Source organism: Halomonas sp. KM007 (genome assembly GCF_050709225.1).
Classification (GTDB): Bacteria; Pseudomonadota; Gammaproteobacteria; order Pseudomonadales; family Halomonadaceae; genus Vreelandella; species Vreelandella hamiltonii.
Genome location: NZ_CP136131.1, coordinates 2,230,787 through 2,287,026, shown reverse-complemented (window position 1 = coordinate 2,287,026; position 56,240 = coordinate 2,230,787). Strand labels below are relative to the sequence as shown.

Annotated in this window: 55 protein-coding genes and 2 riboswitches (1 of these 57 cut by a window edge); of the genes, 20 read left to right on the top strand and 35 right to left on the bottom strand. The window is 62.3% G+C overall.

The annotated features are described in order from the left end of the window. Positions 1-753, top strand: partial view of an amidase gene (locus RVM27_RS10770; protein ID WP_058578178.1) — the 3' portion only. 663 nt of this gene lie to the left of the window's left edge; the window shows 753 of its 1,416 coding nt (coding positions 664-1,416); its start codon lies off the left edge, out of view; the stop codon is at positions 751-753. An 8-nt stretch (positions 754-761) separates the two neighbouring features. Here the strand turns inward: RVM27_RS10770 and RVM27_RS10765 are convergent, their stop codons facing one another. The 7 genes from RVM27_RS10765 to frdA all read right to left on the bottom strand — a co-directional run bounded on the left by RVM27_RS10765 (position 762) and on the right by frdA (position 7,541). Continuing rightward, complete coding sequence (locus RVM27_RS10765) at positions 762-2,156, bottom strand: AMP-binding protein (RefSeq protein WP_498956550.1); 1,395 nt, start codon at positions 2,154-2,156, stop codon at positions 762-764. Next, positions 2,153-3,124 carry an o-succinylbenzoate synthase gene (menC, locus tag RVM27_RS10760; protein WP_498956549.1) on the bottom strand — a complete coding sequence of 324 codons (972 nt, stop codon included), beginning with the start codon at positions 3,122-3,124 and terminating at the stop codon, positions 2,153-2,155. The genes RVM27_RS10765 and menC overlap by 4 nt, the downstream gene beginning before the upstream one ends. Beyond that, positions 3,124-3,984, bottom strand: coding sequence for a 1,4-dihydroxy-2-naphthoyl-CoA synthase (gene menB, locus RVM27_RS10755; RefSeq protein WP_081138766.1), 861 nt, complete (start codon positions 3,982-3,984; stop codon positions 3,124-3,126). The genes menC and menB overlap by 1 nt, the downstream gene beginning before the upstream one ends. Positions 3,985-4,048: 64 nt before the next feature. Further along, positions 4,049-4,444 (bottom strand): fumarate reductase subunit FrdD, encoded by a 396-nt coding sequence (gene frdD / locus RVM27_RS10750; RefSeq protein ID WP_172514990.1) that lies wholly within the window; start codon positions 4,442-4,444, stop codon positions 4,049-4,051. Beyond that, a complete protein-coding gene (locus RVM27_RS10745; RefSeq protein WP_172514991.1) occupies positions 4,441-4,842 on the bottom strand; it encodes a fumarate reductase subunit C in 402 nt (133 codons plus the stop codon). The genes frdD and RVM27_RS10745 overlap by 4 nt, the downstream gene beginning before the upstream one ends. Before the next feature lie 180 nt (positions 4,843-5,022). Further along, entirely contained in the window at positions 5,023-5,757 is a 735-nt protein-coding gene (locus RVM27_RS10740; RefSeq protein ID WP_284453452.1) for a succinate dehydrogenase/fumarate reductase iron-sulfur subunit, read from the bottom strand. After that, a complete protein-coding gene (frdA, locus tag RVM27_RS10735) occupies positions 5,754-7,541 on the bottom strand; it encodes a fumarate reductase (quinol) flavoprotein subunit (RefSeq protein WP_172515708.1) in 1,788 nt (595 codons plus the stop codon). The genes RVM27_RS10740 and frdA overlap by 4 nt, the downstream gene beginning before the upstream one ends. Before the next feature lie 306 nt (positions 7,542-7,847). Between frdA and RVM27_RS10730 the strand changes: the two genes are divergently transcribed. Further along, entirely contained in the window at positions 7,848-9,317 is a 1,470-nt protein-coding gene (locus RVM27_RS10730) for an anion permease (RefSeq protein ID WP_498956548.1), read from the top strand. 38 nt (positions 9,318-9,355) lie between these two features. Here RVM27_RS10730 and menH read toward each other — a convergent pair whose 3' ends face one another. From menH to RVM27_RS10710, 4 genes are read right to left on the bottom strand one after another with little or no spacing between them, the layout of a single operon-like run. Continuing rightward, positions 9,356-10,141: a 2-succinyl-6-hydroxy-2,4-cyclohexadiene-1-carboxylate synthase gene (menH, locus tag RVM27_RS10725; protein WP_058578113.1), complete on the bottom strand. Its 786-nt coding sequence runs from the start codon at positions 10,139-10,141 to the stop codon at positions 9,356-9,358. Further along, positions 10,131-11,834: a 2-succinyl-5-enolpyruvyl-6-hydroxy-3-cyclohexene-1-carboxylate synthase gene (menD, locus tag RVM27_RS10720; protein ID WP_498956547.1), complete on the bottom strand. Its 1,704-nt coding sequence runs from the start codon at positions 11,832-11,834 to the stop codon at positions 10,131-10,133. Before menD ends, menH begins: the two co-directional genes overlap by 11 nt. A 4-nt stretch (positions 11,835-11,838) precedes the next feature. Beyond that, positions 11,839-13,170 (bottom strand): isochorismate synthase, encoded by a 1,332-nt coding sequence (locus RVM27_RS10715; RefSeq protein WP_287148017.1) that lies wholly within the window; start codon positions 13,168-13,170, stop codon positions 11,839-11,841. A 6-nt stretch (positions 13,171-13,176) separates the two neighbouring features. Further along, positions 13,177-13,659 (bottom strand): DoxX family membrane protein, encoded by a 483-nt coding sequence (locus RVM27_RS10710; protein WP_054641826.1) that lies wholly within the window; start codon positions 13,657-13,659, stop codon positions 13,177-13,179. 186 nt (positions 13,660-13,845) lie between these two features. Between RVM27_RS10710 and menA the strand changes: the two genes are divergently transcribed. Further along, positions 13,846-14,772: a 1,4-dihydroxy-2-naphthoate octaprenyltransferase gene (gene menA / locus RVM27_RS10705; protein ID WP_054645397.1), complete on the top strand. Its 927-nt coding sequence runs from the start codon at positions 13,846-13,848 to the stop codon at positions 14,770-14,772. A 57-nt stretch (positions 14,773-14,829) separates the two neighbouring features. Here the strand turns inward: menA and hmuQ are convergent, their stop codons facing one another. Continuing rightward, a complete protein-coding gene (gene hmuQ, locus RVM27_RS10700) occupies positions 14,830-15,132 on the bottom strand; it encodes a heme-degrading protein HmuQ (protein ID WP_016915196.1) in 303 nt (100 codons plus the stop codon). Positions 15,133-15,243: 111 nt separating this feature from the next. Between hmuQ and RVM27_RS10695 the strand changes: the two genes are divergently transcribed. Beyond that, positions 15,244-15,543: a deoxyribodipyrimidine photo-lyase gene (locus RVM27_RS10695; RefSeq protein ID WP_054641729.1), complete on the top strand. Its 300-nt coding sequence runs from the start codon at positions 15,244-15,246 to the stop codon at positions 15,541-15,543. 17 nt (positions 15,544-15,560) lie between these two features. Here RVM27_RS10695 and gabT read toward each other — a convergent pair whose 3' ends face one another. The 3 genes from gabT to RVM27_RS10680 are packed head-to-tail and all read right to left on the bottom strand — an operon-like array spanning position 15,561 to position 19,741. After that, on the bottom strand, positions 15,561-16,832 hold the full coding sequence (gene gabT, locus RVM27_RS10690) for a 4-aminobutyrate--2-oxoglutarate transaminase (protein ID WP_287148018.1): 1,272 nt from the start codon (positions 16,830-16,832) through the stop codon (positions 15,561-15,563). An 11-nt stretch (positions 16,833-16,843) separates the two neighbouring features. Beyond that, positions 16,844-18,295, bottom strand: coding sequence for an NAD-dependent succinate-semialdehyde dehydrogenase (locus RVM27_RS10685; RefSeq protein WP_498956546.1), 1,452 nt, complete (start codon positions 18,293-18,295; stop codon positions 16,844-16,846). 30 nt (positions 18,296-18,325) lie between these two features. After that, complete coding sequence (locus RVM27_RS10680; protein WP_227407176.1) at positions 18,326-19,741, bottom strand: APC family permease; 1,416 nt, start codon at positions 19,739-19,741, stop codon at positions 18,326-18,328. A 233-nt stretch (positions 19,742-19,974) separates the two neighbouring features. On the opposite strand from RVM27_RS10680, the gene RVM27_RS10675 reads away from it, so the two are divergent. From RVM27_RS10675 to RVM27_RS10645, 7 genes are all read left to right on the top strand, one after another. Further along, positions 19,975-21,393: an aminotransferase-like domain-containing protein gene (locus RVM27_RS10675; protein WP_287148020.1), complete on the top strand. Its 1,419-nt coding sequence runs from the start codon at positions 19,975-19,977 to the stop codon at positions 21,391-21,393. 74 nt (positions 21,394-21,467) lie between these two features. Further along, positions 21,468-22,154, top strand: a complete 687-nt coding sequence (locus RVM27_RS10670; protein ID WP_287148021.1) for a transglycosylase SLT domain-containing protein — start codon at positions 21,468-21,470, stop codon at positions 22,152-22,154. Between the two features lie 11 nt (positions 22,155-22,165). Next, positions 22,166-22,906, top strand: coding sequence for a TSUP family transporter (locus tag RVM27_RS10665; protein WP_287148023.1), 741 nt, complete (start codon positions 22,166-22,168; stop codon positions 22,904-22,906). 70 nt (positions 22,907-22,976) lie between these two features. Further along, complete coding sequence (locus RVM27_RS10660) at positions 22,977-24,176, top strand: M24 family metallopeptidase (protein ID WP_287148024.1); 1,200 nt, start codon at positions 22,977-22,979, stop codon at positions 24,174-24,176. A gap of 121 nt (positions 24,177-24,297) precedes the next feature. After that, a complete protein-coding gene (locus RVM27_RS10655) occupies positions 24,298-24,669 on the top strand; it encodes a hypothetical protein (RefSeq protein WP_498956545.1) in 372 nt (123 codons plus the stop codon). 166 nt (positions 24,670-24,835) lie between these two features. Next, positions 24,836-25,954, top strand: a complete 1,119-nt coding sequence (locus RVM27_RS10650; RefSeq protein WP_287808802.1) for an alkene reductase — start codon at positions 24,836-24,838, stop codon at positions 25,952-25,954. Positions 25,955-26,333: 379 nt separating this feature from the next. Next, entirely contained in the window at positions 26,334-26,927 is a 594-nt protein-coding gene (locus tag RVM27_RS10645) for a cell division protein ZipA C-terminal FtsZ-binding domain-containing protein (protein ID WP_498274664.1), read from the top strand. 1 nt (position 26,928) lies between these two features. Here RVM27_RS10645 and RVM27_RS10640 read toward each other — a convergent pair whose 3' ends face one another. Both RVM27_RS10640 and RVM27_RS10635 read right to left on the bottom strand, forming a co-directional pair. Continuing rightward, complete coding sequence (locus RVM27_RS10640) at positions 26,929-28,515, bottom strand: ABC-F family ATPase (RefSeq protein ID WP_498956544.1); 1,587 nt, start codon at positions 28,513-28,515, stop codon at positions 26,929-26,931. A gap of 98 nt (positions 28,516-28,613) precedes the next feature. Continuing rightward, positions 28,614-29,492 carry a sirohydrochlorin chelatase gene (locus tag RVM27_RS10635; protein ID WP_498956543.1) on the bottom strand — a complete coding sequence of 293 codons (879 nt, stop codon included), beginning with the start codon at positions 29,490-29,492 and terminating at the stop codon, positions 28,614-28,616. A 133-nt stretch (positions 29,493-29,625) separates the two neighbouring features. On the opposite strand from RVM27_RS10635, the gene RVM27_RS10630 reads away from it, so the two are divergent. Then, positions 29,626-30,213, top strand: coding sequence for a gamma-glutamylcyclotransferase (locus tag RVM27_RS10630; protein WP_287806951.1), 588 nt, complete (start codon positions 29,626-29,628; stop codon positions 30,211-30,213). A gap of 5 nt (positions 30,214-30,218) precedes the next feature. On the opposite strand, the gene RVM27_RS10625 is transcribed toward RVM27_RS10630, so the two are convergent. Then, positions 30,219-30,512: a hypothetical protein gene (locus tag RVM27_RS10625; RefSeq protein WP_016915216.1), complete on the bottom strand. Its 294-nt coding sequence runs from the start codon at positions 30,510-30,512 to the stop codon at positions 30,219-30,221. Between the two features lie 128 nt (positions 30,513-30,640). Continuing rightward, positions 30,641-30,731, top strand: a riboswitch (glycine riboswitch). Further along, positions 30,732-30,839: riboswitch (glycine riboswitch) on the top strand. It begins immediately after the preceding riboswitch. A gap of 59 nt (positions 30,840-30,898) precedes the next feature. On the opposite strand from RVM27_RS10625, the gene RVM27_RS10620 reads away from it, so the two are divergent. Beyond that, complete coding sequence (locus RVM27_RS10620; RefSeq protein WP_498956542.1) at positions 30,899-32,140, top strand: D-amino acid dehydrogenase; 1,242 nt, start codon at positions 30,899-30,901, stop codon at positions 32,138-32,140. Positions 32,141-32,188: 48 nt separating this feature from the next. On the opposite strand, the gene RVM27_RS10615 is transcribed toward RVM27_RS10620, so the two are convergent. Further along, entirely contained in the window at positions 32,189-32,851 is a 663-nt protein-coding gene (locus RVM27_RS10615) for a GntR family transcriptional regulator (RefSeq protein ID WP_096921976.1), read from the bottom strand. A gap of 132 nt (positions 32,852-32,983) precedes the next feature. On the opposite strand from RVM27_RS10615, the gene RVM27_RS10610 reads away from it, so the two are divergent. From RVM27_RS10610 to RVM27_RS10590, 5 genes are all read left to right on the top strand, one after another. Further along, positions 32,984-34,318 carry a malonyl-CoA decarboxylase gene (locus RVM27_RS10610; RefSeq protein WP_498956541.1) on the top strand — a complete coding sequence of 445 codons (1,335 nt, stop codon included), beginning with the start codon at positions 32,984-32,986 and terminating at the stop codon, positions 34,316-34,318. A gap of 38 nt (positions 34,319-34,356) precedes the next feature. Next, positions 34,357-35,901 (top strand): malonate--CoA ligase, encoded by a 1,545-nt coding sequence (locus RVM27_RS10605; RefSeq protein WP_498956540.1) that lies wholly within the window; start codon positions 34,357-34,359, stop codon positions 35,899-35,901. A gap of 157 nt (positions 35,902-36,058) precedes the next feature. Continuing rightward, a complete protein-coding gene (madL, locus tag RVM27_RS10600; RefSeq protein WP_491362365.1) occupies positions 36,059-36,499 on the top strand; it encodes a malonate transporter subunit MadL in 441 nt (146 codons plus the stop codon). Between the two features lie 15 nt (positions 36,500-36,514). Further along, entirely contained in the window at positions 36,515-37,276 is a 762-nt protein-coding gene (gene madM, locus RVM27_RS10595; RefSeq protein ID WP_039175076.1) for a malonate transporter subunit MadM, read from the top strand. 81 nt (positions 37,277-37,357) lie between these two features. Next, a complete protein-coding gene (locus RVM27_RS10590; RefSeq protein WP_498956539.1) occupies positions 37,358-37,645 on the top strand; it encodes a TetR family transcriptional regulator C-terminal domain-containing protein in 288 nt (95 codons plus the stop codon). A 27-nt stretch (positions 37,646-37,672) separates the two neighbouring features. Here the strand turns inward: RVM27_RS10590 and RVM27_RS10585 are convergent, their stop codons facing one another. From RVM27_RS10585 to ltnD, 10 genes are all read right to left on the bottom strand, one after another. Next, positions 37,673-38,545, bottom strand: coding sequence for an NAD(P)-dependent oxidoreductase (locus RVM27_RS10585; RefSeq protein ID WP_144980883.1), 873 nt, complete (start codon positions 38,543-38,545; stop codon positions 37,673-37,675). 40 nt (positions 38,546-38,585) lie between these two features. Continuing rightward, entirely contained in the window at positions 38,586-40,043 is a 1,458-nt protein-coding gene (locus RVM27_RS10580) for an aldehyde dehydrogenase family protein (protein ID WP_498956538.1), read from the bottom strand. 103 nt (positions 40,044-40,146) lie between these two features. Continuing rightward, positions 40,147-41,424, bottom strand: coding sequence for a TRAP transporter large permease (locus RVM27_RS10575; RefSeq protein ID WP_498956537.1), 1,278 nt, complete (start codon positions 41,422-41,424; stop codon positions 40,147-40,149). After that, positions 41,421-42,014, bottom strand: coding sequence for a TRAP transporter small permease (locus RVM27_RS10570; protein ID WP_227407188.1), 594 nt, complete (start codon positions 42,012-42,014; stop codon positions 41,421-41,423). Before RVM27_RS10570 ends, RVM27_RS10575 begins: the two co-directional genes overlap by 4 nt. A gap of 125 nt (positions 42,015-42,139) precedes the next feature. Further along, positions 42,140-43,138, bottom strand: a complete 999-nt coding sequence (locus RVM27_RS10565) for a TRAP transporter substrate-binding protein (protein WP_189463974.1) — start codon at positions 43,136-43,138, stop codon at positions 42,140-42,142. A 103-nt stretch (positions 43,139-43,241) separates the two neighbouring features. Then, entirely contained in the window at positions 43,242-44,216 is a 975-nt protein-coding gene (denD, locus tag RVM27_RS10560; protein WP_498956536.1) for an SDR family oxidoreductase, read from the bottom strand. A 58-nt stretch (positions 44,217-44,274) separates the two neighbouring features. Further along, a complete protein-coding gene (gene otnI, locus RVM27_RS10555) occupies positions 44,275-45,072 on the bottom strand; it encodes a hydroxypyruvate isomerase family protein (RefSeq protein ID WP_498956535.1) in 798 nt (265 codons plus the stop codon). Between the two features lie 52 nt (positions 45,073-45,124). After that, positions 45,125-45,784, bottom strand: a complete 660-nt coding sequence (gene otnC, locus RVM27_RS10550) for a class II aldolase/adducin family protein (protein WP_498956534.1) — start codon at positions 45,782-45,784, stop codon at positions 45,125-45,127. Then, positions 45,781-47,076, bottom strand: coding sequence for a four-carbon acid sugar kinase family protein (gene otnK / locus RVM27_RS10545; protein WP_498956533.1), 1,296 nt, complete (start codon positions 47,074-47,076; stop codon positions 45,781-45,783). The genes otnC and otnK overlap by 4 nt, the downstream gene beginning before the upstream one ends. Beyond that, the gene (gene ltnD, locus RVM27_RS10540; protein WP_498957768.1) at positions 47,073-47,951 is read right to left on the bottom strand and encodes an NAD(P)-dependent oxidoreductase; all 879 of its coding nucleotides are present in this window, start codon (positions 47,949-47,951) and stop codon (positions 47,073-47,075) included. The genes otnK and ltnD overlap by 4 nt, the downstream gene beginning before the upstream one ends. Before the next feature lie 246 nt (positions 47,952-48,197). On the opposite strand from ltnD, the gene RVM27_RS10535 reads away from it, so the two are divergent. Next, positions 48,198-49,232, top strand: a complete 1,035-nt coding sequence (locus tag RVM27_RS10535; protein WP_498956532.1) for a LacI family DNA-binding transcriptional regulator — start codon at positions 48,198-48,200, stop codon at positions 49,230-49,232. A 9-nt stretch (positions 49,233-49,241) separates the two neighbouring features. Here RVM27_RS10535 and RVM27_RS10530 read toward each other — a convergent pair whose 3' ends face one another. From RVM27_RS10530 to RVM27_RS10505, 6 genes are all read right to left on the bottom strand, one after another. After that, positions 49,242-50,642 carry an amidase gene (locus tag RVM27_RS10530; RefSeq protein ID WP_498956531.1) on the bottom strand — a complete coding sequence of 467 codons (1,401 nt, stop codon included), beginning with the start codon at positions 50,640-50,642 and terminating at the stop codon, positions 49,242-49,244. A gap of 22 nt (positions 50,643-50,664) precedes the next feature. After that, on the bottom strand, positions 50,665-51,132 hold the full coding sequence (locus tag RVM27_RS10525; RefSeq protein WP_039175056.1) for a RidA family protein: 468 nt from the start codon (positions 51,130-51,132) through the stop codon (positions 50,665-50,667). A 39-nt stretch (positions 51,133-51,171) separates the two neighbouring features. Then, the gene (locus tag RVM27_RS10520) at positions 51,172-52,446 is read right to left on the bottom strand and encodes a TRAP transporter large permease (protein ID WP_039175054.1); all 1,275 of its coding nucleotides are present in this window, start codon (positions 52,444-52,446) and stop codon (positions 51,172-51,174) included. Between the two features lie 16 nt (positions 52,447-52,462). Next, complete coding sequence (locus RVM27_RS10515; protein WP_096921965.1) at positions 52,463-52,984, bottom strand: TRAP transporter small permease; 522 nt, start codon at positions 52,982-52,984, stop codon at positions 52,463-52,465. Positions 52,985-53,042: 58 nt separating this feature from the next. Then, complete coding sequence (locus RVM27_RS10510) at positions 53,043-54,044, bottom strand: TRAP transporter substrate-binding protein (protein ID WP_039175051.1); 1,002 nt, start codon at positions 54,042-54,044, stop codon at positions 53,043-53,045. Positions 54,045-54,117: 73 nt separating this feature from the next. Next, the gene (locus RVM27_RS10505; protein WP_039175049.1) at positions 54,118-55,113 is read right to left on the bottom strand and encodes an asparaginase; all 996 of its coding nucleotides are present in this window, start codon (positions 55,111-55,113) and stop codon (positions 54,118-54,120) included. A gap of 278 nt (positions 55,114-55,391) precedes the next feature. On the opposite strand from RVM27_RS10505, the gene RVM27_RS10500 reads away from it, so the two are divergent. Beyond that, positions 55,392-56,090: a FadR/GntR family transcriptional regulator gene (locus tag RVM27_RS10500; RefSeq protein ID WP_498956530.1), complete on the top strand. Its 699-nt coding sequence runs from the start codon at positions 55,392-55,394 to the stop codon at positions 56,088-56,090. Positions 56,091-56,240 lie beyond the last annotated feature (150 nt).

Genomic DNA, 56,240 nt, shown 5'->3' with positions numbered 1-56,240 from the left:
GCACGTGACAGCGCCCTCATGCTCAGCGTCATGGCCCAGCCCGATACTCGGGATGGTTACTCAGGCAATCCCAGAGCGCCAGATTGGCTCACGCCGCCACCGGCTAACCTAAAGGGCTGGCGCATCGCCTTTAGTGCTGACCTTGGCTATGTAGACGTAGCGCCGGATATTGCCCAACGAGTCGAGGAAGCCATCACATATTTAGAAGCATTGGGTGCCACCGTAGAACGCATAGACCCAGGCTTTAGCGATCCGCTTAAAACGTTTAATACGCTCTGGTTTGCAGGAGCCACGCAGGCACTCGAAAAACTCAATGAACAGCAGCAGGCAGCGCTCGACCCTGGCTTTCTGGAGATTGCACGACGCGGGCAAGACGTATCGCTTTCCGCCTACCTCGCTGCCAGGCGTGAGCGCAGCGAATTGACCGCCCACATGGCCGCCTTTCATGAGCAGTACGATCTGCTGGTTACGCCCACCATGCCCATCGCGCCTTTCGCGGCAGGCCACAACGTGCCGCCGGGCGGGCGCTACCGCGACTGGATGGATTGGACGCCGTTTAGCTACCCGTTCAACCTGACCCAGCAACCCGCCGCTTCCCTTCCCTGCGGGCTGGATCAGCAAGGGCTGCCGGTGGGCCTGCATTTGGTGGCCGGAAAATACCAGGACCTCAAGGTGCTGCACGCTGCACAGTTGCTTGAGCGTTATTTGCCTCCATTGACGCCACCTGAATATGCGCTCCCAGAACAGGCCTGACGCAAAGGCTAAACGTCAGCCAACTGCCTGCGTGCCAACTCGGCGAACTGTTTGCGCGAGGGTTTGAGCGCCACCTGCGGCGGCCAGGGTAGCCAGGCATCGGGGACCATGAAGCCCGGCAGTGCCTCGCGCACCCAGGCGGCCAGGGCCTTGTGGCAGAGCGGATCGGTTTGCGGCTCGATGAAGGCCACCGGGCGCTCGCCCCACTCCGGGTGCGGCACGGCCACCACCAGCGCCTGGGCCACGCCCGGGTAGTCGACCAGCCGCTGCTCGATGCTCTCTGGCTGTATGTTTTCACCGCCGGAAATGAATACGTTGTCGAGCCGCCCTTCGACGACGAGCGCCTGCTGGTCGTCGAAGTAGCCCCGGTCACGGGTGGCGAACCAGCCCTCGTCGTTAACGGCAGGGTCCAGCGCGCCATCGGCCAGATAGCCGCAGAATAGCGTGTCGCCCTTGACCTGAATTTCGCCGTCCACCACCCGCACCTGACGCCCCGGCAAGGGCTGCCCCACCACGCCAGGGGCGGAGGGCGAGCCGGTGCACACCTGGCTGGCCATTTCCGACAGCCCATAGCTGACCTTGGGCGTCAGCCCCAGGCGCTGCAAGCGTTCGACCAGCGGCGCGGGAATGGCCGCGCCCCCCAGTAGCAGCTCACGGAGCTGGGTGTGTCGAGGGTCGAAGCCTTCCCTCAAGAGCCGCCAAAGCTGCGTCGGCACCAATGAAAGATGGGTAATAGGCTGCTGCATCAGGCGCTCGGCCAGCGGGCGAGTCGCATCGTCCAGCACCAGCCGCCCCCCGGCCAGAAAGACCCGAAACGCAATGGCATAGCCTCCCACATGAAACAGCGGCAGCGAAAGCAGCCAGCCGCTATCCGGATCCACAGGAATCAGCGACGCCGAACCCCGCGCCGAGGCCAGATGATTGCCCACCCGGTGCAGCACCGCCTTGGGCGGGCCGCTGGAGCCGGAGGTGAGGATGGTGTTGCTGCGCTGGCTCGCGTACAAGACCGGTGGCTCGCCGGGGTCGGCCTCCGCACGGTAGTCGAGGGAAATCAGCGGCAGCTCGGAAGAGTAGGCAAAGTCGCTCTCCGGCTGGCACACCCGGGTGACCTGCATCCGCCGCGCCAGCGCCTGCTGCTGAGCCACGGGGAACGCCGGATTCAGCGGGCAGAACACCACCCCTGCCCGCAGGCAGGCCCAGGCCAGCAGCACGCCCTGCAACGACCCTCGGGTGGGTACCAAAAGGGGCATGCCCGGCATCAGGCCCTGCCTGGCCAACTGCTGGGCCAGGGATGCCACGCGCCGGTTCAACGTGCGATAGCTCAGGCGCACCGCGCCCGCCTCCACCGCGATATGCTCCGGCGTTTGCTGGGCCCAGTAGTGAATGGGGCACGTCTCGGTCACAGGGAAAGCTCCTTGCGGTCGTCGCCAGCGGCGGCGTGGTAGAGGCAGTGCAGCCGCGCGTGCCGCAACTCACCGGCTGGCGAGAGAAGTGATTCGCTGAACGCCTGGGCGGTATCTAGCCCCGCAGGCTCCTCGGGAGCCCACTGCCGGGCCAGGCAGCTCAACTGCCCCAACCCCCACTGAGATTCGAAACTGGATGAGATCACCACCCGCAAGCGGTGGACTCTGGCGCGCTGAACCAACGCCTGGCAAGCTGCGAACCCGCCCATCAGCGTCGGCTTGATGATCAGCGCGGCCAGCCGGGGGTGCGGCGCCCAGGCAGTGCCGCGCTGCAGGGTTTCATCCAGGGCGATGTCGATGCCCGTGGCGTCCGCCACGGCGATGCTGTCGGCCAGCGTAGCACAGGGCTCCTCCAGGTAATCGACTTGGGCAGGCGAGAGCTGCTGGCAAAAGCGCAGTGCCTGCTCACGCTGCCAGCCACCGTTGGCATCGAGGATCAGCCGCGTGTTGGGTAGCCATCTGGCGAGGCTTGTGATCAAGGCCAGCTCCGCATCGCTCGAGTAGCGGGCCACCTTCAGCTTGATGCGCTCTGGTGGAGCAGCCTGCCATTGGGCCACGCGCTCCGGCAGTGCACTCATCAGCGCTTGCGGGGAGCCCTGCAGCAATGGGTAGGGCGGCAGAGGAGCAGGCAGGAAAGCAGGCCAGCGGTGCCGGGCGCAGTCGAAACCAAACTGTACTGAAGGTAACGTTGGTTTGGCTTTCTCACCGCGCTCTATAGCCGCCAGGCAGGCCAGGCTCTCGGCGGTGGCGTCAGCGAGGGTTTCTGTGGAGAAGCCAGGCAAAGGGGCTATCTCGCCCCACTGGCCGTTGATCGTGACCAACAGGCCTTCTCTGCTCGCCAACCGCTGACCTTTGAACATCAGCGGCTGGCGAAACGGTAGCGAGTAGCGGTAAAGCGCCAGCGCCATCAGGGGTTGCGCGGGTAGCGCGAGAAGTCCGGGCGGCGCTTTTCATTGAAGGCGTTGCGCCCTTCCTGCCCCTCGTCGGTCATATAGAAGAGCATGGTGGCATTACCCGCCAGCTCCTGCAGCCCGGCCTGGCCGTCGCAGTCGGCGTTCAGCGCCGCTTTCAAGCAGCGCAGCGCCATGGGGCTATGCTGCAGCATTTCACGGCACCAGCGCACGCTCTCTCGCTCCAGCTCGGCCACCGGCACCACGTGGTTCACCAGCCCCATCTCCAATGCCTGGGCGGCGCTGTACTGTCGGCACAGGAACCATATTTCACGGGCTTTTTTCTGGCCGACGATTCTCGCCATGTAGGAAGCCCCGTAGCCCCCGTCAAACGACCCCACCTTGGGGCCCGTTTGCCCGAAAACGGCGTTATCGGCGGCGATGGTCAGGTCACACATCATGTGCAGCACATGGCCACCGCCAATGGCGTAGCCCGCCACCATGGCGATGATCGGCTTGGGGCAGGTGCGAATGTCACGCTGGAAATCCAGCACGTTGAGGTGATGGGTGCCCGCCTCGTCGCGGTAGCCGCCGTAGTCGCCGCGAATGCGCTGGTCGCCCCCGGAGCAGAAGGCCTGTTCGCCCGCCCCGGTCAGCAGAATCGCGCCAATGGCGCTGTCGTGGCGCGCGCGGCCCAGGGCATGGATCATCTCGCTCACCGTTTGCGGGCGAAACGCATTGCGCACCTCAGGGCGGTTGATAGTGATCCGAGCAATACCCTCTTCAGCGGTGTGATAGAGGATGTCCTGGTACTCCTGCGAGGCGTCCTGCCACTTGATGGGGGCATACAGCGCCTGTTCCGTGAGTCCTTCGATCATGCTGACCTCGTGCTTTATCAGGGGTGTGCGTTCTTTTTGATACGGTCGTGTTCGCGGGCGGGCCTCAGCGCAGCCAGCCCACGATCACCAGAGCCAGCGCCAACAGGCTCAGCAGGGCCGCCAGGCCGTACATCAGCCATTTGTTGCGAGTGTCCTGGCCCAGGCTCAGGTCGAATAGGCCATGGCGCAGCCGGTGGGCGGCATGAAACAGCGGCAAGCACACGGCGGCGCCGATGAACAGCACGCCGGGCAGGCTGAACAGCAGGCGGGAGGCCCGCTCGTGGCCAAGCGCCTCGGCGGGCAGCAGGCCCAGCGGCAGCAACAGCCCGATGAACAGAATCACCGCAGGCAAGACCACGGCAAAACAGACGCCCCCGGCACTGAACAGCCCCCACCACAGGGGTTCGTCATAGGCTTGCCGAGGCTGACCCAAGGGTGCTTTTTGATGTGAGGTTTTCATGCGCCGCCCCTCCCCAAGAGCCAGAACAACACGACCGCCACTGCCACGACCCCCGCCCACTGGCCAGCAACGATGGCACCAGCGGGCACGCTGCGCCCCGCCACGCGCAGCGGCATGACCCGAGGAAACAGCACGAAGAAGGTGGCCGCGTGATAGAGGCTGGCCACCAGCGCCAGCGCGTTCAGCAGCAGCACCAGCGGCGAGCCCATGAAGGCCACCCAGCCCTGCCAGCTCGCCGGGCCCTGCAACAGCGCGAACACCCCTGCCAACAGGCAGAGAATAAAAAACACCAGCGGCACCACCGTGGCTTCGCGCAGCATATAGCGCTTGAAGAAACCGTGCTTCAGCCACCAGTTGCGCTTCAAGGACGGCAGTCGTTGTGATGATGATTTTTCCATATCCAATCTCCTACACCTTTTCTAACTGAGCTATCTCAGTTAGTGACGGATATCCGATACCGTTGAGTGGGGCAGGTTGTAGCGAGGGTCTTTCGCCAAGGATGGCGAAAGTAGCGCCCATGGATGGGTTCACAGCGCCCTCGCGGAAACCTGCCGCACGGCAACGCGGCTTGGTTACCCCTACCCCTTGAACAGCGCGATCAGCGTATGTTTGGCGGCCTCGACCTTGCCCTGGTTGACCGCAGCGGCCGGGTCGACGTGCTTGGGGCATACCTGCGAGCAGAAGCCCACGAAGGTACAGCTCCAGACACCATCATGGCGGTTGAGCTGCGCCATGCGCTGGCGTTTGCCCTGGTCCCGGCTATCCAGGTTGTAGCGGTGCGCCAGGGTCAGCGCCGCAGGCCCCAGAAACTCCGGGTTCAAGCCAAACTGCGGGCACGCCGAATAGCACAGGCCACAGTTGATGCAGTTGGCAAACTGCCGATAGCGCGCCAGCTGTTCGGGCGTTTGTGTGTGGGGCTGCGCCTGGCCGGGATCGAAGGTCTGCACCGGGTCCTGTTCGATCAGGTAGGGCTTCACCGCCGCCAGGTGCTCCAGGAACAGCGCCATGTCCACGACCAGGTCCCGCTGAACAGGGAAGTGCGCCAGTGGTTCGATACGAATCTCGCCAGAGTAGTCGCGCAGGAAGGTTTTACAGCCCAGCTTGGGAATGCCGTTGACCATGACGCCGCAGGAGCCACAAATCGCCATTCGGCAAGACCAGCGGTAGCTCAGCGTGCTGTCCTGCTGCTCCTTGATATGGTTCAGCGCGTCGAGGAGCGAGGTGCTGTCCTCCACCGCAACGTCGTAGGTTTGCCAGTAGGGTTCCGCTGCGCTGTCGGGCAGGTAACGCTTGATGCTGATGTGCTTGTTCATGCCTTGCCTCCCTTGGCCGCATCCCCGTAAACCCGCGCGGCCGGAGCCGAAAAGCGGGTATCCACCGCCTGCCAGCGTAGCTCGGCGGGCGCGTCACCCTGGTAAAACACCTGGCTATGCTTGAGATAGCCCACATCGTCACGGGCCTGCAGGCCCTCGTCCAGGCGCTGGTGGGCACCCCGGGATTCGCGACGCTCCAACGCGGCCAAACACGACGCCTCGGCGATCTCCAGCCCGTAGCCAAACTCCAGGCACTCCAGCAGCTCGGTATTGAAGATCTTGCTGGTGTCACTGACCCGCACCTGGGCATAGCGCTGGCGCAGCTGGCGGAGGGTGTCCAACGCCTGCTGCATGCCTGCTTCGGTGCGGTAAATGCCGCAGCCGCTCTCCATGGCCTGCACCATGGCGTGCTTGAGCGTCACCCAGGATTCACCGCTGCCCTGGCCATCGCATAGCGTGGCCAGCCGCGCCTGCTGCCGCTGGGCCTGCGCCTGCAAGACCGGCAGCGCCACCCAGTCGGTGTGGGCGGCCCGCTGGCTGGCCTGCTCCCCGGCCAATCGGCCAAAGACCAGCAGCTCGGTCAGCGAGTTGGAGCCCAGCCGGTTGGCCCCATGCAGGCCCACCGATGCACACTCCCCGGCGGCGTACAGGCCTGCAATGGTCGTTTCGCACTGGGGATCGGTTTCGATGCCGCCCATGGTGTAGTGCACCGCAGGCCGAATCGGGATCGGCTCCTTGACGGGGTCGACGTTGATATAGGATTTGGCCAGCTCGCAGATGAACGGCAGGCGCTCATGCAGATAGTCGGCGCCCAAGTGACGAAGGTCGAGATAGACCACGTCGCTGTCGCCAAACTTGCCGGTGCGCCCGGCTTGCTGCTCCTGCCAGAACGCCTGGGAAAGCTTGTCTCGAGGGCCCAGCTCCATGTACTTGTTTTCCGGCTTGCCCAAGGGGGTTTCCGGCCCCAGGCCGTAATCCTGCAGGTAGCGGTAACCCTCATTGTTGAGCAGGATACCGCCTTCCCCCCGGCACGCTTCGGTGATCAGGATGCCCGAGCCGGGCAGGCCGGTGGGGTGGTACTGCACGAACTCCATATCGCGCAGCGCCACGCCATGGCGGTAGGCCATGGCCATGCCGTCACCGGTGACGATGCCCGCATTGGTGTTGAAGCGAAACAGCCGCCCCGCCCCGCCGGTGGCCAACACCACCGCCTTGGCACGCAACAGCAGCAGCTCTCCCGTGGCGACCTGCAGGGCAATGACGCCCACCACGGCCCCTTCGTGCACCGCCAGGTCCAGCACGAAGTACTCGTCGAAGCGTTCGATCTCGGGGTATTTCAGCGAGGTCTGAAACAGCGTGTGCAGCATATGGAAGCCGGTCTTGTCGGCAGCAAACCAGGTGCGCGCCGTTTTCATGCCACCAAAGCGGCGCACCTGTATGCGGCCATCGGGCTGGCGGCTCCAGGGGCACCCCCAGCGCTCCATCTGCACCAGTTCCTGATAGGCGTGGCGCACGAAGTAGTCCACCACGCCCTGCTCCACCAGCCAGTCGCCCCCGGAAACCGTGTCGTCGAAGTGCGCCTGAAACGAGTCCTCGTCACTGGTCACCGCCGCCGCGCCCCCTTCGGCCGCCACCGTGTGGGAACGCATGGGATACACCTTGGAGACCAGCGCAATGCGCTGCGCGTGACCGCCCTGCTTGGCCTGCTCGGCGGCCGCTATGGCGGCCCGCAGGCCCGCGCCCCCACCGCCGACGATGACGATATCCACATCCTGCTGCTGCATGGCACCCCCCTGTGCGGCTGCACTACTCATGACGCAATTCTCATTACGGACTTCTCATGACGCAATTCTCATGACGCGACGCCGGCCAGCGCACGGCCTGCCGCCCTGCTGATGAAGCGACGTTATCACAGCCCGACAGGCCCTCGGCCTTGATCTAAAGCATGATTGATATAGATCAAATAAACCGCGACTTGCCTTGCCTATGCTTTCCCTGACACCCGTGAAACACCACGCTGGATCTCATCTCTGCTGTGCTCACTCAGGCAAGGCGCTACGGCTTGCCGATAACCTTATCGAGAGGTCGCCATGAACCTCAGCACTTCGCTCCGCTCTCGCTGGCCGCTGCTCGCGCCACTGGCCACCACGCTGGTGATCGCCCTGCTGCCCACCCCGGCCGGGCTACCGCCCCATGCCTGGTACTTCTTCGCCATCTTTTTGGGCTGTGTGGTCGGCCTGATTCTGGAACCCCTGCCCGGCGCGGTCATCGGGCTGGTCGGCGTTACCCTGGTGGCGCTGCTTTCCCGCTGGGTGCTGTTCTCCCCGGAGCAGCTGGCCAACGACGGCTTCAACGCCGCCAACCAGGCCTTCGCCTGGGCGGTGTCGGGCTTTACCAACTCCACCGTGTGGTTGATTTTCGGCGCCTTTATGTTTGCCTTGGGGTATGAAAAAACCGGACTCGGCAGGCGAATATCGCTTTGGCTGGTCAAGGCAATGGGGAAGCGTACGCTGACTCTTGGCTACGCGGTGATGATCGCCGATGGCATTCTGGCCCCCTTTACGCCGTCCAATACGGCGCGCAGCGCAGGCACGATCTACCCCGTGATTCGCAACCTGCCGCCGCTTTACGATTCGCACCCCAACGACCCCAGCATGAAGCGTATGGGTAGCTTCCTGATGTGGACCGCCATTGCGGCCACCTGCGTGACCAGCTCGATGTTTCTCACCGCCCTGGCACCGAACCTGCTGGCCATAGCGCTCACCGAAAGCGCCACGGGCATCCATATCAGTTGGGGGCAGTGGTTCGTGGCGGTGGTGCCGGTGGGGGTCCTTCTGCTGCTGTTGGTGCCGCTGCTGTGCTACTGGCTATGCGCCCCGGAGGTAAAGGCCGGGCATGAGATCTCCGACTGGGCGAAAGGGGAGCTGCAGAACCTGGGCCCACTGACCCGCCACGAAATCGTGCTGGTCATCATGGTGGTCACCGCGCTGCTGCTGTGGATCTTCGCTGGCGACCGGGTATCGGCGTCGCTGGTGGGATTGGTGGTCATCTGCGGCATGCTACTGACCGGCATGGTGAGCTGGAACGACATTCTCGATAACCGCGCTGCCTGGAACACCTTCGTGTGGTTTGCCACCCTGGTGGCTCTGGCGGGCGGCTTGAGCCAGGTAGGCTTCGTGGGCTGGTTCGGCAACCTGGTGGGTGGGCAGATCAGCCACTTCGACCCGCTGGTGGCCATGGTCGCCCTGGTGGTCATCTTCTACGTTCTGCACTACTTCTTCGCCAGCATCACCGCCCACGTAACTGCTCTACTGCCGGTCATGCTGGCGGCAGCTTCAGGCATTGCGGGGCTGGACATGCAGCTGTTCATTCTGCTGTTGCTGCCCACCCTGGGTTTCATGGGCATTCTGACCCCTTATGGCACCGGCCCCAGCCCGGTGTATTACGGCAGCGGCTACTTGCCCAGCGCGCTGTACTGGCGCCTGGGGGCCATCTTCGGGCTGCTGTTCCTGGTGGCCTGGCTGGCCATTGGTCTGCCCTGGCTACTGCTGATTCAGTGAGCCATGTACTGACTCAGTGCACCATACGCTTGCCGCGCTTAGCGCGGCAGCGTCTGTGCCAAGTGCTGTGCCAGTTGCTGTGACAAGTGCCCTACCATGGCCTTGGGGTGTTCCACATGCAGGTTATGGCCGCCCGGCAGCGCCCAGTGGCGCAGGCGCGGCGCGTGCTGCGTCAGGCGATTGGCCAGGGTGTTGAACTTATGGTCCCGCAGGCCGGAGAAATAGCCCACTGGCAGGTCGGTCTCGGCCAGCCACTGCCAGAGAGAGGGCTGCCGACCCAGCGAGGTGGCCCGCAGCATGTGCGCCACGGCGGGGCCATGGTTGGCCAACCGGCGCTGAATCTGACGCTGGCGCTGTACTGGCGTCAAATCGGCAAACACCGGCTGCTGGTACCATGCTGTCAGCACGTCGGCCAGCGGCGACTGCTCAAAACGCTGCGCCCAGTGCTCATCGTGGGCGCGGCGCGCTTCCCGCTCTGGCGCGGCCAGCCCGGGGTGCGCGCTCTCCAACCACAGCGCCTCCAGACCGGCGGGCCGTTGGCTGGCATGATAGAGCGCCAGTCGGCCACCCAGGGAGTAGCCCAGCAGGCCATAACGCCCCACGCCCGCCTCGGCCAGCGTGCCGCTGAGCCAGTCATGAAAATCCGCAAAAGAGCCTACTGCAGGCGTGATGGGCTGCCCATGCCCCGGCAGGTTCAGCGCCAGGCAGCGCACGCCCGGCTGCGCTTGCTCCAGCGCCTCACCAAGCGCCTGCCAATCGTCCCTATCGCCCAGCAGGCCGTGCAGCATTACCAGCGTAAAAGGCGGCGAAGGGTCAGGATGCATGGGCTGCCTCCCGGAGCCACGCGCCCAAGGCTTGCAGCGCATCGGTGGCCTGCTGATGGGGCACCGTGACCTCGATCAGCGTCACCCCGGCTTCCAGCGCCTGGGTGTAGGCCTCGCCAAACGCCGCCAGCGTGGTCGGTGCGGCATAGTTCAGGTGAAACATGCGCGCCGCATGCTCGAACGCGAGCCCGTGGGGTTGGCGATAGTAGCGCTCCAGCAGGTCGCCTTCGTCCGGCACCGGCAGCATGTGGAAAATGCTGCCGCCATCGTTATTCAGCACCACCACGACCAGCGGCGCTTTGGCCCTGGCCAGCAGCGCCAGGCTGTTGAGGTCGTGAAGCGCGCTGGTGTCGCCCAGAATCACCGTGGTGGGTTCATCGGTCGTGCAGGCCAACCCGTACGCAGAGGCCAGCAGCCCATCGATGCCCGAAGCCCCGCGATTGGCCATCACCCGCAGCGGCGTCGAACGGGTCGAGCCCAGCATGTTCATCAGCCGGGCGGGCAGGCTGTTGCCCACGAACAGCGCCCCTCTGGCCAGTTGCGACACCTGATGACACACCCCCAGCTCGGAAAACTCCGCCGTATAGCGTTCGATGCCCTGGCGGGTACGCTGCTGAAGGCGCGCCAGGGTATGCCAGGGGGGCTGGGCGGGCCCGGCGGGCAGCGTGGCGATGGCCTCGGCGGGCGTGCACACCAGCCGCTGGGTAAGGGTGAAGTCCGGGTCCAGGCGCTGGGGTAACGGGTCGACCAGCCACGCCTGCTGCCAGGGGTGGCTTGCAATCATCTGGGTCAGGCGCTTGGAAATCAGCCTGCCGCCAAACTGCAGCAGCACGTTGGCGCGGCCCAGCTCGGCGCTGACCTGCGGGTCCTGAAGGGCCAGGTCCATGTGCACCAGGTGGCGCGGGTCGCCGTGCAGCTGGCTTTGCAGGTCGGCCAACAGCGGCCAGCCCAGCTGCTCGGCCAGGGCCGCAATGGGGGCCGCCTGCTGGGGGTCATCGATGCGCCCCACCACGATTACCCCGCGCTGCCGGGTGAAGGCGGCGGGCCATGCCACCGGCAAGGCGGCAGGAGCGGTTTGCCAGGCGCTCCAGGGGGCATCGCGGTGCTGCCAGCGCGAAAGCGGCGCCAGGTAGTCGCTGGCCTCCATGGGCGGGCCGGAAGGGTAGAGCGGTTCGCGGTAGCGGCAGTTGAAGTGCACCGGGCCCGGCAGGCGATGCTGCCGCGCCATGGTCTGGTCGATCGTGCTGAGCAAATAGGCGGCGGGAATCTCGCGGCTGGGGGTCGGCAAGTCGTGGTGCGCCACCGTGTGGCGGGCGAAGATATCCCGCTGGTCGATGGCCTGGTTACTGCCGTTATCCAGCAGCTCGATGGGCCGGTCGGCAGACAGAATCACCAGCGGCACGCCCAGCAGCGCGGCTTCCACCACAGCCGGATAAAGGTTGGCCACCGCCGTGCCGGACGTGGTGATCACCGCCACCGGCTGCTGGGCGCCTCGGGCCAGGCCCAGCGCCATGAACCCCAGCCCGCGCTCGTCGAAGTGAGTATGGCAGCGCAGCCCGGCGTGCTCGCTGGCCGCCATGGTCAGCGGGGTGGAGCGCGAGCCCGGCGCCACGACTACCTCGCGCAGCCCCCAGCGGTATAGCTCTTCCAACAGCAGCGATGCCCAAACGTGGTTAAAGGTGGCGTAATGCATCGGCTTATCCCATTCCCAGCAGCGAGAGAATATCGGCAATCTTGGCATCCAGCTCGTGCCACTCGTCGTCGGCCTGCGACCCCGCCACGATACCCGCCCCTGCGTACAGGCGGATCGCCGTATCGCTGACCTGGGCACAGCGAATCGACACCGCCAGCTCGCTGGAGTCATGCCCCACGCGGCCAAAGGCACCGGCGTACCAGCCCCTGGCGTGGCGCTCCAGCTCACGGATTCTGGCCAGCGCCGCCGCCCGCGGGGTGCCGCCGACGGCAGGCGTGGGCGGCAGCACGCTGAGCAGCTGCTGGTCGGTGATGAAGGGGTGCAGCTCGGCATGGATTTCGCGACGAATATGCTGCACGGACCGCAGCGGCACCACGTGGGCCTCGCCCATCTCCAGGCGCTGGGCCAGCGGCTCCAGCTGGGTCAGCAGCTGCTGATACACGCACTGGTTTTCCAGGCCGTTCTTTTTATCGGCCAGCAGCGCCCCGGCGAGCGCTTCATCCTGCGCCGTGTCACGCCCCCGCCGGGTCGTACCGGCCAGTGCCTCCGTGATCAGCTGCTGGCCCTGGCGGCGGTAGAGCCGTTCGGGGGAGCAGCCAATCAGCGCCGTACCGGGCGCCCACTGCACCCCGAAATGAAAGCAGTGCCGCGCTTCGGCCTGCCAGCGCCCCAGCAAGGCCCAGGGGCTGAGCACGCGCTCGGCGGTCAGGCAGGTTTCTCGGGAAAGCACCACTTTGGGAAGCTGCTGCAGCCGTTCGGGCTGGGACACCTGCGATACCCAGCGGCCCCACTCCCGCCGCGTGGGCGTATCACACCGCTGGTAGCTGCCATGGGCCACCGGGGGCAGCGGCTGTTCCGGGACGATGGCCGCCAGGCACGCCTGGGCGGCGGCCAGCTCTTCGGCGGGAGGGTGGTCATCGAAGCGCAGGTTCACGGAAAGCGTACACCGCCCCTGCTGACGCTTGAGCAGCACCCGGGGCAGTATGAAGCGGCAGTCACCAAACCCGGGCCAACCCGCCGCCTGGGCATCGAAGGCTACCCCGCCGAAATAGTCGGGCGAGCCGCTGGCGGGCTGGGCCTGAGCTTGAGCCTGCATATCGACCTGCAGCGCCACCAGAGAGTCAAACGCCCGCGCTTCGCCCAGCACGGCATAGCCCGCCGCCGAGGCCTCACGCGGCTGCCAATAAAGACGGGGCGTCACGCGCTGTGCGTTCAACCACCCCACCAAATCCGCCACCTCGCAGGGCACGCTCAGGCTCTGCGTGCCCCGGCATGCCAAAAGGTCCAGCGCCGACAGCTGTGCTGCCAGCGCCTTTGCGGCCTGGATCACCTGCATAGTGCGTTACTTCCCTGACAACCGATGCCTGATATAGGGTAGCACCCAGCGGTCGCCACCATAGCGCCCGGCGTTGGCACCGGCCACCAGCAGGAAAAAGCTCAGGGCGATCATCCAGGGGTTGGTGGACACCGTGCCCGCCATCAAGAACGACATGTTCATGACGATGGCAAAGAAAGCGGCATAGCAGGTCAACACGCCCACGATCAGCCCCAGCCCCACCAGCACTTCCCCCAGCGGGATTATCACGTTGATCACATCCGCATACGGCAGCGCGACATGCTCCAGAAACGCCACGTAGTTGGGGTAGACCACGCTGCCTTCGCGCATGACCGGGTTGGCCACGGCATTGCTCAAAAACCCTTCGGCATTGAAGCCGCCGGTCATCTTGCCGATGCCCAGGGTCAGCCAAGTAATGCCCAGGTACAGCCTCAGCAGTAGCCAAACCAGGGCAGCATATTTGTTTTGTCTGAAAAACTCGCCGATCATCGCGTAGACTCCTGCCACGTTCACTTTCAGGGGGAAGCCCCAGTGTGCGTCAGGACAGATACCTCTTTTTTGACCCAGGTCGTGGTTTTTGCCATTAATGGTACAGAGTCGAATGTTCACTCTGCCCGATGGCTACACCGACCGGCCACGCTGACCAGTTCAGCGACTGCAACAGGAATGCTCACCATGGAACACACCGCCCCACACCGCCCACTCCATGCCTGGTTGCTCGCCGCACGGCTGCGCACCCTGCCGCTGGCCTGCGCCTCGATCCTGCTGGGTTCGGGCATGGCGGCGCAGGCGGGTGGCTTTCAGGGTGGGGTGCTGCTGCTGTCGCTGCTCACGGCCCTTCTGCTGCAGGTGCTTTCCAACCTGGCCAACGATTATGGCGATGCCCAATCGGGGGTGGACGATGCTAGCCGCACCGGCCCCGTGCGGGCGGTGGCCAGTGGGCTATTGACCCCAGACGCCATGCGCCGGGGCATGCTGCTCACCGGGCTGGCGGCGACCATATCGGGGTTGTCGCTGCTGTTCGTCGCTTTTGGCAGCGACCTGCGCAGCTGGCTGGTATTCGTGCTGCTGGGGGCCGCGTCCTTGCTGGCGGCCATCACTTACACCGTGGGGCTGGGCGGCAAACCGTATGGCTATCGTGGGCTGGGGGATGTGGCGGTGTTCGTGTTTTTTGGGCTGCTGGGCGTGCTGGGAACCCTCTATTTGCATACCCAGAGCCTGAGCGGGCTGGCCCTACTGCCCGCCGCCGTGTGCGGCTTGCTGGCCACCGCCGTGCTCAACGTCAATAACGTGCGCGACATCCACAGCGATGCCCGCCACGGCAAGATGACGCTGGCCGTGAGGCTGGGTAAACGGCGGGCCATTCTCTACCACTGGGCGCTTCTGGGCGCCGCCCTGCTGCTGACACTGGGGTATCTGGTGTGGCTGCCCGTGCCCTGGGTGGGCTGGAGCTGCCTGGTGGTGGCCAAGCCGCTCTACGACGCCGGGCGCACGCTCAGCCGCACAGAGGATGGCGAGCAGCTAACGGGCATGCTCAAGAAAACCGCGCTTTCCACGCTGGTTTACAGCCTGCTGCTCGCGGTGGGGCTAGCGCTTGCCTGACGGCGGCTTGGGGCTTGGGGCTTGGGGCTTGGGGCTTGGGGCCAAGGGCCAAGGGCCTTACAGCACTACCTCATAGCCTTCGAACTTGGGCGGGCCCAGGTAGATGCCTTCCGGCGATTTGGCATTGGCGTGGGCCTTGCGGAAAGCCTCTGACTTGGTCCAGGCGCGGAAGGCCTCTTCGGATTCCCACACACTGTGGGAGATGAACACGGTGTGCTCTTCCTGGCTTTCGCCCTGCAGCATGTGAAACTCCTTGAAGCCCGGCACTTCCTCCAGGTGGGAATCGCGGTTGCGCCACACCTCCAGAAAATCCTCTTCGCGGCCTGGGGCAATCCGAAAACGGTTCATGGCTATGTACATCGAGACTCTCCTGTTGAGCGGGAGTAGATAGAGTGATTACGCCAACGCTGGCTTGATGGTAACGTCTTCCGTTCATCACGAATAGATTACGACGAACAGGCGTTACGGCTCATGGCTCAGGCACCCCTTCAGGTCGTTTGGTTCAAACGCGATTTGCGCATTCACGATCACGCACCGCTGGCCAACGCCGCAGCGGCAGGCCCGGTGCTGCCGCTGTTTGCCATCGAGCCCGACCAGTGGCAAACGCCCGACAGCGCCCTGCGCCACTGGCAGTTTGCCGCCGATTCGCTAGTTGACTTGGCCCAGGCGCTCGACACCCTGGGCCGTAAGCGCTCCACCAACCTTGCAGTTACCCACAAAAAACCCACCCACCGTCAACAGCTTACGCTACCTGACGATGGGCGGGTTTAGTGCGGCTTAGAAGGCTACTAGCTAAGCGCTTCCAACGACTCCTCAATAATACTCAACCCCTCCTCCAGCACCGCAGACGATACCGTCAGCGGCACCAGGATGCGGATGCTGTTGCCGTAGAAACCACAGGACAGCAGGATCAGGCCTTTCTCGCGTGCTTTAGCACATAGCGCGCCCGTCATCTGAGAATCTGGCTTGCCGTCGCTATCAAGCAGTTCAAACGCGGCCATGGCGCCGAGTTGGCGACCGTGGGCGACGGCGGGGAAGCGTTCTTCCCAGACCGCGAAGCGTTCAGCCAGCATGTTGCCCATCTGCTCGCTGCGGGCGAGGATGTTCTCTTCTTCGATGGCTTCGATCACCGCCAGGGCCGCCGCACAGGAGAGCGGGTTGCCGCTGTAGGTGCCGCCCAGGGAGTTGGGGCCGGAGGCGTCCATCACCTTGGCGGTGCCGACCACGGCAGAGAGCGGCATGCCGTTGGCGAGGCTCTTGGCGGTGGTGAGAATGTCCGCTTCGATGCCGCTGTGTTCCAGCGCAAACAGCTTGCCGGTACGGGCGAAGCCGGACTGCACTTCGTCGGCGATCAGCAGAATGCCGTGCTCGTCACATAGCGCTCGCAGGGCTTTCAGGTAGTCCGGTGAGGCGATGTAGAAACCGCCTTCGCCCTGTACCGGCTCGATCACGATGGCCGCCGTGCGGTGCGGGGCGATATCGGTTTTGAACAGCGTGCGAATGGCGTTCAGCGAGGCTTCTTCGCTGATGCCGTGCAGCGGGTTGGGGAACGGGGCGCGGAATACGTCGCCCGGCATGGGGCCGAAGTCGTTCTTGTAGGGCAGCACCTTGCCGGTCATCGCCAGGGTCATCATGGTGCGGCCGTGGAAGGCGCCATCGAAGGTGATGATGCCGGTGCGGCCAGTGGCGGCGCGGGCGATCTTCACGGCGTTTTCCAGCGCTTCGGCGCCGGTGTTCACCAGCATGGCTTTGCGCTCAGGGCCACGCACCGGCGTCAGTTCGCAGAGCTTCTGGCACAGCTGCACGTAGGGCGCGTAGGAGATCACCGCCGCGCTGGTGTGCATGACTTTCTTGAGCTGCGCTTCCACGGCGGCGACGATTTTCGGGTGGCGATGGCCCAGGTTGAGCACACCGATGCCGCCCGCGAAGTCGATCCAGCGGTTGCCGTCGGCGTCCCACAGTTCGGCGTTTTCGGCGCGCTCGGCAAACTGGGTGGTGGGCGTGGCGGCACCGTTGGCCACGAAGCGGTTTTTCAGGTCGTTCAATTCTTGGTTAGTCATCATCGTTCTCTTTACAGGCCGCCTACGCAGACGTATTTCAGTTCGGTAAATTCATCGAGGCCGTGGTGGGAGCCTTCGCGACCCAACCCGGACTCCTTCACGCCGCCAAAGGGCGCCAGCTCGGTGGAGATCAAGCCTTCGTTCACGCCCACCATGCCGTACTCAAGCGCTTCCATGGTGCGCCAGATGCGGCGGTAATCCGTGGCGTAGAAGTAGGCGGCCAGACCAAACGGCGTGTCGTTGGCCATGGCGATGGCTTCTTCGTCCTGCTTGAAGCGGAACACCGGCGCGACTGGGCCAAAGGTCTCTTCGTCGGCCACGGCCATTTGGGTGGTCACATCCGCCAATACCGTGGGGGTGAAGAAGCGCTCGCCCGCCGCGTGGGGCTGGCCGCCGCACAGCAGCCGTGCGCCTTTGTTCACCGCGTCGTCGACGTGGCGCTGCACTTTATCCACGGCGGCTTGGTTGATCAGCGGGCCGATGATGCTGCCTTCTGCCAGGCCGTCACCCACGTTGAGCGCGTTCACACGCTCGGTGAGCTTGGCGACGAAGGCATCGTAAATGCCGTCCTGCACCAGAAAGCGGTTGGTGCATACGCAGGTTTGCCCGGCGTTGCGGAATTTGGAGGCGATGGCTCCGTTCACGGCGGCGTCCACGTCGGCGTCATCGAAGACGATGAACGGGGCGTTACCGCCCAGCTCCATGGCGGTTTTCTTCACCGTGCTGGCGCACTGTGCAAGTAAGTGCTTACCCACCGGGGTAGAGCCGGTGAACGACACTTTGCGCACCCGCGCATCGGTGGTGAGCACTTCGCCCACGGCGGCGGGCTTGGAGGCCGTGACCACGTTGATGGTACCGGCGGGCAGGCCCGCTTCCAGTGCCAGGTAGGCGGCGGCCAGAGCAGTGAGCGGGGTGGCTTCGGCGGGTTTGATGACCACGGTGCAGCCAGCGGCCAGGGCCGGGGCGCATTTGCGGGTAATCATCGCCAGCGGGAAGTTCCACGGGGTAATCGCCGCGACCACGCCGACCGGCTCGCGCAGTACCAGCAGGCGCTTGTCCGCACCGTGGCTGGGCAGGGTTTCCCCCGCCATACGCTTGGCTTCTTCGGCGAAGAATTCGATGAATGAGGCGCCGTAGGTCACTTCGCCTTTGGCTTCCGCCAGCGGCTTGCCCTGCTCTAACGTCATCAGGCGGGCCAGGTCGTCGGCGTGCTCATTGACCAGCTCAAACCAGCGGCGCAGCAGCGCGGAGCGCTGTTTGACCGGGGTGGCGCGCCAGGCGGCACCGGCTTCATAAGCGGCGGCTACGGCGTCGCGGGTGTCGTCGGCGCTCAAGTCCGCCACATGAGCGATAGTCTCGCCGGTGGCGGGGTTGTCCACCGCGAAGGTCTGCTGACCCTTGCGCCACTGCCCGCCCACCAGGGCCGGTACGGCATCGTGCAACCACTGTTCGATAAAGCTCATAGCGTGCTCCTTTAAAGATGTTGGAACGGCTTACAGGTCAGCCATCATGTGTTGGTCGCTGTAGGCGCGGCCATAGGTACGCAGCGCGTGAATGTAAAGGCCCACACCGAGCAAAGACCAGCCCGCGAAGATGCTCCACTCAGCGCCGCTCAGTGCCGCCGGGCTACCGGGCAGGTAGAGGCAGGCCATGCCGAAGGAGAGCACCACGGCCAGGGTGCCGCACAGCTTGCCGTGACGAATGCGGAACGGGCGCTCCATCTCCGGCTCGCGAACCCGCAGCACCACGAAGGAGATGGCCACGAACAGATAGGCAATCACGATGCCCAGGCCACCGGCGTTGACGATCCACACCAGCGCGGGGCGGCCGAAGAACGGGGCGATACAGGAGAGAAAGCCCATCAGGAAGATGGCGTTGGTGGGCGTTTTATAGCGCGGGTGCAGCTTGGCAAACGGTGCAGGCAGCATGCCCGCTTTCGCCAGAGCGTAGATCGCCCGGGAACCGCCGATGTAGAAGGCGTTCCAGCTGGTGATGATGCCCGCAATACCGGCCAATACCATCAGGTTGCTGGCCCAGGGGGCGTTGAACAGGCTGCCCATGGCATCCGGCACGCTCAGGGAGCTGGCGGCCAGTTCGGTGCTGTTCAGGGCCAGGCTGGTGGCCAGAATGATCAGCGCGTACCACACTACCGCCAGGATCACCGACATCATCAGTACCTTGCCGATGGCCTTGTACGGCAGGTTGATCTCTTCGGCGGCCTGGGGAATCACATCGAACCCCACGAACAGGAACGGCACCATGACCAGCACCGCGACGATGCCCGCCACCACGCCGGTATCGGCCTGGGTGAACAGCGGCATCATGTTGATGGTTTCACCTTCGAACAGCGCCCCCGTGACAAACATGACGCCCACCAGCAGAATCATGCCCGTGACGACTTTCTGAATCAGCGCCGCGGTGGTCACGCCGAAGTAGTTGATGATCATCATGGCCAGCGAACCGCCCACGCCCACGGCGACCCAGGTGGCTTTCACTTCCCAGCCAGCGATGGTCCACAGGTGGCCCACGGCGTAGTTGGGGGCCAGATGCTCGATGACCGTAGGCAGCGCCACGGCTTCGAACGCCACCACGCTCAAGTAGCCCAGGATGATGGCCCAGGTGCACAGGAACGAGGGCAAGTGGCCCAGGGCGCGGTAGCTGTAGACGTGCTCGCCGCCCACCCTGGGCATGGCAGAGGCCAGCTCGGCGTAGGTGAGGCCGACCATCACGATCGCCAGACCGCCGACGATAAAGGCTAAAATAGCGCCCAGGCTACCGGCGGATTGAATGGCGGTGCCGGTCAGTACAATCCAGCCCCAGCCGATCATGGCGCCAAAGGCCAGGGCCAACACGTCGCCCCGGGCCAGCACTCGGACGAGCTTGTCCTGTTCAGAAGAGGGAGTCGTCATTATCGTTTTCCTGCACGTTTTTGGAGATTATGGTTGGCGCTCTGGGCGCAGTGTCCTGATTCCGACAAGGGAATAACATCACGCTAGCAGGTGGCTGCCAAACCGCGTAATGGACCACTTTGGCGTTCGACTAGACCACTTTTTGAATGCACCATGGAGGTGCATATTCCGCATAATGCTTTCGTCTAAGAGGCTGATCGTGAGCGGCCTGGCAGAGAAAAAGAGGCAATTTCATGGATCGCGAGCGGGTGTTGCACCAATGCGTACAACTTTATGCACTGCAGCCTGAACGGCTCAGCAAGCAGGTACGAATAGAGCAGGCGCTGCGCCAGGCCATCATTCAGCAGTGGCCTGGCGGGCTGCGGCTGCCTTCGCACCGCGCCCTGGCAGAGGCCTTCGGCGTGGCCCGCCAAACGCTGGCTCTGGCCATGGCCACCCTGCAGGAGGAACGCCTGCTGACCACCGGCCACGGCCAGGGCACCTGGACCTGCAAGCCCAGCGCACCAGCGCACGAGCCCCCGCTGCCGCCTCGGCTTTCGCGTCGCGCTCAGCGCGTCTTGCAGGGGCCTGGGGCCAGCATGATTCAAAGCGGCGCCTTCGTGCCCGGCATTCCCGATATCGCCCAGTTCCCGATGCGCAAGTGGCGCCAGCTCTATGCCAGCGTCACGGTGCCGCAAAACGCCCTGCTGCTCTCCTACTCCACCGGCGGCTACGGGCCGCTGAAGCGGGCCATCCGCGAATTTCTGGCCCGCTGGCGCAATATTCACTGCGATACCGAGCAGATCATCATTACCGACGGCACCCACAACGGCATCGAGCTGTGCGCCGTGGCCCTGGCGGATGTGGGCGATACGGTGGCCATGGAGTCGCCCTGTTACTGGGGGGCGCGCAACGTGTTTACCGCCGCCGGGCTGAACATCGACATGCTGCCGTGGCGGCCGGAACAGGGCCATATGCTGCCTGCTTCCCCCGGCCCCGTGGCGCTGGCTTACCTCACTGGCTCGCATCACTACCCGCTCAGCGTGCCGACCCGCGCAGAGCATAAACGTCAGCTGTGTGAGGCGTTATCGCCTACCTATGTGGTGGAAGACGACTACGAATTTAACCGCGACGATCACCCTAACCTGCTGTTCGATGCCCACTCCGAACGCCATTTGCTGGTAGGCTCGTTCTCCAAGATGATGTTTCCCGGCCTGCGGCTGGGCTATCTTGTGGTGCCGCGCCACTTGGCGGGGCCGATGAACCGCCTGCGCAGCGAGCTGTTTCGCGAGGGCCGTATGCTGGACCAAGCCGTGCTGGCCCAGTTTATTTTTGATGGTGATTTGGATGCCTGGTGTCGGCGCATTCAGCGCGACTATTTAGGCCGCCAGCAGGTGCTGCACGACCAGCTGTGCTCGCTGCCCCAGGTGCGCTCGGTCTCGCCGCCCAGCAGTGCCATCAGCCTGTGCGTGGAGTTCGCGCCGGGCGTTAACGATGTGGCCATCGCGCAATCGCTGTTAAAAGAGCACTTAATCGTGCGGCCGTTAAGCCCGGTGTGTGCGCCAAACGACCCGCGCGCTGGCTTGGTGATGGGGGTGGGTATGCTGTCGGGGGAAACCCTGGCACGCGAAGCGCAGCGCCTGCGCCGCTGCCTGGAGCCGCTGCTGCGCTAAGCGGCCCAGGTACTTTATCCGTCAGTACACTAAACAACACGAAACTAACATGACTTATCCACAAGGACCGTCCTATGCATCGCCCTGTTGATAGCGTTTGGGTCTCTACTTTCTCTGCTGCTTCTACCGCTTCGCTCCGCGGATGGCTGACCGTCGCTACCCTACTGCTGCTCTCTGGGTGCGCGACCTTTGCGCCTAGCCCACCGGAGGATCAGACCAATATCTGCGAGATTTTCCGCGAGCAGCCGAGCTGGTACGACTACGCGCAAGCGTCTGAAGAGAAGTGGGGAACGCCCATCGCCACCCAAATGGCGTTCATTCAGCGGGAATCCTCGTTTCGTAGCCACGTACGCCCAGACCGCAAATACTACCTTGGCTTTATTCCCGGCCCGCGCCCGTCGTCCGCCAAAGGCTACGCCCAAGCTCAAGACCCGGTATGGGGTGAGTACGAAGACCAAGCGGGCAGCCTGTTTGCCCGGCGCACGCACATGAAGCACGCCACCGATTTCATTGGCTGGTATAACGCCCGCACTCGCGCCCAAACGGGCATCTCGCTCAACAATCCTGAACACCTCTATTACGCCTACCACGAGGGCGCAGGCGGCTATCAGCGGGGCACCTATCGCAGCAAACCCCAGGTGCTCAACGCGGGCCGCCAAGTGGCGAGCCTCTCTAACCGCTACCAGGCCCAGCTCAACAGCTGCCAGGCAGAGTTCCAGTGCCGCAAGTTCTATCAGGTGTGGCCGTTCTGTCGTAGCTGAGGGGGTCGTTCATGACACTGTTGATGGGCGTCGCCTTTGTCGGCGTGGTGTTTTTTACCTCCATGCTCTCCGGCGTGTTTGGTATGGCGGGCGGGCTGGTGTTGCTGTGGTTCCTGCTGGTGATATTCCCCGCCAGTACTGCCATGGCCGTGCATGGGGTGATTCAGTTAACGGCTAATGCCTCTCGGGCATGGCTTTCGCGGCGCTTTATCGTGTGGCGCATTGTGGCACTGATGGCGCTGGGAGTACTCAGCGCGGCAGGGCTTCTGCTGCTGTTTAACTACACGCCCAATGCGGCCACCGTTTCCTTATTGATCGGGCTGCTGCCGATTTTGGTCTGGACGCCCAGGCACTGGTTCCAGCTAGACGCTCATCGCGCCAGCCACGCGTTTTGCTGCGGCATCGCCTCTGGCGGCCTCACGATTGCCGCCGGGGTCTCCGGCCCGCTGATCGATATCTTCTTCGTGCGCTCGCAGATGGACCGCCGCCAAGTCGTGGCCACCAAAGCCATGATTCAAGTGGTCGCCCACTCCATCAAAATCCTCTTCTACTTGGGTGCCGCCCTTGCGCTCAGCGCTGGCGAGTGGGCCATGGTGCTACTGGCCGCCCCTTTTGCCATGCTAGGTACGCAAACCGGCACGCGGATTCTGCACCGCCTGACCGACGCCAACTTCCGCACCTGGACCCGCTGGATCGTGACCGGCATTGGGGTGTTCTACTTCCTGCAGGGGGTGTATCTGTTAACCCGTTAACCGTTGAGGGCCTTCGCGGCACGCTTTAGATGGCGACCTATACTGACCTTACCTAACGCTGGAGGTCGCCATGGATTACCACCACTACCGCGAAGCCCTTGCCACATCGCTTACCCAAAGCGAGCTACCCTTTGCCCCCGCTGAGTATCAAGCGCGCCTTGAGAAGGTGCGCCACGCCATGGCCCAGCGCGGGCTAGACGCGCTGCTGCTCACCGACCCCGCTGATATCAATTATTTGACCGGTTATCACACCTTTGAGGTGTCGGTGCATGCCTGCTTGGTCTGCACGCTAGACAAGCTCGTTCTCCAAGTGGCCTCGATTGAAACGGGTGCCGCGGTGGTGACCGCCCGTGTTGACGAGATTATTGGCTACCGGTGGGAAAACTTGGATGAAATCATCGCCCCGCTGGCCGACCTGTTATCCCCCTGCCCGCGCATTGGCATCGACGGCTGGAGCAGCGGGCTGCGAGTGGGCGTGATGGACGCCCTGGCCCAGGCGGTGGGTAAAGAGCGCTTTTTTGAAGCGAGCGACCTGCTCGATGCCATCAAAATCGTTAAAAGCAGCGCCGAGCTTGAGATGCTAAAAGAGAGCGCCCGCATCACCGCCGTTGGCTTAGAGACGGCGCTGGCCGCCATTCAACCTGGCATGACCGATAACGACATTGCCGCCATTGGCGCTAAAGCGCTACTCGAAAACGGCAGCGAGTTTATGAACTTACAGCCTATCGTCACCAGCGGGCACCGCATTGGGGTGATTCACGTTAACCATAAACGCCGCGTCATTCAGGTCAACGAGCCAGTGTTTTTAGAGTTCGGTGCAGCGTATCAACGCTACACCGCACCGATGATGCGCACCGCCGTAACCGGCACCCCGAACGCCGCTCTCACCGCCACCCAAGACCTCTGCCGCTCGATATTTGAAACCCTCTGCGAGGCCATGCGCTCTGGTCACTCTTTTGATGCCGCCGCCCAGGCCGCTGATGCCCTGCTGGCCCCTCAACGCGACCAGCTGTTTTTCTCCGGGGTGTTTGGCTACGCCGTGGGCGCGCAGTTTCCGCCGAGTTGGGTAGAAGGCACGGGCTACATTGCCAAAGGCCAAACGCGCACCTTTGAAACCAACATGGTGTTTCATTTACCGCTATGCCTGCGGGTACCCGGCCAGTGGGGCGTTGGCTTAAGCGATACCGTGGTGGTCACCGAGCAGGGTGCTAAGCCGCTCACCAACAACGATTGGCAGCTTTATCAGGCCCGTGATGATGGCCTGAGATAATAGCCTGAGATTGACACCGCGATTGAGGGAGGCTATCTTCACCAGAAATGAAAATGAGAAACACTCTCTTTTTAGCCAACATCTTGGTCGATAAAGAGCCGTTGAGGTGAAGGAACGTCCCATGACCAGTGAACAGCGCCAGCTTCGTCAAACCCTGCTGTTTTTACGCACATCGTTTGAAGCCGTTCAGCATTCGATTGCCGGACGGCTAGAAGACCCGCTGCCCTGCTGGCTAGACACCAGCATGCTCTCCATGCTCTCCCGAGAGCTGACCCGCTGCTGCCAGCAGGCCAAGCCGCTGTTCGCGCCTGAGGTTATAGAGCAGCTCTTTATCGCCTCCCAACAGTGCGACCTGCTGCTCAAACAGTGCCCCGGCGTACTCAGTAGTTCCGTTTGCCACCGCCAGCTCAGCGCGATCATGCTGCCGCTCACCAGCGCCATTAGCCAAATCGATACGCCGGTTAAGCGTCGCTGGCCTTGGCAACGGCACTGAACAAACGTTATTTACCCTCTAACCCCGCCTCATTTCCTCGGCGGGGTTTTGTTTTGCGCGTCCGCCCCCATTAATTAGGGCATAGCATCGTTGTTGGCGCTCACTAGTAAACTGGTCTATTCTGTTTGCCGCGATGATACCCACTGCTGCAAAGGAGTTTTGCCCTATGGCGTACGAGACGCTGTTTACCCCCACCACGCTAGGTAGCTTGACCATTCCTAACCGCGTCATCATGGCGCCGCTGACCCGTTCGCGCACGCCGGATAGCGTGCCGGGTAAAATGCAGGAAGCCTATTACGGCCAGCGCGCCGGTGCGGGCCTGATCATCAGCGAAGCCACTAACATCTCTCCCACTGCCCGTGGCTATGTGTACACGCCCGGCATCTGGACCGATGAGCAGGAAGCGGGCTGGAAAGGCGTCGTGAATGCGGTTCACGCCAAAGGTGGCCGTATTGCCCTGCAGCTGTGGCATGTGGGCCGCGTTTCCCATGAGATGGTGCAGCCCAACGGCCAGCAGCCGGTAGCCCCCAGCGCGCTGAAAGGGGAAGGCGCTCAGTGCTTTGTTGAATTTGAAGACGGCACCGCTGGTCAGCACCCCACCAGCACGCCCCGTGCGCTGGAGACCGACGAGATTCCCGGTATCGTGGAGGATTACCGTCAGGCGGCCATTCGCGCCAAGCGGGCAGGGTTCGACATGGTCGAAGTCCATGCTGCCAACGCTTACCTGTTGAACCAGTTCCTGGCCACCGGCACCAACCAGCGCACCGACCAGTACGGCGGTTCGCTGGAAAACCGTGCCCGCTTCCCGCTGGAAGTGGTCGATGCGGTCGTGGAAGTGTTTGGTGCTGAGCGTGTCGGCATCCGTATGACGCCGTTCATCGAGCTGTTCGGCTTGACCGACGACGAGCCGGAAGCCATGGCGTTCTATATGGCCGAAGAGCTTTCCAAGCGCGGCCTGGCCTACCTGCACCTGAACGAGCCCAACTGGGCAGGTGGCGATATCACTTTTCCCGATGGTTTCCGCGAGCAGATGCGCGAGCGCTTCAGCGGCAGCCTGATCTACTGCGGCAACTACGACGCCGAGCGTGCCGAAGCGCGCATCAAGGAAAACACCGCCGATGCCGTGGCCTTTGGCCGCCCCTACATCGCCAACCCCGATTTGCCGGAACGCTTCCGTGTGAACGCCCCGCTCACCGAGCCGAACCATGAAACGTTCTATGGCGGCGATGAGAAGGGCTACACCGATTATCCTTTCCTGAATAACGGTTACGACCGTATCGGCTAAACGTTTCAGGCCAACACGTGTTCAGGGTTTCCCCACTTAGGGGAACCCTGAAGCATGAAAAGCATCACTCAGGTGGTGCTTTTTTATGCCTTGAACGCATGAAACGCTGTTAATCTGTTGATTCTATCGTTTTAACGCGATATCCCTACTGCTGGATAGGTCGCTCATGTTCGGCTCTTTGCTGGCGCTGCTCGTCTCGCTACTGCTGGTGGGAGCCGCCGCCATGACGGGGGCACGCTTTCGCCCCCGACGGCTGGCGGGTCTACATGACCGAAGATGCGCCTCTGCGCGGTGCCAGCCTGGCCGTCTACGGCGCTCAATGCTTCCATCTGGCGGTTGAATAGCGCCTAGGCGTTAACGGACAACAGGGATTCACTCCATGGATATGACTTCTCTTCCCGTACTGCTGGCTTTCGCCTCCTTGTTACTGGGCGTGGTGGCCGCGTTGATCTTCATCTACGTCGTCATGCCCAAGCGGCGGCGTGCCAGGGAAAAGGCCGTAGAGCCCACCCCCGCCGTGGCCAAGGACACCACGCCCCCGCCCGCTGAAGAGCCTCCGCCGCCTTCAACCAAACGAACCGGCAAGGTAAAACAGCATTCGCTGTTCGTCATCTTCAATCAGCCGGATGCCTCGACCGATGCCCGACTGACCGAGTGGCTGAGGGAAAAAGGCGCCCATTACGATGCCATCAAGAAAGTCTTTCTGATCGACGGCCAGCAGCCCTCCAACCCCGTCACCGTGGCGAACGCCTTTCCGCCGGGGGAAATGCCCGACCTGCTGAGGGGCGAAACCCACGAGCCGATCCGTGGGGTGAGCCTGCTGGTGAAGCCGCCGCTGCATAAACGTCGCAATCAGCAGATGCACGTGTATGTAGAGCTCGCCAAGGAGATGAACGAGACCTTCAGCGGCGACATGCTGGACGCTGACCGAGAACCGGCCAGCGAATCCACCTACGCGCAGATCATCGGCTGACTCAGATCACGCCCTGGCTGCGCAGGTAGTCGTCGTAGCTGCCGCTGAAATCGACGATGCCCTCCGGCTGCATGTCGATAATGCGGGTGGCGAGGCTGGAGACGAACTCGCGGTCGTGGCTGACGAACAGCAGCGTGCCAGGATAGTTCTCCAGCGCCAGGTTGAGCGCCTCGATGGACTCCATATCCAGGTGGTTGGTGGGTTCGTCCATCAGCAGCACGTTGGGATTGGTGAGCGTTAACTTACCGAACAGCATCCGCCCCTGCTCGCCGCCGGAAATCACCTTCACCGATTTGCCGATATCGTCGCTGGAAAACAGCATGCGGCCCAGCGCGCCGCGCACCACCTGCTCGCCCCCTTTGGTCCACTGGCTCATCCACTCGAACAGGGTGGCGTCATTGGCGAAGTCGTCGGCATGGTCCTGGGCGAAGATGCCCAGCTCGGCGGCGTCAGTCCACTTCACTTCGCCAGCATCGGGGCGCAGGTCACCGGCCAGGGTTTTCAGCAGAGTGGTTTTACCAATGCCGTTAGGGCCGATAATGGCAATCCGCTCGCCCGCTTCCACGGTCATGGAAAAACGCTTGAACAGCGGCTCGCCGTCGTAGCCTTTGGTAATGGCATCGACGTTTACCGCGTTGCGGTGAATCTTCTTGTTCTGGTCGAAACGAATGAACGGACTGACGCGGCTGGAGGGTTTGATGTCTTCCAGCTTGATCTTGTCGATCTGACGCGCCCGGGAGGTGGCCTGCTTGGCCTTGGAGGCGTTCGCCGAGAAGCGGCTGACGAACTGCTGAAGCTCGGCAATTTGCGCTTTTTTCTTGGCGTTGTCGGCATACTGACGCTCACGCGCAGCGGTGGCCGCCGTCATGTAGTCGTCGTAGTTACCGGGGAACAGGGTAATTTCGCCGTAATCCAGGTCGGCCATGTGGGTGCAGACGCTGTTCAGGAAGTGGCGGTCGTGGGAAATGATCACCATGGTGCTGCTGCGCGCTTTCAGAATATCTTCCAGCCAGCGGATGGTGTTGATGTCCAGGTGGTTGGTGGGCTCGTCGAGCAGCAGTACGTCCGGGTCGGAGAACAGTGCCTGGGCCAGCAGCACGCGCAGCTTCCAGCCGGGAGCGACTTCGCTCATGGGGCCGGTGTGCTGCTCGATGGGAATGCCCAGGCCCAGCAGCAGCTCGCCCGCGCGGGACTCGGCGGTGTAGCCATCCAGCTCGGCATACTGCACTTCCAGGTCGGCCACGGCCATGCCGTCTTCTTCGCTCATCTCGGCCAGCGAGTAGATCCGCTCACGCTCGGCGGCCACTTTCCATAGCTCGGCGTTGCCCATGATAACGGTGTCGATCACCCGCTCGTTTTCGTAGGCAAACTGGTCCTGACGCAGCTTGCCCAGCCGCGTGCTGCTGTCCAGCATCACCTGGCCAGACGAGGGCTCCAGCTCGCCACCGAGAATTTTCATGAAGGTGGACTTACCGCAGCCGTTGGCGCCAATCAAACCGTAGCGATGGCCGTTATTGAACTTGACGGAAACATTTTCGAACAGGGGCTTGGCCCCAAACTGCATGGTGATGTTGGCGGTGGCGATCAAGATAGAGACCCTGGTTGGCGACATAGCCCTGATGGAGGAGCGACATGCGTGCAAAAGCAAGCGATTCTACGCGCCTTTGGGCGGCGTTACATCTCCCCTCAAGGCTTCTGCTCACCGTCTTTTACCGTCTGCGCGGGCATTTCCAGTAGAAAGCGTTCGCCATCAAGTGCTTGGCGAAGTCGCGTGGCCAGAATATCGACAATCGCAGGATGCTCGCCCACCAGCGCCGTCGGCCGCACCCGCAGGCCTGGGTGGCGCTGTTCGGCGGCGGCGCAAATCTCGGCGATGTCACCGCCTTCACCGGCATGACGGCCTGGCGAGAGAAACAGCATCGCCAGCACTACGTGGCCGCTGCTGAATTCGGGAGTATCCAGCAGGCGCTCCAATAGCGGCTCGTTAAAGCGGTACTCGTCGCCGTCACGTCGCTCCATAGAGGCTGCCGCCACGCAGCGCACGTCGTCGCCCAACAGCACGCTCAATTGCCCCGCTAAGCGGTTACGCACAGCGGTAACGTCGGGGATGGGGCTGCCGTGGTCCACCAACGCGACCTTGGCAGCACCTTGTTCAGACAGCTGCGCACGTACGTTATCGGCCAACAGCTGTGCCAAGCGCAGGTCGTTATTCCCCAGTTCATCCACCAGCGGCTGAGCAACCCGCACCGACACGTTAAGGAAGCGTGCCTGCAACGCGGCCATTCGCTCCGGCAAATACCCCGTTAGCGCTTTACTGGGGCCGAAGAAAAACGGCAGCACGATAATCTCGGTGGCGCCTGCCTCGGCGCTGCGTTCGGCGGCGGGGCCTAACGTAATGGCGGGAATGCCGTCGACCTCTTCAGCGGGGATTTTATTGGAGTGCAACAGCGAGGCCGCCTGAACAGTCTCCCCTAGCGTCTCGCTCAACGCTGCCGCCACGCGGCGCAGGCTGTGGGTCGCCTGAGGCCGCAGAGAGCCGTTATCGACCAGAAAAATAGCGCGCATCGCGTTCATCCTTTTCAATCGGAGCGTCATAGAGCACTACGTCTGGCTGGTAAATCAATCGTATAACCCGGATGATGAACCACCGTTAACGCCATGCGCGTGCAGCCACTTTGGTCACAAATGTAGATCGCTTATGTTGCTTGATACCACGACGTTAAACCAGCAAAGAAACTTCTTCGACGGCCATGCGGATATCTGGCTTTTTGGCTACGGTTCGCTGATCTGGAAAGCCGATTTTGACTATTTAGAGCGCCGGCCTGCAGCGATTACCGGCTGGGCGCGGCGCTTCTGGCAGGGCTCCCACGACCACCGCGGCACGCCGGACGTGCCGGGGCGAGTGGCGACGCTGATTCGTGCCGAAGGCGCGGTATGTCACGGCATGGCCTACCGCATTACCCCAGAGGTGCTCGCACCGTTGGATGTGCGGGAGAAAAACGGCTACCTGCGGGAAAAAGTCACGCTGACGTTTTTGGATGAGGCGGGCAACCCTGACGCCGACCAAGCGCCTAGCGAGGGGCTGATTTATCTGGCCAGCGAGGACAACCCAGCGTTTTTAGGCGATGCCCCGCTGGCCGATATCGCTCAGCAAATTGCCCAGGCCCATGGCCCCAGCGGCCCCAACAGCGCTTACTTGCTGAACCTAGCCCAAGCGCTGCGCGAGTTGGGCACCGAAGATGCACATATTTTTGCCTTGGAGGAGCACCTGCAGCGCTACCGATAGGCGGGCTACATCATCAGCCACGACAGGATGAACAGGCCGATCAGCGTGCGGAAAATGCCGCCAATAATGGAGCCACGCAAAAACGCACGCAGCCCGCCCCACAGTACCAGCAGGCCAATCAGCAGAATCGCCAGGCTCAAGAACGAGTCATTGATTCCCAGCGAGCGCGTCAGCCCGCCGATAAAATCGTCGAAGGCACCGAAAAAGTTGGTGAAGATACCCAGCAAGAACTCGACCACGATGCGGATCGCATCGCCAATCGCCTCGCCAATGCCCTCAAAAAATCCGTTTGCCTGCATGCGCTTTTTCCATTGCTCGAAGGGATTCGCTATTGTCAGCGAAAACGCGGTGGCTGGCAAAGCAGCTGCTGCTCATGTTTCCACCTTCCGCCTATTCCCTTTTTAGCACCGTCGCGTTACAACGTCAGTATGCCATCGCGGGAGAGACTGGTGCCTGCCACCAGCGCCGAAGGAGCAACGACCCCGGAAACTCTCAGGCCAACGGACCGCGACGGCCATCCATGACGTTCCGAAGAGCGGTTGATGACTGCGTCACTCAGCCCACCGAAGGAGCAAGCGCCATTCCAGCGGCGTGAATCTCTCAGGTTCCATGACGGAAGGGGTACGCCCGGCCAATAGGCTGCCGGGGGTATCGCCCGACGCTCATACAATCTGTGGAGAGACTCATGCAACGCATTGCCATCATTGGCGGTGGGATCACTGGCATCACCAGTGCCTACGCCCTCGTAAAGCGCGGTTTCGACGTCACCGTCTTCGAAAAGCATCGCTACGCCGCCATGGAAACCTCGTTTGCCAACGGCGGGCAGCTGTCTGCCTCCAACGCAGAGGTGTGGAACCACTGGCCCACGGTCATCAAGGGCCTGCGCTGGATGCTCAAGAACGACGCCCCGCTGCTGGTGAACCCGCGCCCAAGCTGGCACAAGCTGAGCTGGTTTGCAGAATTCATCGCCGCCATTCCCCGCTATGCCGACAACACCACCGAAACGACCCGCCTGGCCATCGCCGCCCGAGAACACCTGTTCCAGTGGGCCCGTGACGAGCAGATCGATTTCGACGTGAAGCAGAAAGGCATCCTGCACATCTACCGCGACAAGGCAGGCTATGAGCATGCCGCCAGGGTATCGCAGCTATTGCACCAGGGCGGGCTCGAACGCCGCGCGGTGACCTCGGATGAAATGCGCGCCATCGAACCCACACTGGCCGGCAGCTACTACGGCGGTTTCTTTACCGAAAGTGACGCCACGGGGGATATTCACAAGTACACCAATGGGCTGGCGAAAGCCGCTGCGAAACGCGGCGTGCGCCTGAACTACGGCCATCAGGTGACCGACCTGAGCGCCGATGAAAACAGCGCCTGGGTCAAGGCGGTGGTCGATGGCGAGGAGATGCGGCAAAGCTTCGACAGCGTGGTGGTGTGCGCCGGGGTCGGCAGCCGGGCGGTGGCCGCCAAGCTGGGTGATCGCGTCAATATCTACCCGGTGAAGGGCTACTCGATCACCGTGCAGCTGGACGACGAAGCCTCGCAACAGGCCGCCCCCACCGTGAGCCTGCTGGATGACGAAACCAAGCTGGTGACCAGCCGCCTGGGCAACGACCGCTTCCGCGTGGCGGGCACCGCAGAGTTCAACGGCGCCAATCGCGACATTCGCAACGACCGCATTCAGCCGCTGGTGCGCTGGGTGGAGCAGTGCTTTCCCGGTGTCAGCACCCAGCGGGTCGTACCCTGGGCTGGCCTGCGTCCGATGATGCCGAACATGCTGCCCAAAGTGGGCCCGGGCCGCTTGCCGACGGTGTTCTACAACACGGGCCACGGCCACCTGGGCTGGACACTCTCGGCCATCACCGCCGAGTTGCTGGCGGATGCGGTGGATACCACCGTGGCCACACCGCTGGCGGCCTCGCGGTAAGGCTGGCACCTGCGCTCCCTGCCGGGCGCCGATCAGGCGCCTGGCAGGCTACGCCCTCTTGAGCTGCTGCACCGACGCCACCAGGTCATTGAAGCGCTCCCCCTGAATCATCACATGGTCGCGCAGCAGGGTTTCCGCCTGCTGGGCCTCTCCCGCCGCTATCGCCGCCACAATGGCGTCGTGCTCGGCAAACGAGCTTTCCAGACGCATGCGCACCTGTAGCTGCATTCTGCGATAAGGCTGCAGGGCCGCATGCAGCCGCGCGGCCTCCTGAGCCAAGAACTGGTTATGACTGGCTTCGTAGATGCGCTGGTGAAACAGGCTGTTCTCGTAGTAATAACCATTGCTGTCGCCTGCCTCCACCTTGGCCTGACAGGCTCGGTGAACGTCCTGCAGCAGCGCCAGCTCGTCGGCGGTGATGCGCCGCGCCGCCAACCGGCCGCACAGCCCCTCCAACTGGGCCATCACCTCGAACCGCTCTACCAGCTCTGAAATGCTCAGCTCGGTGACGAAAGTGCCGCGCTTGGCGACCACCTGCACCATGCCCGACATGGCCAGCTGCTGAATGGCTTCCCGAATGGGCGTTCTGGAACATTGATACTCCAGCGCGAGCGCATCAGGGTCCAGGCGGTCGCCCGGAAGAAAGCGCCCTTCCACGATGGCGTCTTCCAGTAGATCGCGCAGTCGATGTGCCTGTGACACCTTAGCCATAAGTCGCCTCTGTTTCCCTTGACTGAAATATTTTAAAAGTCTATTTGTTATATATAACAAATCGCATCGAAACATCCTTGCAGCCACAATCTCATAATAATCATGCGCGGAGCCAGATGTATGCAGATGAACATGACGTTTCTACAGGGCTTGCTCACGAACATCAGTGAACGCACCCGCACCAAATACCGCTCGGTGACCTCCTACTCGCCCGAGGTGCACCTCAAGGGGCTGTTCGACGCTTGTGAAAAGCTGATGCTGCCAGGTGGCGAAGCCACGCAAATACTGACCGCTCAAGCAGCCCTTAGCCACTATAGCCAATTGACCGAGCAGGAACAGGACGCGTTTTTCTCGCTGCTGGCCAATGCCTACTCGGCTGACCCCGAACAGATCCACGCGGCCTACCAAGTGTACCGCGAGCGCCAGGACAACGAAGCCCTGGCGCGGCTTTTCAGCGCCTGCGAGCCCCGGCGGCAAGACCTGCTGCGCCGCCTTAACCTCTGCCCGGGAGGCACCTACGAGCTGGTCAAGATGCGCGCCAACCTGCTGAAACAGCTCAGCGCCTCACCCTCCTTTGCGGCCCTGGATGCCGACTTTTCGCATCTTTTCAATTCGTGGTTCAACCGCGGCTTTCTGGTGCTGGAGAGCATCGACTGGAACACCCCGGCGGCCGTGCTGGAAAAACTGATCCGTTACGAGGCCGTGCATGAGATCAGCGACTGGACCGCGCTGCGCCGCCGCCTGGACCCGGAAGACCGCCGCTGCTACGCCTTTTTCCACCCTGCCACGGGCGATGAGCCGCTGATTTTCGTGGAAGTCGCGCTGTGCAAGGGCATTCCCGACAACGTCCAGGCCATTCTGGAGAACGAAGAAGAGCTGCCGCTGGCCGACGCCGACACCGCCGTGTTCTACAGCATCAGCAACTGTCAGGCGGGGCTCAAGGGCGTCTCCTTCGGCAACTTCCTGATCAAGCAGGTCGTGCAGGAGCTGAGCCGTGAACTGCCCCAGTTGAAGAACTTCGTCACCCTTTCCCCGGTGCCCGGCTTTGCGGAGTGGCTGGCCACCCAGCGCCGCTCGGGGGCGGTCACGCTGCCCGAAGCGCTGGAACAGCAGCTGGAAGAAGGCACGCTGGCACAGCACGATACGCCTTCCGCGAACCAGAAAGCGCTGCTGCGCCTGGTGGCTTACTACCTCACCGAGGTCAAACACAAGAGCGGCCAGCCGCTCAACCCGGTGGCCCGCTTCCACCTGGGGAATGGCGCCAGCCTGCACCGCCTCAACTGGCCCGCCGACACGTCCCCCAAAGGGTGGCAGCAGGCCCATGGGGTGATGGTCAATTACCTCTACCAGCTCAATCGCATCGAGCAGAACCACGAAGCCTTCAGCCAACAGCAGAGCGTGGTATGCACCAGCGACATTCGCCGCCTGGCAAGCCAGGCACAGCACTACATGACCGTCGAGGCCTAGGCATGCCCCTGACTTCACTACAACAACAAGGACCCACCATGAACCATAATCTTTTCAGCCTGTTCTACCCCCACTTCGAACGCCAGCCTGACAAGGTATTGATGGATACCGACGATGGCCGCCAGTATCGCTATCGGGATGTGCTCTCGACCAGCCGCCGCCTGGCCAGCCGATTACGCGCCTGGGGTCTTCAGCCCGGCGACCGCATAGCCGTGCAGATCGACAAAAGCCCCGAGATGCTGATGCTCTATCTGGCCAGCCTGCAAGTGGGGGCGGTGTACCTGCCGCTCAATACGGCGTACACGGGCAAGGAGATCGCTTACTTTCTGTCCGATGCCGAGCCGCATATTTATGTCTGCCGTCCCGACGACCTCGACAGTGCCACCCTGCACGGCGAGGCCAGCGGCGTCACGCATATCGTCAGCCTGGGCACCCAGGCTGACGGCAGCTTGATGCACGACCTGGCACAGGTGGAGGAAACCAGCGACGTCTGCCAGGTCGGGCCGGACGATCTGGCCGCCATTCTTTACACCTCCGGCACCACGGGGCGCTCCAAGGGCGCCATGTTGACCCACCGCAACCTGGCGTCCAATTGCCAGGCACTGACCGAAGCGTGGCACTACAGCGAGCACGACCACTTGCTGCATGCCCTGCCCATCTTCCATACCCACGGCCTGTTCGTGGCCTGTAACATCACGCTGGTGAATGGCGCATCCATGACCTTCTTGCCCAAGCTGGAGGTGGAAGACCTGATTACACGCATGTCGAAGGCAACGGTATTGATGGGTGTGCCCACGTTCTACACCCGCCTGCTGCAGTCACCCCGGCTCGATCGGCAGGCCACCGCCCACATGCGGCTGTTCATCTCCGGTTCTGCACCCTTGCTGGCCGACACCCATGAAGCCTTCGAAGCCCGCACCGGCCATGCGATTCTCGAGCGCTACGGCATGACCGAAAGCAACATGAACACCTCCAACCCCTATGACGGCCAGCGTCGGCCTGGAACCGTGGGCATGCCGCTGCCCGGCGTGGAAGTGCGTATTACCGACCGTGAGTCGGGCAAACCCTTGGCCGATGGCGAGACCGGCATGGTGGAGCTGCGCGGCCCCAACGTTTTCAAGGGGTACTGGCGGATGCCCGAAAAGACGGCCGCCGAGTTTCGCTCAGACGGTTTCTTCATTACCGGTGACCTGGGAAAAATCGATGAGCACGGCTACCTGAACATTGTCGGCCGCGACAAGGACCTGGTCATTTCAGGCGGTTACAACGTTTACCCGAAGGAAATCGAAGCCATTATCGATGACCTTCCCGGGGTGCTGGAGTCGGCGGTGGTTGGTGTCCCCCATGCAGACCTGGGCGAAGGCGTGGTCGCCGTGGTGGTCCCGGCATCTCCTGACCAGGTGGATGAACAGCCGATTCGCGCCGCCTTGGCAAACGAGCTGGCCAGGTACAAGCAACCCAAGCACATCGTGTTCGTGGAAGCGCTGCCCAGAAACGTCATGGGCAAAGTGCAGAAAAACCAGCTGCGCGAGCGTTACGCCGACACCTTCGAGCGCCACGCAAGCCACGCGGCCCTGTCTTAGTCATAGCACTTAGTCCTGGAACCTAGCCATAGAACTTAGCAATAGAACACGCACGAATTCCCCGCTGACGGGAAAGATGGCGCCGCCGCGACCGAGGAAACCAGACACGGCGGCCCATCGAACACGCACTACCTAACAACAATGACAATAGAGGAAAATGACCATGGTGATTTACGGTGTTGCCCTGCTGGCAGGGTGCATGCTGGTGGGCCTTTGGGCCGGTGACGTGCTGGGCATGATGCTCGGCGTTACATCCAATGTTGGCGGTGTGGGTATCGCCATGTTGCTGCTGATTTTTCTGGGCGGCTATCTCATGGACAAGAAGAAAATGCCGGCCAGTACCGAGAGCGGGATCACGTTCTGGAACGGTATGTACATTCCCATCGTGGTGGCCATGGCCGCCAGTCAGGATGTCGCGGCGGCGTTGGATGGCGGCATGATCGCCATTCTGGCGGGCTTCGTGGCCGTCATGGCCAGCTTTTTGGTCATCCCCCTGTTTGGGCGGCGCGAGCCAGCCGTCGATGACGGCGACGAAGCCACAAGCCCAGCTGCCGATGCCCAACCTCACTCACGCCCAGCGCCCAGCCAAGCGCGCTAACCCGAGGCTTTGACGATGATCGAATCACTGTTTACGCAACTGGAACGACAGCATCTGGTGGCGGCCTTTGCCCTGGTGGGCGGTGCCATGTATCTCTCCTACGTGCTGAGCGACAAGCTCACCAAAGGCCGCGTGCATGGCTCTGCCATTGCCATCATGGTCGGCCTGGCGCTTGCCTATGTGGGCGGGATCACCACGGGCGGCAGCAAGGGGCTGGCCGACATCAGCCTGTTCGCGGGGCTGGGCCTGATGGGCGGCGGCATGCTGCGCGACCTGGCCATCATCGCCACCGCCTATGGCGTTCGCTTTCAGGAGATTCGCACGGCGGGCATGAGCGGCGTCGTGGCGCTGTTTCTTGGCGTGGTGCTCTCGTTCGTGGCCGGGGTCGCCGTGGCCTTCGCCTTCGGTTACCGGGACCCGGTGTCCCTGACCACCATCGGCGCAGGCACGGTGACCTATATCGTCGGCCCCATTGCCGGGGCTTCGATCGGGGCATCCTCGGACATCATTGCGCTGTCGATTGCCGCCGGTCTGGTGAAGTCCATCCTGGTGATGATCATGACGCCCGCCATGGCCCGGCACATTGGGCTCGACAATCCCCGCTCGGCGATGATCTTCGGTGGCCTGATGGGCACCACCAGCGGGGTCGCGGCGGGCCTTGCCGCCACCAACCCGCGGCTGGTGCCCTACGGCGCCATGACGGCGACCTTCTACACCGGGCTGGGTGCCCTGCTGGCACCGTCGGTGCTCTACCTGGCGGTGCGGGCCATTTTCTAACCGCGAGCAACAGTCCCCCTCGCCACCCACAAGCGATACAGCGTTCTGATGGAACCCCACGTGTTGGCTGTGGAGCGGGTCATGAGCAATCAGGGCGAGCAGCACCCCAGGCTGCTGCAGGCCTTTTTCGAAGCAGGCCCCTGGGCCATGAGCCAATGGCTTCAGGAAAAGCTGGAGGGCCTGGCCAGCGCAGGACACCTTTCGCTGCCAGCCCCCGCCCAGGCCGCCGACCAGCTATGCAGCATGTGGCAGGGTATGCTGATCAAGGAGGTCCGCATGGGGGTTCGCCTGCCGCCCTCGGAGGACGAGCTGAAGCGGCAAATCACCGGGGCAGTGGACGTGTTTCTGGCCGCCTATGGCAAGCGGTGAGACTGGCCATAGGCGGCATTAGGTAGGTCACCGCTGCTCCAGCACGCCGATGACTTCGGGGATCGACAGCTGCTGGTCCGGCACCGAGCGGTACAGCGCGTGCACGGCGCCAGCCATGTCGCCAGTCACGCCCAGCTCGTGGGTCATGGTGTGGTAGTAGCCCAGGTCCTTGCTGGCGTTGGCGACCGAAAACCGAAAGCCGGAGGGGTCGTCGTGGGCGATGTAGGGGCGCAGGCGCTCCAGCACCACGCCGCCACCGCCGCCCGCGCCCAGCACCTCCAGCAGGGCATCGGCACTGATGCCTGCCTTGCGCGATGCCGCCGTGGCTTCCGCCAGCACCGCCGAGAACCCCAGCGAGACGAAGTTGTGCAGCAGCTTCAGCGTGTGGCCCGCCCCGACGTCACCGGCATGAGCGATGTTTTCGGCGAAGGCTGCCAGCAACGGCCGCAGCTCCTCGAACAGCGGCGTGGGCGCGCCGACGATCAGGTTGAGACGCCCTTCGGCCGCCTCCTTGGGCGTGCGCGTCATGGCGGCGTCCATGAAACGCCCGCCTGCCGCCGCGACACGGGCCGCCACCTGGGCCGTCGAGCTGGGCAGGGCGGTGGAGCAGTCCACCACCACGCTGCCGGGGCGCAGCCCTTCCAGCACTCCGTCGGGTTCGAACAGGACGGCCTCCACCTGCGGTGAGCCGGTCACGCACAGAATGACGATATCGGCCTGCTGGGCAACCTCCCGCCCACTGGCCAGCGGCACGGCCCCTGCCGCCACCAAGTCCTCCACGGGCTGGTTGCCCGCGTGCTCCAGAAAACACAGCGAATGCCCCGCGCGCAGCAAGCTGCTGGCAATGCCGTGGCCCATCAAGCCAACGCCGACAAGCCCTACCCGATAAACGGTCGTCATGGTGCTCTCCTGGTTGATAGCGTTCAATGGTTGATAGCGCTCAATGTTTGATGGCCACGGTCTTGATGCGGGTATAGCTGCGCAGCCCTTCGAATCCTTTTTCACGCCCGTGGCCCGAGCGCCCGACCCCGCCAAACGGCAGCTCGACACCGCCTGCCGCGCCGTAGTTGTTGATGAAGACCTGGCCGCTGCGAATGCCCTTGGCCAGGCGCAGCTGACGCCCTCCGTCACGGGTCCAGACCCCGGCGCACAGGCCAAAGTCGGTGGCGTTGGCCAGCGCCAGGGCCTGCGCCTCATCATCGAATACCTGTACCACCAGTACCGGCCCAAACAGCTCTTCACGCAGCACGTCGTGGCCCTCCGGAATGTTTGTCAGCACCCGTGGCAGCACAAAGTGCCCGCCTACAGGCGCGCTCGGCGCCAACTGCCCCTGCCCTGCTACTTGGATGCCATCGGCTTCGGCGGCGGCCAGGCGGGCTTCCAGCTTGAGCTTTTGGCGCTCGTTGATCAGCGGGCCGCAGTCGGCATCGGCTTCCCCCGCATCGCAGCGCAGCTCGGCAAAACGCTGGGCAAGGGCCGTAACGACCGTATCGGCGATCTCCCGCTGCACCAGCAGCCGGCTACCCGCCGAGCACGTCTGTCCGGCATTCTGCACGATGCCCCGCACCACGGCGGGCAGCGCGGCGTCCAGGTCGGCATCGGCAAACACCAGCTGCGGCGACTTGCCACCCAGCTCCAGGGTAATCGGGACATGGTGCTGGGCGGCGAATTGCGCCACGCGGGTGCCGGTTTCAGGCGATCCGGTAAACGAGAGGTGGTCGATCCAGGGGTGCGAAGCCAGCGCAGCACCCGCTTCCACGCCCAACCCCGGCACCAAGTTCAGAGCGCCTTCGGGCAGCCCATGATTCACCGCGAGCGCCGCCAGGCGCATGACGCTCAGGCAGGCATCTTCGGCAGGTTTGAGCACCACCGTGTTGCCCGCCGCCAGCGCCGCTGCGACACAGCGCCCAAAGATCTGGGCGGGGTAGTTCCAGGGTATGATCTGGGCGCAGACACCGTAGGGCTCGCGCAGCGTCATCACGGCAAAGTCCGTCTCGAAGGGGATCGTCTCACCGTGCAGCTTGTCGGCGGCACCGCCATAAAAGCGGAAATAGCGGGCACAGGCGGCAATGTCTCCCTTGGCCTGCGTCATGGGCTTGCCGGTATCCGCACACTCCAGCGCCGCCAGTTGCTCATGCTGTGATTCGATCACGTCGGCAAAGCGCAGCAGCCACTCACCGCGCTGGCGCGCCGACCAGCGTGCCCACTCCCCAAGCTCCCCGGCGAAGGCCTTGCGGGCCGCCTGCACGGCAGCATCTACCTCTTCGGCCTGGCACCGGGCGATGCGGGTCAACGGCTCCCCCGTGGCCGGGGCATCTACTTGCAGGGTCTGCGCGGTATCGACCCACTCTCCTCCAATCAGCGCCTGCTGCGACAGCAGGCCGATGGTATGCGACATCAGGGGCTCCTTTTATTGTCATTGTGGTCATTACGGTTAATACAGACGGCTCTTTGATCCCGAACGTTTTCTAACCCCGCACGTTTTTAACCTCACAGGTCCTTTAACCATAGAAGAGATTGACCAGTCCCATGGAAATCCATGGCATGTAGGTAATCGCCATCAGACATGCCAGCACCACCAACACGAAACGCACCAGCCACGGCAGCATCTGATCGATGGAGATCCTGGCCACGGCACAGGCGGCAAACAGGTTGACGCCCAACGGCGGGGTGATCATGCCTAGCGCCAGGTTGACCACCATGACCAGGCCAAAGTGCACGGGGTGGATGCCAAACTGCATGGCGATGGGGGTCAGGATGGGCGCCAGCACCAGGATGGCCGCCGAGGTTTCGATGAACATGCCGACGATCAGCAGCAGCGCGTTGACCACCAGCAAAAACATCATCGGGCTTTCAATGGTGTTGGTTACCAGCGTGGCAATTTGCGCGGGCAACCCGGTACGGCTCAGTAAAAAGCTGAAGAGCGCGGCAGCGGCAATGATCAACATGACGGCCGCCGTGGAGATCACGCTTTGGCGCAGAATAGGCCCCAGGTCCGCCAACGTTAATTCACGGTAGTAGAACGCACCCACGATAAGGGCAAAAAACACCGCCACCGCCGAGGCTTCCGTGGGCGTAAACACCCCGCCGTAGATACCGCCAATCACGACCACCGGCATCAGCAGCGCCACCCAGGCACGCTTCAATGACGTCATGAAACCCGTGCTGTCCTTGTAATCGTCCTTGCCGTAGCCACGCACTTTACAGAACAGGTAGAGGAAGATGATCAACGCCACGCCGATCAGGATGCCTGGCCCAATCCCCGCCAGGAACAGCTGCCCGATAGAGGTATCGGTACTCACGCCGTACAGAATCAGCGGAATGGAGGGAGGAATCAGCACTCCCAGCTCCGCCGATGACGCTTGAATGGAAGCGGCCAGCGGTTTGGGATAGCCATGTTTGACCATCGCCGGAATCAGAATGGCCCCAATGGCAAAGGTGGTGGCCACGCTGGAGCCCGACACCGCCGCAAACATCATGCAGGTCAGTACGCAGGACATGGCCAGCCCGCCCTGCACCCGCCCGACGATGGATTTGGCCAGGTCCACCAGCCGCTGGGAAATGCCCCCGGCGGCCATCAAGTTACCCGCCAGGATAAAAAACGGAATGGCCATCAGCGGGAATTTGTCGATCCCGATGAACATCTGCTGCGGCACCAACAACAGCGGCAGCCGGGTGAAGAACTCGATGCCGATGATCGAGGCCAGCACGATGGAGATCGCAATGGGCACGCCGAAGGTGAAGAGAATAATCAGCGACAGGCCAATCACCATGTTCATAGGGGCGTCCCTTTATTGGTCTGTTCAGCGTTGGTCTGTTCAGCGTTCGGCTGTTCGGCGGGTTGCAGCATGGCAACTTCCGGCAGCACCTCACTGTTTTCCGGCCCTACGGGCTCACGCCCACTGAGCTGCGCGGCCAGCCTGGCCATCACCGAGATCATGGCGAAGGTCGCGCCGGTCGGGATCGCGGCGTAGGCCCAGGACATGGAGATGTTCATGCCCGACATCACCTGGTTGCTGACCCGCAGGGTCATGAGGATGCCGTAATAGCACATCACCCCCAGCACCAGCAGGCAGCAGGCGACGATGGCCACTTCGAGCAACAGCAGCCCTCGGCGCGGCAGCCATTTATAGATCACTTCTACCGCCATCATGTAGCCACCTCTGAAGGTGGCCGCTGCGGCCATGAACACGCACCAGATCATGGAGGCGCGGGATGCCACTTCCGTCCAGGTGGAAGGCGCATTGAACACGAACCGGGTCAACACCTGATAGAAGCTCAGCGTGACCGAGACCACCAGCATCAGCACCGCCACCATCAGGGCCAGCCGGGTTAACTGATGCTCGATACGGAGCAAGACCGATAGCATAAAGGATCACCCTGCTTGAATGGCCTCTGGCACTGCCAGAGGCCGACGTTGAGAAAGTGCGTCAGAAAAGCTCGTCAAGACAGTTCGTCGAGACAGTTCGTCGAGAAAGCGCGTAAAGACAGTACTCAGCAGCTGCCCGCTTTCTCACGAATGCGTTCGAGCATCTCGCTGCCGTACTGCGACGTGAAGATCTCGTAGGCGGGCTCTACGGCCGCCTGGAAAGGTGCCGGATCGATATCGGTTTTCACCTGCATGCCATTGGCTTCCAGCAGCGCTACCCCTTCACGCTCCAGGCGCGAGACCTCTTCACGGGTGGCGTCCACCGATGCCGCTGCCGCCTGCATGAACCAGTCACGCTCTTCATCGCTCAAGCCATCCAGCAGGATCGGCGATCCCAGCACGATGGCCGGGGAGTAGACGTGTCCGGTCAGGGAGAGGTAGTCCTGCACTTCCCAGAAATTGGTGGCCACGATGACGGTGATCGGGTTTTCCTGGCCGTCGACGGTGCCCTGCTGCAGCGCCGTGAAGAGTTCAGGGAAGGCCATGGGAGTGGGCCGTGCGCCCAACTGCCGGAAGGCTTCCTGGTGCACCGCGTTTTCCATGGTGCGTACCCGCAAGCCGTTGGCATCCTCGGGGCTGGCGACTTCACGCTGGCTATTGGTGAGATGGCGGAAACCGTTCTCCGACCAGGCCATGCCCACCAGGTCATGGTCGCTCATCTTCTCGAGCAGCTCGTCACCGATCTCGCTATCCAGCACGCAGCGGGCCTGGTCGTAGTTTTCGAACAGGAACGGCAGGTCCAGCACGTAGGTTTCGGGTACGAAGTTACCCAGTGGGCCGCTGGAGGTGATCACCACATCCACGGTGCCGATCTGCAGGCCTTCGATCATTTCACGCTCACCGCCGAGGGAGCCGGAGGCGTGTTCGGTGACGGTAAAGGCACCGTCGGATAAACGTTCGAGTGTCTCCTTGAACGCCTTGGCGCCCACCGAGTAGTGGGAGGTAGAAGAGAGCGTATGCCCCAGGCTGATATCGGTGGCGGCCTGGGCGTGCAGGGCAATGCTGGCGGTGGCCACGGCACTCATGGCGGTCACGAGAGCATGTCGGGTGAAGCGCTTGGTCATGATGTATCCCTCTTGGTGTTGTTGTGAGGGTGGGTGTTTCAAGAAGGCGCAGGGCCTTCCTATGGGTTACCTGCCTTGCCAGGCAGATGGAAAAGCAGCCACATCAGGCGCGTTCATGGTGCTGCTCGGCCATGAAGCGTTCGATGATCTGGGTGAAGTCGTCGTCACCGACAAAGCCGAGCTGGCGCGCCTTGGCGGTTTCGAAGCGTGCGGGCCAACTGGCCACAATCGCTTCGATGCGCGGGTCGGGCGCATGCTGAACGAGCGAGAGCGCGTCTTCGCCTGCGGCGCTGCGCAGGGCATCGAGCATCTCGGCCACGCTCACCGTGATGCCGGGCAGCATGAAGGCACGGAACGGTGCCAGCGATGTGCTGGGCACCTGGGCCCCATGCACCAGCGCGTCGACCACCTTGCCCGGCGACATCACGAACATCTCAAGGGTGGTGGGCACCGGGCAAATGGTCGTTTCGCCATTGAGCGGCTCCCGCAAGATGCTGGAGGCAAAGCTGGAGGCTGCCGCATTGGGGCGGCCAGGGCGAATCACGATGGTGGGCAGGCGCAGCACCAGACCATCGATCTCGCCGCGACGGCTGTAGTCATTGATGAGCAGCTCGCACATGGCCTTTTGGGCACCGTAGGAGTTCTGCGGGTGCAAGGCCGTCATGTCATCTAGCACGTCCGGCAGCGCCCCGCCGTAGGCCGCCACGGAGCTGGCCATGATCAAGCGTGTCGCGTGCAGGCCGCGCAGGCGGCAGCCTTCCAGCAAGGCGCGGGTGGCATCGAAGTTGACCCGCATGCCCAGCTCCAGATCGGCTTCGGCGGCGGAGCTCACCACGGCCGCCAGGTGGTAGATCACGTCAGGGCGCTGATCCAGCACGTCGTCGAGGGCCTGGGGCTGGGTAATGTCCACGGCGCGCGAGGACACGGTGATGCTACCTGCATCGGGCGCGGGGGCTTCCACTTGATCGATCAGCGTAAGCTGAGTGATCGGCTGCTGGCGAAGCTCGCCCCGCTGGATCAGTTGATGGGCAAGACGCTGACCTAGAAAACCCGCTGCGCCGGTGATGGCAATATGCATGATGTGATTCCTGATATGGCGTTGTTATTGTTGGTGGCTGGGGGGCTCAGCGTGGTGCTCAGCGTGGGGTCAACCCCCAGGGTGCTCCCCACCATAGCCCCGCTCGGGTGGCGGCTTGTGGGCGGTATTCACAGCCAACCCAGCCGCGATACCCCAGCGCGCTCAAGCGTTCGAAAATGGCGGGGTAGTGCACCTCGCCCACATTGGGCTCGTGACGATCAGGCACCCCGGCAATCTGGACATGGCCAATGGCGCTGAACTGGCGTTCGAGATGGCAAATCAGGTCGCCTTCCATGATCTGGCAGTGGTAAAGGTCAAACTGCAGCTTGAGATTCTTGGCACCGACCTCTTCCAGTACTGCCATGGCCTGAGCCTGGCGGGAGAGAAAAAAGCCCGGCATGTCACGCGTATTGATCGGCTCGATGAGAATGTCGCGGCCCACTTTGGCCGCCTCGTTCGCCGCAAAACGTAGATTGCGGATATACGTGGCATGGTGCTCTGCCTGGGTCGCGGCTTCGGCGTTGTCCGGTAACAGCCCCGCCATGGCATGAACCCGCGGGCAGCCGAGCGCCTCGGCGTAGCTCAGCGCCGCCGTGACCGAATCGCGAAACTCGGCTTCCCGGCCCGGCAGGCTGGCCAGGCCGCGCTCACCGGCGTCCCAATCGCCCGGCGGCATATTGAACAGCACCTGCTCCAACTGGGCATCCTTGAGCGCGTGCTGCACATCACGCGCGGCAAACGCATAGGGGAATAGATACTCGACCCCTTTGAAACCCGACTCGGCGGCAGCAGCAAAGCGGTCGAGAAAGGCGTGTTCGTTGAACAGCATGCTGAGGTTGGCGGCTAATCGAATCATGGCGTGCTCTTGTTGTTATCCAGTACCTGGTGAAAGGGGTCCACGTGCGTCATTAATCCCTGGGAAAACGCGCTTCCAGCTCGGCGACCTGCTCTGGGGTCAGCCCCCGCGGGTTCTCGCCTCGCAGCAGCAGGTACAGCTTGGCGGTCTCTTCCAGCTCTTCGGTGGCATACACCGCCGCTTCGAGGGTCTTGCCCGCCACCACCGGGCCGTGGTTGGCCAGCAGCACCGCGCTGTGCTTGCCTGCCAGGCCCCGCACCGCCTCGCCCAACTGGGGGTCACCCGGGATGTGGTAAGGCACCATCGGCAGCTTGCCCACCCGCATCACGTAGTAGGCGGTAAGCGGTGGAATACAGTCGCAGGGGTCTACCCCCGGCAGGCACGACACCGCCACCGAGTGGGTGGAGTGCAGGTGCACGATGGCGCCAGACTGCGGGCGCTCGTCGTACATGGCCATGTGCAGGAACTGCTCCTTGGTGGGCGCATCGCCGCTGAGCAGTTGGCCGTGTGGGTCCAAGTGCGAGATACGGGCCGGATCCAGCCGCCCCAGACAGGCGTTGGTGGGGGTCATCAGCCAGCCGCCATCGTCCAGCCGCACGCTGATATTGCCGCTGGAGCCCATGGTCAGGCCGCGGTCGAACAAGGATTTACCGAGCGTGCTGATCTGCTCGCGCAGGGCGTTCTGATGTCGGTGGCGAAGGGGCGTGCTCATGCCAGCACCTCGAAGGCCCGGGTGAAGAAGTCCACGCCGCCAAAGTTGCCGGACTTCAGCGCCAGCGAGAGCGGCGCCTCGCGGCCTGGCAGCGAGGCTTGAGTCCAGGGCACGCCGGGGTCGATCTGCTCTCCGATGCGCAGGGTCGTCACGCCTAACGCGGAGACCACGGCACCGGAGGTTTCGCCCCCCGCCACCAGCAAGCGGCCCACGCCTTCATTGACCAGCGTGACCGCCAAGTGGCTCAGTGCGGTTTCCACCAGGTGCCCGGCCTCGGCAACGCCCAACGCCGCCTGGGCCGCTTTCACCTTGTCCGGGTCGGCCGAAGCGTAGATCAGGGTGGGGGCCTGCAACGGCAAGCGCTCCAGGGCGAAGGCCAGCGCCTGCTCCCACTGCTTGTCGCCTTCGCTCAGCGATAGAGGGTCTAGCGCAAAGCCACCGTCCGGGTGCTTGGCCAGGAAATCGGCTACTTGCGCCAGGGTGGCCCGTGAGCAGCTGCCGGAGAGCACCAGCGTCCCGCCCGCCGCAGGCGTTAAACGCCCTGGTTCGGTGATCGTCTCCAGCCAGCCCTGGGCCCGGTACTGCGCGGGCAGCGCCTGGCCCAGGCCGGAGCCTCCGGTGACCAACGCCATCGAGACGGTGGCTTCGGCCAGCACGTCCAAATCCTGCTCATCCAGGGTGTCACAGATCACATGACGGATGTCCTGTTCGGCCAGGGACGACAAATGCGCCCCGGTGGCCTCGGCACCGTTCGCCAGCACCTGACGGTTGGCCAGCCCCACGGCATGAGGCGTTTGGCGGGAGAGCACGCGGACCAGATCGGCATCCTGCATGGGGGTGAGCGGGTGGTGCTGCATGCCGCTGTCGTTGAGCAAACGGTCGCCGACGAACAGGTGTCCCTGGTACACCGTACGGCCATTGACCGGAAAGGCCGGCACCATCACGGTTTGAGCGGCACTCAGCGCCTCCAGCAGGGCATCGGCCACGGGACCGATGTTGCCCTCGTCGGTGGAGTCGAAGGTGGAGCAGTACTTGAAGAACAGCTGTCGGGCGCCTTGGGCGCGCAGCCAATCGAGGGCGGCCAGGGAGTCGGTCACGGCCTCTTCCACCGGGCAGGAGCGCGACTTGAGCGCGACCACCACGGCATCGATGTCGCGAAGGTCCACCGCTTCTTGCGGCACGCCGATCACCTGCAGGCAGCGCATGCCGCCGCGCACCAGGTTATTGGCCAGATCGGTGGCGCCGGTGAAGTCATCGGCGATGGCGCCCAGCACGACCCGTGGGTGGTTCATGACGCTGCCCCCTCGGCATCGTTGGCGGCGTCTGGCAAGGCGATGCCTGACAGGCGTTTATAGACCTTGATCACCGCCGAGTCATCTTCGCGCCCGAAGCCTGCGCCGCTGGCCGCGGTAAATTGCTGCAATGCGCTGGCGGCCACCGGCGTGGCCAGTGACAGCTCACGGCCCGTCTGGTGGACGATATTGAGGTCCTTGACGAAGATATCGACGGCAGACAGCGGCGTGTAGTCGCCGCTCAAGATGTGCGGTACGCGGTTCTCGAACATCCAGGAGTTGCCCGCCGAGTGGGTGATCACCTCATAGATCACCTCGGGGTCGAGGCCCATACGGATGCCCAGCGCCATGGCTTCGGCGGCAGTGGCGATATGCACCCCGGCCAGCAGCTGATTGACCAGCTTCATGCTGGACCCCACCCCTGGCGCGTCGCCCAGGCGATACACTTTGGCGGCCATGGCATCCAGTATCAGCTGGGCTTTCTTGAACACATCCGGCTGGCCGGAGGCCATCACTGATAAATCACCGCTTCTGGCCTTGGCGGCACCGCCACTGATAGGGGCATCCAGCATCGCCATGCCCGCTGCGGCCAGGCGCTCACCCAGTTGCTTGGCCTGGCTGGGCGCTACCGTGGCGCACTGCACGATCACACTCCCGGGCGCAAGGTGGGGCACTACGCCCTGCTCGCCAAACAGCACGTCTTCCACCTGCTGGCCATTGACCACGATGACCAGCACCACCTCGCACCCCGACAGTGCTTGCGGCGTGGCCACGCTGTGCCCACCGGCCGCGATGAAGGCTTCGCGGGCAGCCGCTGAAATATCACACCCGATGACCTTGAAGCCGCGCTCCAGCAGCGCCGTAGCGGTGCCCATTCCCATGGCACCTAACCCGATCACACCGACTGACGGGGATTGCTGTGTATCGTGACTCACCGGCGGCTACCTCACTGTTGTTATTTTAAATATTGTTTTGACTGCAGCATCGTTCTGAATACCGCGCGACGTGGTCGCAAGGGCATGCTCACGGCGGCATATGTTAGCGCTGTCATGATAGCGCTAACATTCTTTTTAGATTATTCTTTCTCTCATCACAAGCTGAACAATAGGGACGTGCGACCAATGTCTAAAGATGCTTCCAGCCCAGCGAGAGCACGCCGCCGCACGGACCAGATCACCCTCAGCCAGGTGGCTGAATTGGCCAGTGTTTCGCCGATCACCGCATCACGGGCGTTGAACACGCCCGAGAAAGTCAGCGACCAGACCCGAGAGCGCGTGCTCGATGCCGTGGAGCAATTGGGCTATGTGCCCAACCTGGTGGCGGGCAGTCTCGCTTCCTCGCGCTCCAGGCTGATCGCCGTCATCGTGCCTTCCCTGATCAACACCGTGTTCGTGGAAGTGATCAAGGGGCTGCAAGAGACTCTGGAGGCCGAGGGGTATCAGATCCTGCTGGGCAACACCGACTACGACCTGGACCGCGAATATCAGTTAGTGCGCACTTTTCTGGGCTGGTCATGCTCGGCCCTGATCACCGCAGGGCTGCGCCATAACCACGCCTGCCAGACCCTGCTGAACAACTGGGATCATCCCATCATGGAGGTGATGGAGCTGGGCAAGGGCATGGACTTGAACGTCGGGCTGGACCACGTGGCGGCGGGGCGCTGCATGGCTACCCACCTGATCGACAGAGGCTATCGCCATATTGTCTATGTCGGCGCACGCTTATCGCAGGATTACCGAGCGGGCATGCGCTACGAAGGGCACAAGGCGGTGTTGACGGCCCACGGCCTGGACGCCTCGCTGGTGGAGCTGGACACGCTGGGCAGCCTGCAAGCGGGCGCAGACAGCCTGGCCCAGGTACTGGCGCATTACCCGCGCACCCAGGCCATCCATTTCGCCAACGACGACCTGGCCGCCGGTGCGCTGCTGGCTGCGCAGCGTCAGGGGCTCGATGTGCCGGGCGACCTCGCCATTGCCGGCTTCAACGGCCTGCCCCTTGGCCAACACGTTACCCCACCGCTCACCACCATTCTGTCGCCCAGAGAAGAGATGGGGCGGCTGGCCGCCAAGGAGCTGATCCGCAGGCTAAGCGGTAAAAACGTCTACCGCCGCCAACACGATGTGGGGTTCACGCTGCAGGTAGGCGGGAGCACTTAGCTCCGGCCGTCACAATGCGGGCGGCTGGCCAAGAATGTCCAGACCTGTGCCCAGCTCGTTTTCAATGGCCTGCCCGATGGCCAGCAGTTTCGCGTCCTGCCATGGCCCGGCCAGCACTTGCAGGCCCACCGGCATGCCTTCGGCGTCTTTTCCTACCGGCAGCGTCAAGGCACAGAGCCCCAGAAAGTTGGCAATGACCGTATTGCGCAAGGCGTGCATATTGGCCTTGGGGTATGCGCCGTCGGGCTGAAGACTCTCCAGGATGGGCGGGGTAATCGCCACGGTGGGGGTCAGCACCGCATCCACATCCGCCATACGCGCAGCGGCAGATTGATAGAGCGAATCCAGGATCGTGCGACGACGCACATACTCCCAGGCAGGCATCGTATCGGCTGCCGCCACCCGGGCCGCGACATTGGGGTCGAGGGAGTCGATCATCTCGGGCAACTCACTCTTCAGGAACGCTGCCAGCTCCGCAGCTGCCACCCCGCCCAGCTTGAACAATTCATACGCCTCATCGATACCAGGCAGCTCCAGCGTCACGATCCGAGCACCGGCAGCTTCCAATCGCTTGATTGCAGCGCGCACCGTTTCCGCAATGCCGGGGCTGCAGTCGTCCCAGAAAAACGTTTCCGGTACGCCAAAGGTCAGGCCCGCCAGACAGGGGGTTGCTGGAACACCGCTATCGCTGCCGCTCAGGACCGGGTCGAGGGCATCGAACGCAAAAGCGATATCATCCACTCGGCGCGCCAGCAGCCCTGGGGTATCCAGCGTGCTGGAGAGCGGTACGATCTGCTCCGTGGACCAGCGCCCGGCGGTGGTCTTCAGCCCAACGACGCCGGTCATGGCAGCAGGGATACGTACAGAGCCTGCGGTATCCGTACCGAATGCCAGGCTGGCGGTGCCTCCCACCAGCGACACCCCCGCCCCGGAACTGGAGCCGCCGGGCGTGCGGTGAGCCATCGCGTCCCAGGGGTTGCGCGGGGCTCCCCAATGGGTGTTGGTGCCCAGCCCGCCAAAAGCAAACTCGACGGTATGGGTTTTACCCATGACGGAAGGCAGCTGCTTCAGCAACGCACTCACCACCGGGCCTGAATGCTCCCAGCGCTTGGGAAGTTTCTGGGCCGAGCCTGCATACGTCGGCAGCCCTTTCACGGCGTAGATATCCTTGATCGATACCGCCATCCCCATGAGCGCCCCCGCATCGCCCCCCTGTGCCAGCACGGCATCGGCCGCCTTTGCCATCGCCAGTGCCTGCTCTCCGTTCCAGGTAAGATAGGCATGGTCGTGCTGGCCGCGCTGGTGGTAAGCCGCTATCGCAGCCTCGGCCAGCTCGGTGGCGGTGAGAGTGCCAGCCCGCAGGCGCGCGCGCTGCTCACGTAACGGTAAAAAAATCACTGAATCCTGCATGCGTTCTCCTCCGAGGGGGTACTTAGCGCACTTCAAAGATCGCTTCGACTTCCACCGCAGCATTGCCGGGCAGCGTCGCCACCCCGATGGCGGTGCGGGCATGGCGGCCTGCCTCGCCGAACAGCGCGACAAACAGCTCTGATGCTCCATTGATGACCAGCGGCACGTCGTGGAAACCCGGCGCCACGTTGACGAAGCCATTCATGCGCACGCAGCGCACCACGCGGGAAAAATCGCCATCAACGGCATCGCTCAATTCCGCCAGGAGGTTTAAAGCACACGCCTGAGCGGCCAGCTTGCCGGTTTCGAGGTCGAACTCGCCCCCCACCTTGCCAGGATAGAGTACTTCGCCATCGCGCTCACAAATCTGGCCTGCCAGAAACACCTGATTATTCAGCCGAGACCAAGGCAAGAAGAGGCCGCGTGGCGTTGGAATCGCCGGTAACGTCAGGCCCTGCTCTGCAACGGCTTGCTCGATCGTTTTGCTCATGATTCGTTGTCCTTGTCGATGAACGCATTCAGCGGTTACTTAATAGATGAGTGAGGGTAGCCACGTACTTAGCCACGGCACGTAGGTGATGATGATCAGTGCGATCAGCATCAGGCCAATCAGTGGCAAGCAGGCCCTGAACACCTCTTGAAGCGACATTTTGGATATTGCCATCGCGACGAACAGGTTCAGCCCGACGGGCGGGGTAATCATGCCCACCGAAAAGTTGATCAGCGTGATGATGCCGAAGTGAACAGGGTCAACCCCCACCTGGGCGGCGATAGGCTGCAGCAACGGCGAAAGCACGATGATGGCCGAGGCGCTATCGAGGAAAAAGCCGGCGATGATCATCACGACGTTGAACAGCGCCATGACCTGGAAGGGATCATCTGTCCACGACAATACCTGTCCTGCCAATTGGCTGGGCGTACCGGTAATGGCCAGCAGCCAAGAGAAGGCCGAAGCACCTGCCGTGATCAGCAACAGCGTGGCAGAAATCAATCCTGAACTTCTCAACGTCCCTAACAGCTCTTTGAGATTGATGGTGCGATACACCACCATACCCACCAGCAGGCCGTATACGCAGGCGACGGCAGCCGATTCCGTGGGCGTAAAGATGCCACTGTAAATACCGCCCAGCAGAATGATCGGCAAACCAAGGCCCCAAGCCGCCGATTTAAAAGCCAGCGCTATTTCTTTCAATGTAGGAAAGGGGGAACGCTCATAGCCCTTGAAGCTGCTGTAAACGATGCAGTAGGCAATCAAGATAGAAGCAATGACAATGGCAGGTAACAGGCCAGCCGCAAACAGGCGTCCTACGGAGGTTCCCGTGACAGAACCATAAATGATCAGCGCAATACTCGGCGGCACGATGGGCCCTAGTGTGCCAGCAGTGGCAATCAAGCCAATCGCAAAGCGTTTATCGTAGCCAGCAGCGACCAGTGCGGGGAACATGATCGAGCCGATGGCTACCACCGTGGCGGGGCTCGAACCCGAAATGGCTCCAAAGAAGAGGCATGACAGCACCGTGGCGGCCGCCAACCCACCGGGCACCCACCCCACCAGCGCTTTGGCCAGATTGATCAGGCGATCTGAAAGCCCTCCTATCCGCATCAACTCCGCCGCCAGAATAAAAAACGGAATCGCCATCAGCGAGAAGTTGTTCATGCCAGTGAACATGCGCATTGGCACGATGACCGGGTTCGTGGTACCAAAAAACTCAATCGCGAGGAAAACCGCTAATGCGAGGGAGGCAAATATCGGCAGCCCCAACAATAAAACAGCAAAGAAGATTGGCAATAGCGCAGTAATCATGACGACTCTCCCATATTTAAACGAGCTTATCCGACTCAGCCACAAGCTCTTCGGAGAGGCTTACCGGAGGCTTATTCCACACTTCATTAATGACCCATGAATAGCGCAGGATCAGCAGCACACCGGAGATCGCGATTGGCAGATAGAACCATGCCATTGGCAGGCGCAGCGCGGCCGTCAACTGGCCACGACCAAGCGTATTGAAGTAGAGAACAAAGCCGTAATAGGTCATGAACCCCGCGAACACGATGCCGATCAGCGCGGCGATCAAGTGCAGCCAACGGTTGATGGCAGGCGTAGCGATCGCATTCAGTACATCCACCGAAATATGGGTGCCATGTCGCACCCCCATACTGGCACCCACAAAGCTCATACAAATGATGGAATAAATAACGACTTCTTCAGCCCAAAACAGCGAGCCGCTAAAGCCATAGCGATAAACCACCTGGACGGTGGTGAGGACAGTCGCAATCGACATGAAAACGACCATCGCCACACTTTCCAAGCGATCAAGACATTTATTGAGCGCTTCGAACATGAGATATCCACACCCTCGATGGGTAAGAGGAGAACGGTTTTCTTGATGAAACCCTGCCTTAGTAGTCGATCCCTACCGCGTCATAAACCTTGTGCAGCAGCTCGGTAGTCACGACATTCTCGTACTCTTCATGCACTGGCATGCTGGCGGCGATAAAGGCTTGACGCTGTTCGGAGGTGAGTTCGTTGATGGCGATCTCGTCTTTGATCGCTTCCAGAATGGTTTCCTCATCTTGAAGGGTCAATTCACGAGAAGTGTCGCGACCATTATCGAAGGCTTCCAACATCACCGCCTGCAGGTCCTCTGGCAGCGAGTTCCAGGAGTCCTGATTGATGACCGCGGCATAGGCGTGGTAAGCGTGATTGGTGAGCGAGAGATAATCCTGCACTTCATGGAAACGCATGGTGTAGATATTGGCCAATGGGTTTTCCTGACCGGACACCACCCCCTGCTGCAAGCCGTTATAGACTTCCGTGAATGCCATGGCCGTCGCATTGGCACCCAGGTTCTGATAAGTGGAAATGATGATCGGTGCTTGCATGGTGCGCATGCGGATGTTGGCCATATCCTCAGGCGTTTCGATCGGGCGGTCATTATTCGAAATATGGCGGAAGCCAGCGCCCCAGAAGTTGATACCGACCATGTTATGGCCATTCAGGGTATCGAGGATTTCGCGACCGACTTCACCGTCCAGTACCTCGACCATCGTGTCGTAATCGGCAATCAGAAACGGCAAATCGAGAATCTGCATACGCGGCTCGAAATTGCCCAGCGTCGCGGTCGGGGGAATACCGATATCGACCAGCCCCATTTGTACCTGCTCGATGATTTCAACATCGCCACCCACTTGAGCCGCAGGTAACACGTTGATTTGAATCCGACCGTCAGATTTCTCTTCTACCTCTTCCTTGAAACGCAGCGCGGCTTGCCCGTTGGGCGTGTCTTCGATCAGCACGTGGGCAAAGCTGAACGTGTAATCTGCAGCATGGAGTTGGGCCGCCCCCATAGAGGCAACGGCGATGGCAGCAGAGAGAGTGGCTTTTGTCAGCATTCGTTTCATGTCCAGCACCTTGTTTGAGTCATGGTGATTTATGTTTTTATCTTCTGAGACCTGAGCACGATAAGCGGTGTGCTCAGGACATGATGCGTTCCATCGCACCCCTCAGTGCGTCCCGAGGGGAATTACTCAGCAGCAAGGCGAGAGCCAGTCGCGCCTTGCGTGCGCTGATATCGTTGAGCGTCAGCACCCCTGCCGATGCCAAGTCAGCCAGGCTGCCGCTGAATTCATAGCTGGTGTTTACCGGGCCTTGCGCACAGCCGCTCACGATCGCGACGGGCACTCCTGCGCTGACCAGCTCTTTGATGGGCACCATCCAGCTCGGAGGTACATGCCCTCTGCCAAGCCCATCGATCACGATGGCCTTGGCGCCGCTTGCTACACAGGCTTGTAGTAACGCAGGGGAAGCGTCCAGGTAGGCCGGCAGCAGATCCACTCTGGGCAACGGACAGTCCCATCCCGTCACCGGCAATGTCTCTTCCAGAGCTGCGCCATAAAGCTTCACTCGTGGCCCATCGATATAACCTATCGGGCCTGCTCCAGGCGACTCAAAGCCATTGAGCTGAAAGCTATTGACCTTGCGCGCATAGCGCGCGGAAAAGAGTGATTCGTTGAACACCACGACACAGCCCCACTGGCTGAGGGGCGCATGGGTTGCCGACACGATGGCGTCACAAATGTTCTTGAAGGCATCCGTCCCTAGCTGATGCGGCGCGCGTTGGGAGCCCGTCATCACACAAGGTTTGTTCTTGGGCAGTGTGAGCGAGAGAAAATAAGCCGTCTCTTCTAGCGTATCGGTCCCGTGCGTGATCACCAGGCCATCGACATCGTCTCTTTCCAGCACCTCTCTTCCGTGACGGTAGAGTTCGGCCACGTCCATCAACGTGATGGCATTGCTCGGTTTTTGCAGCAGCGAGATCACCTCCAGGGTGACATCGACCCCTTGGGGCAGCGTCACTTGCTCAAGCAACTTCTCGCCACTCAATGCACCTGACTGGCTGCGGCCCGACTCGCTGGGCTTGCTGGCTATCGTGCCGCCAGTGGTCATTACCACGATATGCTTTTTCGTCATGCAAATTCTCGCCTCGAAGTGCCTGGCCATCCAAAACACCAGACATCAGATGTCTGATATCATGCTAGACCTTGCAGGAAAGAATAAGCAAGATCGCCAAAAAGATCAAAATAATATATTCATATTTCTTTTAAACATATGAAATAAAGTGTTCCAAGCCGCTAGGCTTGAGTCATTGATAGAATGCAACGAATACCGATGAGCCACGCGAGGCCCAAATGAGTTTGAAACGCCAGCCTGAAACCCACCCTGCGAATCCGATGTCCTTCGGTGATTCGATGGATCGCAGCTCCGTCGCACTGCAGCTGCTCGAGCGCATCAAAAGCGCTTTGATACGTGGCGACCTCAAACCGGGAGATTACCTCCCTTCAGAAACGGAGCTCACTCAAAGCCTGGGTATTGGAAAATCGAGCGTTCGCGAAGCGATCAAGATGCTGCAGGCCATCGGCATTGTCGAAGTCAAGCGAGGTCAAGGTACCGTGATTCGACGAGAGCCAGGTGCCCCCTTGGTGGACCCCATGGCGTTTGGCATGATCCTGGCACGCGGTATGACCCGGGATGTGCTGGAGTTTCGCCTGATGTTTGAACCTGCGTATACCCTGCAAGCCATGGAACGCGCCACGCCAGAGGATCATCAGCGCATTCAGGCCAGTATCGACGCCATGGAAGAAGCCATCCGGACAGGCGAGCAAACGTCACGACACGACGTTGCCTTCCATCGCGCCATCTTGCACAGCACCCATAATCCCTTGACGATTCGAGTGGGAGAAACGCTGCTGCAACTGATCGAAGCAGCATTGGAAACATCCATGCGCTCTCTTCCTGAAACTGCCTTGAAAGACCACAAAGCGATTTACAAGGCCTTCAAGGCAGGTGATAGCGCAGGCATTCACGCCGCCATTGCCGTCAGCAGTGATAGCTGGGAAACCAATCTGACCTACGAAGGCGACAGCGACTTGAGTGCAGCCACGCGCTGACGGTGAACAAGCATGAGTGGCCCTCTTCTCTGTCAGGAAATGGGGCCGCTCGTTGATCATGCCGCAAAACGGCGTTGCATTGCTTCACCAAACGTTCATTGCTTACGTGAATGCGGTACTTGCCTATCGGTATGACGCTTTTATCGTAAG

Coding starts and splice junctions, on each gene's coding strand:
- RVM27_RS10520 (WP_039175054.1), bottom strand. CDS start 52,446: ATGATTACTGCGCTATTGCCAATCTTCTTTGCTGTTTTATTGTTGGGG.
- RVM27_RS10710 (WP_054641826.1), bottom strand. CDS start 13,659: ATGATCGGCGAGTTTTTCAGACAAAACAAATATGCTGCCCTGGTTTGG.
- RVM27_RS10605 (WP_498956540.1), top strand. CDS start 34,357: ATGAACCATAATCTTTTCAGCCTGTTCTACCCCCACTTCGAACGCCAG.
- RVM27_RS10585 (WP_144980883.1), bottom strand. CDS start 38,545: ATGACGACCGTTTATCGGGTAGGGCTTGTCGGCGTTGGCTTGATGGGC.
- RVM27_RS10510 (WP_039175051.1), bottom strand. CDS start 54,044: ATGAAACGAATGCTGACAAAAGCCACTCTCTCTGCTGCCATCGCCGTT.
- RVM27_RS10630 (WP_287806951.1), top strand. CDS start 29,626: ATGTTGCTTGATACCACGACGTTAAACCAGCAAAGAAACTTCTTCGAC.
- RVM27_RS10650 (WP_287808802.1), top strand. CDS start 24,836: ATGGCGTACGAGACGCTGTTTACCCCCACCACGCTAGGTAGCTTGACC.
- RVM27_RS10580 (WP_498956538.1), bottom strand. CDS start 40,043: ATGTCGCATACCATCGGCCTGCTGTCGCAGCAGGCGCTGATTGGAGGA.
- gabT (WP_287148018.1), bottom strand. CDS start 16,832: ATGACTAACCAAGAATTGAACGACCTGAAAAACCGCTTCGTGGCCAAC.
- RVM27_RS10625 (WP_016915216.1), bottom strand. CDS start 30,512: ATGCAGGCAAACGGATTTTTTGAGGGCATTGGCGAGGCGATTGGCGAT.
- denD (WP_498956536.1), bottom strand. CDS start 44,216: ATGCATATTGCCATCACCGGCGCAGCGGGTTTTCTAGGTCAGCGTCTT.
- menH (WP_058578113.1), bottom strand. CDS start 10,141: ATGCATCCTGACCCTTCGCCGCCTTTTACGCTGGTAATGCTGCACGGC.
- RVM27_RS10570 (WP_227407188.1), bottom strand. CDS start 42,014: ATGCTATCGGTCTTGCTCCGTATCGAGCATCAGTTAACCCGGCTGGCC.
- RVM27_RS10655 (WP_498956545.1), top strand. CDS start 24,298: ATGACCAGTGAACAGCGCCAGCTTCGTCAAACCCTGCTGTTTTTACGC.
- otnC (WP_498956534.1), bottom strand. CDS start 45,784: ATGAGCACGCCCCTTCGCCACCGACATCAGAACGCCCTGCGCGAGCAG.
- otnK (WP_498956533.1), bottom strand. CDS start 47,076: ATGAACCACCCACGGGTCGTGCTGGGCGCCATCGCCGATGACTTCACC.
- RVM27_RS10615 (WP_096921976.1), bottom strand. CDS start 32,851: ATGGCTAAGGTGTCACAGGCACATCGACTGCGCGATCTACTGGAAGAC.
- RVM27_RS10730 (WP_498956548.1), top strand. CDS start 7,848: ATGAACCTCAGCACTTCGCTCCGCTCTCGCTGGCCGCTGCTCGCGCCA.
- RVM27_RS10620 (WP_498956542.1), top strand. CDS start 30,899: ATGCAACGCATTGCCATCATTGGCGGTGGGATCACTGGCATCACCAGT.
- frdA (WP_172515708.1), bottom strand. CDS start 7,541: ATGCAGCAGCAGGATGTGGATATCGTCATCGTCGGCGGTGGGGGCGCG.
- frdD (WP_172514990.1), bottom strand. CDS start 4,444: ATGAAAACCTCACATCAAAAAGCACCCTTGGGTCAGCCTCGGCAAGCC.
- menB (WP_081138766.1), bottom strand. CDS start 3,984: ATGATCGAAGGACTCACGGAACAGGCGCTGTATGCCCCCATCAAGTGG.
- RVM27_RS10515 (WP_096921965.1), bottom strand. CDS start 52,984: ATGTTCGAAGCGCTCAATAAATGTCTTGATCGCTTGGAAAGTGTGGCG.
- madM (WP_039175076.1), top strand. CDS start 36,515: ATGATCGAATCACTGTTTACGCAACTGGAACGACAGCATCTGGTGGCG.
- RVM27_RS10525 (WP_039175056.1), bottom strand. CDS start 51,132: ATGAGCAAAACGATCGAGCAAGCCGTTGCAGAGCAGGGCCTGACGTTA.
- RVM27_RS10675 (WP_287148020.1), top strand. CDS start 19,975: ATGGATCGCGAGCGGGTGTTGCACCAATGCGTACAACTTTATGCACTG.
- RVM27_RS10740 (WP_284453452.1), bottom strand. CDS start 5,757: ATGAACAAGCACATCAGCATCAAGCGTTACCTGCCCGACAGCGCAGCG.
- RVM27_RS10745 (WP_172514991.1), bottom strand. CDS start 4,842: ATGGAAAAATCATCATCACAACGACTGCCGTCCTTGAAGCGCAACTGG.
- RVM27_RS10575 (WP_498956537.1), bottom strand. CDS start 41,424: ATGAACATGGTGATTGGCCTGTCGCTGATTATTCTCTTCACCTTCGGC.
- RVM27_RS10500 (WP_498956530.1), top strand. CDS start 55,392: ATGGATCGCAGCTCCGTCGCACTGCAGCTGCTCGAGCGCATCAAAAGC.
- RVM27_RS10695 (WP_054641729.1), top strand. CDS start 15,244: ATGGCTCAGGCACCCCTTCAGGTCGTTTGGTTCAAACGCGATTTGCGC.
- RVM27_RS10715 (WP_287148017.1), bottom strand. CDS start 13,170: ATGCAGGTGATCCAGGCCGCAAAGGCGCTGGCAGCACAGCTGTCGGCG.
- otnI (WP_498956535.1), bottom strand. CDS start 45,072: ATGATTCGATTAGCCGCCAACCTCAGCATGCTGTTCAACGAACACGCC.
- RVM27_RS10505 (WP_039175049.1), bottom strand. CDS start 55,113: ATGACGAAAAAGCATATCGTGGTAATGACCACTGGCGGCACGATAGCC.
- menC (WP_498956549.1), bottom strand. CDS start 3,124: ATGGCGCTGGCGCTTTACCGCTACTCGCTACCGTTTCGCCAGCCGCTG.
- ltnD (WP_498957768.1), bottom strand. CDS start 47,951: ATGGGCACCGCTACGGCGCTGCTGGAGCGCGGCTTCAAGGTCATCGGG.
- menD (WP_498956547.1), bottom strand. CDS start 11,834: ATGCATTACGCCACCTTTAACCACGTTTGGGCATCGCTGCTGTTGGAA.
- RVM27_RS10610 (WP_498956541.1), top strand. CDS start 32,984: ATGACGTTTCTACAGGGCTTGCTCACGAACATCAGTGAACGCACCCGC.
- RVM27_RS10680 (WP_227407176.1), bottom strand. CDS start 19,741: ATGACGACTCCCTCTTCTGAACAGGACAAGCTCGTCCGAGTGCTGGCC.
- RVM27_RS10530 (WP_498956531.1), bottom strand. CDS start 50,642: ATGCAGGATTCAGTGATTTTTTTACCGTTACGTGAGCAGCGCGCGCGC.
- RVM27_RS10665 (WP_287148023.1), top strand. CDS start 22,166: ATGACACTGTTGATGGGCGTCGCCTTTGTCGGCGTGGTGTTTTTTACC.
- hmuQ (WP_016915196.1), bottom strand. CDS start 15,132: ATGTACATAGCCATGAACCGTTTTCGGATTGCCCCAGGCCGCGAAGAG.
- RVM27_RS10660 (WP_287148024.1), top strand. CDS start 22,977: ATGGATTACCACCACTACCGCGAAGCCCTTGCCACATCGCTTACCCAA.
- RVM27_RS10590 (WP_498956539.1), top strand. CDS start 37,358: ATGAGCAATCAGGGCGAGCAGCACCCCAGGCTGCTGCAGGCCTTTTTC.
- RVM27_RS10535 (WP_498956532.1), top strand. CDS start 48,198: ATGTCTAAAGATGCTTCCAGCCCAGCGAGAGCACGCCGCCGCACGGAC.
- RVM27_RS10565 (WP_189463974.1), bottom strand. CDS start 43,138: ATGACCAAGCGCTTCACCCGACATGCTCTCGTGACCGCCATGAGTGCC.
- menA (WP_054645397.1), top strand. CDS start 13,846: ATGGAACACACCGCCCCACACCGCCCACTCCATGCCTGGTTGCTCGCC.
- RVM27_RS10670 (WP_287148021.1), top strand. CDS start 21,468: ATGCATCGCCCTGTTGATAGCGTTTGGGTCTCTACTTTCTCTGCTGCT.
- RVM27_RS10645 (WP_498274664.1), top strand. CDS start 26,334: ATGGATATGACTTCTCTTCCCGTACTGCTGGCTTTCGCCTCCTTGTTA.
- RVM27_RS10685 (WP_498956546.1), bottom strand. CDS start 18,295: ATGAGCTTTATCGAACAGTGGTTGCACGATGCCGTACCGGCCCTGGTG.
- madL (WP_491362365.1), top strand. CDS start 36,059: ATGACCATGGTGATTTACGGTGTTGCCCTGCTGGCAGGGTGCATGCTG.
- RVM27_RS10635 (WP_498956543.1), bottom strand. CDS start 29,492: ATGCGCGCTATTTTTCTGGTCGATAACGGCTCTCTGCGGCCTCAGGCG.